At 72.2% G+C, this 57,391-nt stretch carries 45 protein-coding genes, 1 tRNA gene and 1 pseudogene (2 of these 47 only partly in view); 21 read left to right on the forward strand and 26 right to left on the reverse strand.

All coding sequences use genetic code 11. The annotated features are described in order from the left end of the window. The 8 genes from AB0Q99_RS09980 to AB0Q99_RS10015 form a co-directional block, all read left to right on the forward strand. A protein-coding gene (locus AB0Q99_RS09980) for a MauE/DoxX family redox-associated membrane protein (protein WP_363569939.1) crosses the window boundary here: on the forward strand, positions 1-446 show its 3' portion. The gene continues 73 nt to the left of window position 1, outside the view; only the last 446 of its 519 coding nucleotides appear in the window; its start codon lies off the left edge, out of view; the stop codon is at positions 444-446. Between the two features lie 100 nt (positions 447-546). Further along, the gene (locus tag AB0Q99_RS09985) at positions 547-1,410 is read left to right on the forward strand and encodes a thioredoxin domain-containing protein (protein WP_363569941.1); all 864 of its coding nucleotides are present in this window, start codon (positions 547-549) and stop codon (positions 1,408-1,410) included. 142 nt (positions 1,411-1,552) lie between these two features. Beyond that, positions 1,553-2,584, forward strand: a complete 1,032-nt coding sequence (lgt, locus tag AB0Q99_RS09990) for a prolipoprotein diacylglyceryl transferase (protein ID WP_363569943.1) — start codon at positions 1,553-1,555, stop codon at positions 2,582-2,584. A gap of 149 nt (positions 2,585-2,733) precedes the next feature. Beyond that, positions 2,734-3,471, forward strand: a complete 738-nt coding sequence (locus AB0Q99_RS09995) for a VIT1/CCC1 transporter family protein (protein WP_363569945.1) — start codon at positions 2,734-2,736, stop codon at positions 3,469-3,471. A 452-nt stretch (positions 3,472-3,923) separates the two neighbouring features. Continuing rightward, positions 3,924-8,519, forward strand: a complete 4,596-nt coding sequence (gene gltB / locus AB0Q99_RS10000) for a glutamate synthase large subunit (RefSeq protein WP_363570055.1) — start codon at positions 3,924-3,926, stop codon at positions 8,517-8,519. Continuing rightward, the gene (locus AB0Q99_RS10005) at positions 8,512-9,972 is read left to right on the forward strand and encodes a glutamate synthase subunit beta (RefSeq protein ID WP_363569947.1); all 1,461 of its coding nucleotides are present in this window, start codon (positions 8,512-8,514) and stop codon (positions 9,970-9,972) included. The genes gltB and AB0Q99_RS10005 overlap by 8 nt, the downstream gene beginning before the upstream one ends. A 449-nt stretch (positions 9,973-10,421) precedes the next feature. Then, positions 10,422-11,288, forward strand: a complete 867-nt coding sequence (locus AB0Q99_RS10010) for a helix-turn-helix transcriptional regulator (protein WP_363569949.1) — start codon at positions 10,422-10,424, stop codon at positions 11,286-11,288. Between the two features lie 117 nt (positions 11,289-11,405). Then, positions 11,406-12,863 carry an aldehyde dehydrogenase family protein gene (locus tag AB0Q99_RS10015; protein ID WP_363569950.1) on the forward strand — a complete coding sequence of 486 codons (1,458 nt, stop codon included), beginning with the start codon at positions 11,406-11,408 and terminating at the stop codon, positions 12,861-12,863. Positions 12,864-12,885: 22 nt separating this feature from the next. On the opposite strand, the gene AB0Q99_RS10020 is transcribed toward AB0Q99_RS10015, so the two are convergent. The 7 genes from AB0Q99_RS10020 to AB0Q99_RS10050 form a co-directional block, all read right to left on the reverse strand. Then, the gene (locus tag AB0Q99_RS10020) at positions 12,886-13,830 is read right to left on the reverse strand and encodes an AraC family transcriptional regulator (protein WP_363569952.1); all 945 of its coding nucleotides are present in this window, start codon (positions 13,828-13,830) and stop codon (positions 12,886-12,888) included. A 60-nt stretch (positions 13,831-13,890) separates the two neighbouring features. Then, a complete protein-coding gene (locus AB0Q99_RS10025; protein WP_363570057.1) occupies positions 13,891-14,817 on the reverse strand; it encodes an NADP-dependent oxidoreductase in 927 nt (308 codons plus the stop codon). A 137-nt stretch (positions 14,818-14,954) separates the two neighbouring features. After that, complete coding sequence (locus tag AB0Q99_RS10030; RefSeq protein WP_363569954.1) at positions 14,955-15,524, reverse strand: Uma2 family endonuclease; 570 nt, start codon at positions 15,522-15,524, stop codon at positions 14,955-14,957. 86 nt (positions 15,525-15,610) lie between these two features. Continuing rightward, positions 15,611-17,443 carry a 5'-nucleotidase C-terminal domain-containing protein gene (locus tag AB0Q99_RS10035; protein WP_363569956.1) on the reverse strand — a complete coding sequence of 611 codons (1,833 nt, stop codon included), beginning with the start codon at positions 17,441-17,443 and terminating at the stop codon, positions 15,611-15,613. A gap of 281 nt (positions 17,444-17,724) precedes the next feature. Continuing rightward, the gene (locus AB0Q99_RS10040; RefSeq protein WP_363569958.1) at positions 17,725-18,372 is read right to left on the reverse strand and encodes a hypothetical protein; all 648 of its coding nucleotides are present in this window, start codon (positions 18,370-18,372) and stop codon (positions 17,725-17,727) included. After that, the gene (locus AB0Q99_RS10045; protein WP_363569959.1) at positions 18,359-20,011 is read right to left on the reverse strand and encodes an extracellular solute-binding protein; all 1,653 of its coding nucleotides are present in this window, start codon (positions 20,009-20,011) and stop codon (positions 18,359-18,361) included. The genes AB0Q99_RS10040 and AB0Q99_RS10045 overlap by 14 nt, the downstream gene beginning before the upstream one ends. Beyond that, complete coding sequence (locus AB0Q99_RS10050) at positions 20,008-21,105, reverse strand: substrate-binding domain-containing protein (protein WP_363569961.1); 1,098 nt, start codon at positions 21,103-21,105, stop codon at positions 20,008-20,010. The genes AB0Q99_RS10045 and AB0Q99_RS10050 overlap by 4 nt, the downstream gene beginning before the upstream one ends. Before the next feature lie 364 nt (positions 21,106-21,469). Between AB0Q99_RS10050 and pyk the strand changes: the two genes are divergently transcribed. After that, positions 21,470-22,900, forward strand: a complete 1,431-nt coding sequence (pyk, locus tag AB0Q99_RS10055) for a pyruvate kinase (RefSeq protein ID WP_363569963.1) — start codon at positions 21,470-21,472, stop codon at positions 22,898-22,900. 43 nt (positions 22,901-22,943) lie between these two features. Here the strand turns inward: pyk and AB0Q99_RS10060 are convergent. Both AB0Q99_RS10060 and AB0Q99_RS10065 read right to left on the reverse strand, forming a co-directional pair. After that, a pseudogene (locus AB0Q99_RS10060) lies at positions 22,944-23,453 on the reverse strand (helix-turn-helix domain-containing protein); the annotation flags it as partial. Between the two features lie 141 nt (positions 23,454-23,594). Further along, positions 23,595-23,668: transfer RNA gene (locus AB0Q99_RS10065), tRNA-Leu, on the reverse strand. A gap of 99 nt (positions 23,669-23,767) precedes the next feature. Here AB0Q99_RS10065 and AB0Q99_RS10070 point away from each other — a divergent pair. Then, positions 23,768-24,424 carry a response regulator gene (locus tag AB0Q99_RS10070; protein ID WP_363569965.1) on the forward strand — a complete coding sequence of 219 codons (657 nt, stop codon included), beginning with the start codon at positions 23,768-23,770 and terminating at the stop codon, positions 24,422-24,424. Positions 24,425-24,480: 56 nt separating this feature from the next. On the opposite strand, the gene AB0Q99_RS10075 is transcribed toward AB0Q99_RS10070, so the two are convergent. From AB0Q99_RS10075 to AB0Q99_RS10100, 6 genes are all read right to left on the reverse strand, one after another. Then, positions 24,481-25,197: an ABC transporter ATP-binding protein gene (locus tag AB0Q99_RS10075; protein ID WP_363569967.1), complete on the reverse strand. Its 717-nt coding sequence runs from the start codon at positions 25,195-25,197 to the stop codon at positions 24,481-24,483. Next, positions 25,194-26,063: an ABC transporter ATP-binding protein gene (locus tag AB0Q99_RS10080; protein WP_363570059.1), complete on the reverse strand. Its 870-nt coding sequence runs from the start codon at positions 26,061-26,063 to the stop codon at positions 25,194-25,196. Before AB0Q99_RS10080 ends, AB0Q99_RS10075 begins: the two co-directional genes overlap by 4 nt. Before the next feature lie 8 nt (positions 26,064-26,071). Beyond that, entirely contained in the window at positions 26,072-28,003 is a 1,932-nt protein-coding gene (locus tag AB0Q99_RS10085; RefSeq protein ID WP_363569969.1) for a branched-chain amino acid ABC transporter permease, read from the reverse strand. A gap of 5 nt (positions 28,004-28,008) precedes the next feature. Further along, a complete protein-coding gene (locus AB0Q99_RS10090) occupies positions 28,009-28,938 on the reverse strand; it encodes a branched-chain amino acid ABC transporter permease (protein WP_363569971.1) in 930 nt (309 codons plus the stop codon). Positions 28,939-29,127: 189 nt separating this feature from the next. Then, positions 29,128-30,354, reverse strand: coding sequence for a branched-chain amino acid ABC transporter substrate-binding protein (locus AB0Q99_RS10095; protein ID WP_363569973.1), 1,227 nt, complete (start codon positions 30,352-30,354; stop codon positions 29,128-29,130). 675 nt (positions 30,355-31,029) lie between these two features. Beyond that, complete coding sequence (locus AB0Q99_RS10100) at positions 31,030-31,518, reverse strand: hotdog fold thioesterase (RefSeq protein WP_363569975.1); 489 nt, start codon at positions 31,516-31,518, stop codon at positions 31,030-31,032. A 315-nt stretch (positions 31,519-31,833) separates the two neighbouring features. Between AB0Q99_RS10100 and polA the strand changes: the two genes are divergently transcribed. The 3 genes from polA to AB0Q99_RS10115 all read left to right on the forward strand — a co-directional run bounded on the left by polA (position 31,834) and on the right by AB0Q99_RS10115 (position 36,294). Then, positions 31,834-34,521, forward strand: a complete 2,688-nt coding sequence (polA, locus tag AB0Q99_RS10105; protein ID WP_363570061.1) for a DNA polymerase I — start codon at positions 31,834-31,836, stop codon at positions 34,519-34,521. A gap of 140 nt (positions 34,522-34,661) precedes the next feature. Beyond that, on the forward strand, positions 34,662-35,423 hold the full coding sequence (locus AB0Q99_RS10110; protein ID WP_363569977.1) for a GNAT family N-acetyltransferase: 762 nt from the start codon (positions 34,662-34,664) through the stop codon (positions 35,421-35,423). A gap of 205 nt (positions 35,424-35,628) precedes the next feature. Continuing rightward, positions 35,629-36,294, forward strand: coding sequence for a hypothetical protein (locus AB0Q99_RS10115; RefSeq protein ID WP_363569979.1), 666 nt, complete (start codon positions 35,629-35,631; stop codon positions 36,292-36,294). Positions 36,295-37,384: 1,090 nt separating this feature from the next. Here the strand turns inward: AB0Q99_RS10115 and AB0Q99_RS10120 are convergent. The 7 genes from AB0Q99_RS10120 to AB0Q99_RS10150 all read right to left on the reverse strand — a co-directional run bounded on the left by AB0Q99_RS10120 (position 37,385) and on the right by AB0Q99_RS10150 (position 44,381). Beyond that, positions 37,385-37,951, reverse strand: a complete 567-nt coding sequence (locus AB0Q99_RS10120) for a hypothetical protein (RefSeq protein WP_363569981.1) — start codon at positions 37,949-37,951, stop codon at positions 37,385-37,387. A 14-nt stretch (positions 37,952-37,965) separates the two neighbouring features. Continuing rightward, the gene (locus tag AB0Q99_RS10125; RefSeq protein ID WP_363569983.1) at positions 37,966-38,400 is read right to left on the reverse strand and encodes an ATP-binding protein; all 435 of its coding nucleotides are present in this window, start codon (positions 38,398-38,400) and stop codon (positions 37,966-37,968) included. Positions 38,401-38,481: 81 nt separating this feature from the next. Beyond that, the gene (locus tag AB0Q99_RS10130) at positions 38,482-38,868 is read right to left on the reverse strand and encodes a hypothetical protein (RefSeq protein WP_363569985.1); all 387 of its coding nucleotides are present in this window, start codon (positions 38,866-38,868) and stop codon (positions 38,482-38,484) included. Between the two features lie 103 nt (positions 38,869-38,971). Further along, a complete protein-coding gene (locus AB0Q99_RS10135; RefSeq protein WP_363569987.1) occupies positions 38,972-40,075 on the reverse strand; it encodes an XRE family transcriptional regulator in 1,104 nt (367 codons plus the stop codon). A gap of 195 nt (positions 40,076-40,270) precedes the next feature. Next, positions 40,271-40,939, reverse strand: coding sequence for an HAD-IA family hydrolase (locus AB0Q99_RS10140; RefSeq protein ID WP_363569989.1), 669 nt, complete (start codon positions 40,937-40,939; stop codon positions 40,271-40,273). Between the two features lie 58 nt (positions 40,940-40,997). Further along, the gene (gene hrpB / locus AB0Q99_RS10145) at positions 40,998-43,511 is read right to left on the reverse strand and encodes an ATP-dependent helicase HrpB (protein ID WP_363569991.1); all 2,514 of its coding nucleotides are present in this window, start codon (positions 43,509-43,511) and stop codon (positions 40,998-41,000) included. 6 nt (positions 43,512-43,517) lie between these two features. Beyond that, on the reverse strand, positions 43,518-44,381 hold the full coding sequence (locus tag AB0Q99_RS10150; protein ID WP_363569993.1) for a class I SAM-dependent methyltransferase: 864 nt from the start codon (positions 44,379-44,381) through the stop codon (positions 43,518-43,520). Between the two features lie 414 nt (positions 44,382-44,795). Here AB0Q99_RS10150 and rpsA point away from each other — a divergent pair, with 414 nt between their 5' ends. Together rpsA and AB0Q99_RS10160 are read left to right on the forward strand one after the other, a co-directional pair. Continuing rightward, positions 44,796-46,286 (forward strand): 30S ribosomal protein S1, encoded by a 1,491-nt coding sequence (gene rpsA / locus AB0Q99_RS10155; protein WP_049653883.1) that lies wholly within the window; start codon positions 44,796-44,798, stop codon positions 46,284-46,286. 211 nt (positions 46,287-46,497) lie between these two features. Next, entirely contained in the window at positions 46,498-48,801 is a 2,304-nt protein-coding gene (locus AB0Q99_RS10160) for an MMPL family transporter (protein ID WP_363569995.1), read from the forward strand. Positions 48,802-48,865: 64 nt separating this feature from the next. Here the strand turns inward: AB0Q99_RS10160 and AB0Q99_RS10165 are convergent, their stop codons facing one another. Beyond that, on the reverse strand, positions 48,866-49,297 hold the full coding sequence (locus tag AB0Q99_RS10165) for a MarR family transcriptional regulator (protein WP_363569997.1): 432 nt from the start codon (positions 49,295-49,297) through the stop codon (positions 48,866-48,868). 62 nt (positions 49,298-49,359) lie between these two features. On the opposite strand from AB0Q99_RS10165, the gene AB0Q99_RS10170 reads away from it, so the two are divergent. Together AB0Q99_RS10170 and coaE are read left to right on the forward strand one after the other, a co-directional pair. Beyond that, the gene (locus tag AB0Q99_RS10170) at positions 49,360-50,010 is read left to right on the forward strand and encodes an MBL fold metallo-hydrolase (protein ID WP_363569999.1); all 651 of its coding nucleotides are present in this window, start codon (positions 49,360-49,362) and stop codon (positions 50,008-50,010) included. A gap of 84 nt (positions 50,011-50,094) precedes the next feature. Then, positions 50,095-50,694, forward strand: a complete 600-nt coding sequence (gene coaE / locus AB0Q99_RS10175) for a dephospho-CoA kinase (protein ID WP_363570001.1) — start codon at positions 50,095-50,097, stop codon at positions 50,692-50,694. Between the two features lie 14 nt (positions 50,695-50,708). Here coaE and AB0Q99_RS10180 read toward each other — a convergent pair whose 3' ends face one another. Beyond that, positions 50,709-52,007 (reverse strand): histidine kinase, encoded by a 1,299-nt coding sequence (locus AB0Q99_RS10180; protein ID WP_363570003.1) that lies wholly within the window; start codon positions 52,005-52,007, stop codon positions 50,709-50,711. A gap of 102 nt (positions 52,008-52,109) precedes the next feature. Here AB0Q99_RS10180 and AB0Q99_RS10185 point away from each other — a divergent pair, with 102 nt between their 5' ends. Next, positions 52,110-52,712 carry a GNAT family N-acetyltransferase gene (locus AB0Q99_RS10185; protein WP_363570006.1) on the forward strand — a complete coding sequence of 201 codons (603 nt, stop codon included), beginning with the start codon at positions 52,110-52,112 and terminating at the stop codon, positions 52,710-52,712. Between the two features lie 7 nt (positions 52,713-52,719). Here the strand turns inward: AB0Q99_RS10185 and AB0Q99_RS10190 are convergent, their stop codons facing one another. Further along, positions 52,720-53,487: a hypothetical protein gene (locus AB0Q99_RS10190; protein WP_363570008.1), complete on the reverse strand. Its 768-nt coding sequence runs from the start codon at positions 53,485-53,487 to the stop codon at positions 52,720-52,722. A 79-nt stretch (positions 53,488-53,566) separates the two neighbouring features. Between AB0Q99_RS10190 and AB0Q99_RS10195 the strand changes: the two genes are divergently transcribed. The 3 genes from AB0Q99_RS10195 to AB0Q99_RS10205 all read left to right on the forward strand — a co-directional run bounded on the left by AB0Q99_RS10195 (position 53,567) and on the right by AB0Q99_RS10205 (position 55,824). After that, on the forward strand, positions 53,567-54,466 hold the full coding sequence (locus tag AB0Q99_RS10195) for a LysR family transcriptional regulator (protein ID WP_363570063.1): 900 nt from the start codon (positions 53,567-53,569) through the stop codon (positions 54,464-54,466). Between the two features lie 95 nt (positions 54,467-54,561). Then, positions 54,562-55,116 carry a GNAT family N-acetyltransferase gene (locus AB0Q99_RS10200; protein WP_363570009.1) on the forward strand — a complete coding sequence of 185 codons (555 nt, stop codon included), beginning with the start codon at positions 54,562-54,564 and terminating at the stop codon, positions 55,114-55,116. 99 nt (positions 55,117-55,215) lie between these two features. Beyond that, positions 55,216-55,824, forward strand: coding sequence for a hypothetical protein (locus AB0Q99_RS10205; protein ID WP_363570011.1), 609 nt, complete (start codon positions 55,216-55,218; stop codon positions 55,822-55,824). An 835-nt stretch (positions 55,825-56,659) separates the two neighbouring features. On the opposite strand, the gene AB0Q99_RS10210 is transcribed toward AB0Q99_RS10205, so the two are convergent. Continuing rightward, a protein-coding gene (locus AB0Q99_RS10210; RefSeq protein ID WP_363570013.1) for an alpha/beta hydrolase-fold protein crosses the window boundary here: on the reverse strand, positions 56,660-57,391 show its 3' portion. Its footprint extends 528 nt past the window's final position; only the last 732 of its 1,260 coding nucleotides appear in the window; its start codon lies off the right edge, out of view — the gene reads right to left on this strand; its stop codon occupies positions 56,660-56,662.

Here is a 57,391-nt window from a genome sequence, read left to right on the forward strand (position 1 = left end):
GCGAGTGGGTCGGGACGGCCGCGCGGCTCGGCCTCGCGGTGGTGTGGGGGTGGGCCGGGCTGGCCAAGATCGCCGACCCGGCGGAGGCCGCCCAGGCCGTCCGTGCCTACGAGATCCTGCCCGAGGGCCTGGTCAAGCCGATCGGCTACGGCCTGCCCTTCCTGGAGCTGGCGCTCGCGCTGCTGCTGTTGATCGGGCTCGGCGTCCGGCTGGCCGCCGGGATCTCCGCGCTGCTGCTGCTCGCCTTCATCGCCGGGATCACCTCCGCCTGGGCGCGCGGCATCTCGATCGACTGCGGCTGCTTCGGCGGCGGCGGGCACATCGACGAGTCCCAGACGAAGTACCTGCAGGAGATCCTGCGCGACACCGGGTTCCTGCTGCTGGCCGGGTGGCTGCTGTGGCGGCCCCGGACCCGGTTCTCGGTGGACGGCTGGCTGGCCGGCTGACCTTCCGGCCCCGCCGGACCCCGTTCCCCGCACCCCCGTCGTTTCCCCGCACCCCCGTCCCCGCACACGACGAAGGCCCCCGACCGTGGATGTCAAGGCAATGAGCGAGAAGAACCGAGAAGGCAAGCGCACCGCCCGCGAGCGGATGCAGGAGCAGCGGGCGGCCGAGGAGTCCGCCGCCAAGCGCAGGAAGAAGCTGATCGTGGGCGGTGCCGCGCTCGCGGTGATCGCCGCCGCCGTGGTCACCGGCGTCGTGGTGCAGAACCAGCGCTCCAAGCCGGAGACCCCGGCCGCCGCCCCGGCCGGGACGATCGGTGACAAGAACCTGGTCATCCCGGTCGGCGCGGGCAACGCGCCCTCCGTCCTCACCGTCTACGAGGACCCGCGCTGCCCCGCCTGCGGCATCTTCGAGCGGGAGTTCTCCGCGACGGTCGACCAGCTGGAGGACGCCGGCAAGATCTACACCAACTACCACATCGTGTCCTTCATCGACCGGGCCGTGCCGGGCAAGGGCTCCAAGACCGCCGCCAACGCGCTGGCCTGCGCCCAGGACGCCGGGCACTTCCGGGACTACCACGACGTGCTGTACCGCAACCAGCCGGAGGAGACCAACGACGCCTTCGGCAACAAGGCCGTCCTCCTCAACCTGGCGAAGCAGGTCAACGGCCTGGACACCCCCGAGTTCCAGGCCTGCGTCAACGACAACAAGTACGGCGGCTGGGTGTCCTCGGTGCAGCAGGACTTCGACAAGTCCAGCTACAAGTCCACCCCGACCGTGCTGCTCAACGGTCAGCCGGTCTACCCGAAGAACGGCAGCGAGGAGATCACCCCGGAGAACCTGGTGAAGTGGGTGGACGCCGCGAACCAGGGCAAGCAGCTGGGTACGGCGGGCTCGCACGGGCAGACCCCGGCCCCGACCAGCGCCGCTTCGGAGGCCAACAACCCGTCGCCGAGCGCCGGCTGAGCCCCGTACCCGGCCGCGGGCCGGCCGCCGCACCCTCCCCGTCCGGAGGGCCCGGCGGCCGGCCCGCGGCCGTTGTTGTTCGGTTTCTGTGACCCCTGGGGTGTCCGACCCGGGCCGTCGACCCTGTAGCGTCGGAACCGCCATGGATATCGCCTACATTCCCAGCCCGTCGCGGGGCGTCCTGTACCTCGGACCGGTCCCGCTGCGCGCCTACGCCTTCTGCATCATCCTCGGTGTCGTCGTCGCCGTCTGGCTCGGCAGCAAGCGCTGGGTCGCCCGGGGCGGTGCCAAGCACACGGTCGGTGACATCGCCGTGTGGGCCGTGCCGTTCGGCCTGGTCGGCGGCCGCCTGTACCACGTGATCACCGACCACCAGCTGTACTTCGCCGAGGGCCGGAACCCCTGGAACGCCTTCAAGATCTGGGAGGGCGGCCTCGGGATCTGGGGCGCGATCGCGCTGGGCGCGGTCGGCGCCTGGATCGGAGCCCGCCGCCGGGGCGTGCCGCTGCCCGCGTACGCCGACGCCATCGCGCCGGGCATCGCGCTCGCGCAGGCCCTGGGCCGCTGGGGCAACTACTTCAACCAGGAGCTGTACGGGCGGGCGACCACCCTGCCGTGGGGCCTGGAGATCGACAAGACGCTGCCGAACGGCGAGATCGTGAAGGGCGTCTACCACCCGACCTTCCTGTACGAGTCGATCTGGTGCGTGCTGGTCGCCCTGCTGGTGATCTGGGCGGACCGCCGGTTCACCCTCGGCCACGGCCGGGCGTTCGCGCTGTACGTGGCCGCGTACACGGTGGGCCGGTTCTGGACCGAGTGGCTGCGGATCGACGAGGCGCACGTCTACTTCGGCCTGCGGCTGAACGACTGGACGTCGATCGTCGTGTTCCTGGGCGCGGTGGCGTACCTGGTGATCGTCGGCAAGAAGCGGCCCGGCCGGGAGGACCCGGCGAGCATCGATCCGGCCGCGCACCTGGAGGCCGAGGGTGCGGCCGAGGGCGGAGAGGGCGAGGCCGAGGGCAAGGCCGGTCTCAAGGTCGACGGCGGGAGCACGAGCAAGGGCGAGGGCGCGGCCGGGAAGGAATCGTCGCGGTCCGTGGACGAAGTGCCGGCCGCCGAAACCGTCGCCGTGGCCGCCGAGAAGAGCGGCAAGGACGCCAAGAACCCGATCTGACCAGGGACGTCCCCCCGGCTGAGGCCACCCTTCGCGAGGTTTGCGAAGGGTGGCCTCAACTGTGTTCGGACAGCCTTACTTTGCTGGAAATGCCCAGGTCAGACGGGCTACGTTCAGGGCTGACGAACGACGACGGAGGGGAAGAGACGATGAGTGCGAGCACCCTGGAGCCCGAGGCCGGACACCAGCCCCGGATACCCGCGGCCGGTCACCACCGGGACGTCAACGGGGGCTGGCTGCGCCCGGCCGTGTTCGGCGCGGTGGACGGGCTGGTGTCCAACTTCGCGCTGATGACCGGTGTGGTCGGCGGCGCGGTGTCGAACGGCACGGTGATCCTGACCGGGCTGGCGGGCCTGGCGGCCGGCGCCTGCTCGATGGCGGCGGGGGAGTACACCTCGGTGGCCTCGCAGCGGGAGCTGGTGCAGGCCGAGATCGAGGCCGAGCGGCTGGAGCTGAGCCGCAACCCGCACGGCGAGCTGGCCGAGCTGGCCCAGCTGTACGTGTCGCGCGGGGTGGACCCGGAGCTGGCCCACGAGGTGGCCCGGCAGCTGTCCGCCGACCCGGAGCTGGCCCTGGAGGTGCACGCCCGCGAGGAGCTGGGCATCGACCCCACGGACCTGCCCTCGCCGCTGGTCGCGGCCGGGTCGTCGTTCCTGTGCTTCGCGCTCGGCGCGCTGCTGCCGCTGCTGCCGTACCTGCTGGGCGCGACCTCGTTGCTGCCCGCCCTGGTGCTGTCGGCGGCCGGGCTGTTCCTGTGCGGCGCGGTGGTGGCCCGGGTGACGGCGCGCAGCTGGTGGTTCAGCGGGCTGCGGCAGCTGGTGCTCGGCGGGGCGGCGGCCGGGGTGACCTTCCTGCTCGGCCGGCTGATCGGCGGACACGTGGGGTGACGCCCGGGCGGTCCCCGGTGAGCTCCGGATGACCCGGAACTCTGCATGATTATGCTGGGCAGTGCGTGACGTTTCACACATGGGCGTCGCGTCACGCCTGGCCTAGTCTCACCATCCGGGCCCCGATGCCGCGGATTCGCATCCTCGGGCGGGCTCCCGGGATGGAATCACAGGCGGCCATGATCGGCTTCTGTAGCGCCCCGGTTTCACCCCTGTTTCAGGCGGTGGACGGTTGGGCACAATCGTCGGGACGCGCACTGTGGCGCGTCCATCCCCCCACACCCCCTGACCTGCGACTCGTCCCGCCATGTGGACGGGATATTCCGCTTCTCGGGATCCTGGGCATCATGTAACTTGCACGACATCGCACCATCGCATCAGGGCCAACGTCGTCCCTACTTGCACCAACTTGCCGAAAGACGACGACGGGAGAGCCGATGCTGTCTGCATCCATGCACTCCGCCAACGAGCCGCAGGCCGCCCGCCGGCCGTACGCGCTCGTGCCGGATGCGCGACCTGCTGCTCAGGGCCTGTACGACCCGCGAAACGAGCACGACGCCTGTGGCGTCGGTTTCGTCGCCACGCTGACCGGCATCGCCGACCACACCATCGTCGAGCAGGCGCTGAACGTCCTGCGCAACCTGGAGCACCGCGGCGCCACCGGCGCCGAGCCGGACTCCGGTGACGGCGCGGGCATCCTGACCCAGATCCCGGACGCCTTCCTGCGCGGCAAGGCCGGGTTCGAGCTCCCGGCGGCCGGCTCCTACGCCGTCGGCATCGCCTTCCTGCCGGACGAGGACGAGGCGGACGCCGCCGCCGTCGCGAAGATCGAGGCGATCGCGGCCGAGGAGGACCTCACCGTCCTCGGCTGGCGCGACGTCCCGGTCACCCCCGACCTGCTCGGCTCCACCGCGCGCAGCGTGATGCCGCGCTTCCGCCAGCTGTTCCTGAGCAAGGACGGCCTGGCCGGCATCGCGCTGGACCGGATCGCCTTCGTGGTCCGCAAGCGGGCCGAGCGCGAGGCCGGGGTCTACTTCCCGTCGCTGTCCGCGCGCACCATCGTCTACAAGGGCATGCTGACCACCGGCCAGCTGGAGCCCTTCTTCCCCGACCTGTCGGACCGCAGCTACGCGTCCGTGATCGGCCTGGTGCACTCGCGGTTCTCCACCAACACCTTCCCGAGCTGGCCGCTCGCCCACCCGTACCGCTTCGTCGCCCACAACGGCGAGATCAACACGGTCAAGGGCAACCGCAACTGGATGCGCGCCCGCGAGTCCCAGCTCGTCACCGACCTGATCCCGGCCAACAAGAACGGGAAGGGCCTGGAGCGGATCTTCCCGATCTGCACCCCCGACCACTCCGACTCCGCCTCCTTCGACGAGGTCCTGGAGCTGCTCCACCTCGGCGGCCGCTCGCTGCCGCACTCGGTGCTGATGATGATCCCGGAGGCCTGGGAGAACCACGCCACCATGGACCCGGCCCGCCGCGCCTTCTACCAGTACCACTCCAACCTCATGGAGCCCTGGGACGGCCCGGCCTGCGTCACCTTCACCGACGGCACCCAGATCGGCGCCGTGCTCGACCGCAACGGCCTGCGCCCGGCCCGCTACTGGATCACCGAGGACGGCCTGGTCGTCCTCTCCTCCGAGGTCGGCGTGCTCGACATCGACCAGGAGAAGGTCGCCACGAAGGGCCGCCTGCAGCCCGGCCGGATGTTCCTGATCGACACCGCCGAAGGCCGCATCGTCGAGGACGAGGAGATCAAGTCCGCCCTCGCCGCCGAGCACCCCTACGAGGAGTGGGTCGGCGCCGGCCAGATCCAGCTCGCCAAGCTGCCCGAGCGCGAGCACATCGCGCACACCCACGCCTCCGTCACCCGCCGCCAGCAGACCTTCGGCTACACCGAGGAGGAGCTGCGCGTCATCCTCGCGCCGATGGCCCGCACCGGCGCCGAGGCACTCGGCTCGATGGGCACCGACTCGCCGATCGCCGCGCTGAGCGAGAAGCCCCGGCTGCTGTTCGACTACTTCGTGCAGCTCTTCGCGCAGGTCACCAACCCGCCGCTGGACGCCATCCGCGAGGAGCTCGTCACCTCGCTGCTCTCCAACCTCGGCCCCGAGGGCAACCTGCTGGCCGCCGAGTCCGCCGCCTGCCGCTCGGTCGGCATCACCTTCCCGGTGATCGACAACGACGAGCTGGCCAAGCTCGTCCACATCAACGCCGACGGCGACCAGCCCGGCCTCAAGGCCGTCACGCTCTCCGGCCTCTACAAGGTCGCCAGCGGCGGCGAGGGCCTGGCCTCCCGGCTCGCCGCGATCGCCGCCGAGGCCGACGCCGCGATCGCCGACGGCGCCCGGATCATCGTGCTCTCCGACCGGCACTCCGACGCCGAGCACGCCCCGATCCCCTCGCTGCTGCTCACCTCCGCGATCCACCACCACCTCATCCGCACCAAGCAGCGCACCCAGGTGTCGCTGCTGGTCGAGGCCGGTGACGTCCGCGAGGTGCACCACGTCGCGCTGCTGATCGGCTACGGCGCCGGCGCGGTCAACCCGTACCTGGCCATGGAGTCGGTCGAGGACCTGGTCGCCCAGGGCGTCTTCATCGAGGGCGTCGAGCCCGAGAAGGCCATCAAGAACCTGATCAAGGCGCTCGGCAAGGGCGTGCTCAAGGTCATGTCCAAGATGGGCATCTCCACCGTCGCCTCCTACCGCGGCGCCCAGGTCTTCGAGGCCATCGGCCTCTCCCAGGACCTGGTCGACGGCTACTTCGCCGGCACCACCACCAAGCTCGGCGGCATCGGCCTGGACGAGATCGCCCGCGAGACCGCCGCCCGGCACACCAAGGCCTACCCGGCCTCCGGCATCCCCGCCGCGCACCGCGCGCTGGAGATCGGCGGCGAGTACCAGTGGCGCCGCGAGGGCGAGCCGCACCTGTTCGACCCGGACACCGTCTTCCGGCTGCAGCACTCCACCCGCAACCGCCGGTACGACATCTTCAAGCAGTACACGGACCGGGTGAACGAGCAGTCCGCCCGCCTGATGACGCTGCGCGGCCTCTTCCAGCTGGACGGCCTCGGCCGCGAGCCGATCCCGGTCGACGAGGTCGAGCCGGTCACCGAGATCGTCAAGCGCTTCTCCACCGGCGCCATGTCGTACGGCTCGATCTCCCGCGAGGCGCACGAGACCCTCGCCATCGCGATGAACCGCCTCGGCGGCAAGTCCAACACCGGCGAGGGCGGCGAGGACCCGGACCGCCTGTACGACCCGGAGCGCCGCTCGGCGATCAAGCAGGTCGCCTCCGGTCGCTTCGGCGTCACCTCCGAGTACCTGGTCAACGCCGACGACATCCAGATCAAGATGGCCCAGGGCGCCAAGCCCGGCGAGGGCGGCCAGCTGCCCGGCCACAAGGTCTACCCGTGGGTCGCCAAGACCCGGCACTCCACCCCGGGCGTCGGCCTGATCTCGCCGCCGCCGCACCACGACATCTACTCCATCGAGGACCTGGCCCAGCTGATCCACGACCTCAAGAACGCCAACCCGGCAGCCCGCATCCACGTGAAGCTGGTGTCCGAGGTCGGCGTCGGGACGGTCGCCGCGGGCGTCTCCAAGGCGCACGCGGACGTGGTGCTGGTCTCCGGGCACGACGGCGGCACCGGTGCCTCGCCGCTCACCTCGCTCAAGCACGCCGGCGGCCCCTGGGAGCTCGGCCTCGCCGAGACCCAGCAGACCCTGCTGCTCAACGGCCTGCGCGACCGGATCGTGGTGCAGACCGACGGCCAGCTGAAGACCGGCCGCGACGTCGTCATCGCCGCGCTGCTCGGCGCCGAGGAGTTCGGCTTCGCCACTGCCCCGCTGGTCGTCTCCGGCTGCATCATGATGCGCGTCTGCCACCTGGACACCTGCCCGGTCGGCGTCGCCACCCAGAACCCGGTGCTGCGCGAGCGGTTCTCCGGCAAGCCCGAATTCGTCGTCAACTTCTTCGAGTTCATCGCCGAGGAGGTCCGGGAGATCCTGGCCTCGCTGGGCTTCCGCTCGATCGAGGAGGCGGTCGGCCGCGCCGAGCACATCAACGCCCGGGCCGCGATCGACCACTGGAAGGCCGCCGGGCTCGACCTCGCCCCGCTCTTCCACGTGCCGGCGCTGCCCGAGGGCGCGGCCCGCCACCGCACCACCACCCAGGACCACGCGCTCGACAAGGCCCTGGACAACCAGCTGATCGCGCTCGCCGAGGACGCCCTGGAGCGCGGCGACGCCGTCCGGATCGAGCTGCCGATCCGCAACGTCAACCGCACCGTGGGCACCATGCTCGGCCACGAGGTGACCAAGCGGTACCGCGGCGAGGGCCTGCCGGAGGGGACCATCGACGTCACCTTCACCGGCTCCGCCGGGCAGTCCTTCGGCGCCTTCGTCCCCCGCGGCGTCACGCTGCGGCTCGAAGGCGACGCCAACGACTACGTCGGCAAGGGCCTCTCCGGCGGCGTGGTGATCGTCCGCCCGGCCCGCGAGGCCGCCGCCATCGGCAACGACGCCCAGAACCACGTCATCGCCGGCAACACCATCGGCTACGGCGCCACCAGCGGCCGGATCCACCTGCGCGGCAAGGCCGGCGAGCGCTTCGCCGTCCGCAACTCCGGCGCCACCCTGGTCGTCGAAGGCGTCGGCGACCACGGCCTGGAGTACATGACCGGCGGCCGGGTCGTCGTCCTCGGCGAGACCGGGCGCAACCTCGCGGCCGGCATGTCCGGCGGCATCGCGTACGTCCTCGACCTGCGCCCCGCCAACGTCAACGACGGCATGGTGGGCATCGAGGCCCCCACCGCCGACGACCGCGAGTGGCTGCGCGAGACCGTCCAGCAGCACTACGAGGAGACCGGCTCCACCGTCGCCGCCGAACTCCTGGCCGACTGGGGCAGCGGGGTCTCCCGCTTCTCCAAGATCATGCCGACCGACTACAAGGCAGTGCTCGCCGCCAAGGACGCCGCCGAGCGCGATGGCCTCTCCGAGGCCGAGACCACTCGCAAGATGATGGAGGCGGCACATGGCTGACCCCAAGGGCTTCCTGACCACGCCCAAGCAGCTGGCCGAGCGCCGTCCCGTGGACGTCCGTCTGCGGGACTGGAACGAGGTCTACGTCGAGCGCAGCCTCCTGCCGATCATCACCAAGCAGGCCGGCCGCTGCATGGACTGCGGCATCCCGTTCTGCCACAACGGCTGCCCGCTCGGGAACCTCATCCCCGAGTGGAACGACCTCGCCTACCGGGACGACTTCGTCGGCGCGATCGAGCGGCTGCACGCCACCAACAACTTCCCGGAGTTCACCGGGCGGCTCTGCCCGGCGCCCTGCGAGTCGGCCTGCGTGCTCGGCATCAACCAGGACGCGGTGACCATCAAGAACGTCGAGGTCACCATCATCGACAAGGCCTGGGACCGCGGCGGGGTCACTCCGCAGGTGCCCGAGCGGCTCTCCGGCAAGACCGTCGCCGTCGTCGGCTCCGGCCCGGCCGGCCTCGCCGCCGCCCAGCAGCTCACCCGCGCCGGACACACCGTCGTGGTCTACGAGCGGGCCGACCGCATCGGCGGACTGCTGCGCTACGGCATCCCCGAGTTCAAGATGGAGAAGCGCCACATCAACCGCCGCATCGAGCAGATGCGGGCGGAGGGCACCCGGTTCCGCACCGGCGTGCACGTCGGCGAGGACATCACCGGGCAGCAGCTGCGCGAGCGCTTCGACGCCGTCGTCGTCGCGGCCGGCGCCACCACCGCCCGCGACCTGCCGGTGCCCGGGCGCGAACTCAAGGGCGTCCACCAGGCCATGGAGTACCTGCCGCTGGCCAACAAGGTGCAGGAGGGCGACTTCGTCGAGTCGCCGATCAGCGCCAAGGGCAAGCACGTCGTGGTCATCGGCGGCGGCGACACCGGCGCGGACTGCGTCGGCACCGCCCACCGGCAGGGGGCCGCCTCGGTCACCCAGCTGGAGATCATGCCGCGGCCGAGCGAGGAGCGGCCCGGGCACCAGCCGTGGCCGACCATGCCGATGACGTACAAGGTCACCTCCGCCCACGAGGAGGGCGGCGAGCGGATCTACTCCGTCAACACCACCCGCTTCGCCGGCGACGAGGACGGCAACGTCCAGGAACTGCACCTCGTCGAGGTGGAGTTCAAGGACGGCCGGTTCGAGCCGGTGCCGGGCACCGAGCGGGCCATCCCGGCCCAGCTCGTCACCCTGGCCATGGGCTTCACCGGCACGGACGTGCGGAACGGGCTCGTCGAGCAGCTGGGAGCCGACCTCGACGCGCGGGGTAACATTGCCCGCGACGGCCGGTTCGCCACCAATGTCGATGGCGTGTACGTCTGCGGAGACGCCGGCCGGGGCCAGTCGCTGATCGTCTGGGCCATCGCGGAAGGCCGTTCGGCCGCCGCCGCGGTGGACGCGTACCTGGGCGGCAAGACCCCGCTTCCCGCCCCGATCCGACCCACGGACCGCCCCCTGGTGGTCTGACGGTCCGACCCCCCCCGAACCCCCGGCGCCGCATCGCCGGGAGCTCAACCCGCTGCCCCGTCAGAGTCGCCGGGCCAACGCGGTCTCCTGGCGCCTGCCCTCTTCCCCGACCAGTTGGAGGGCGGGCGCCGTCGCGTTCCCGGAGCCGGACCGGGAGAGGGGCGGAAGAGCGACGGAAGAGGGGCCGGAGAGGGGCCGGAGAGGGGGGAGCGACGAACCAGGGTGGTGTTCCCGGGTTTTCCCGCACGCTCGCGGGGGAGGCTCGCGAAGGAGGCGCCGCGGACGACGGACACGATGACCGTCCGTACACCGAGGAATGGCTCCCAGCGGAACCACAGGCTCCTCACAGCCACCGGAAAGCCTCCCGGGACGGGCTGTTGTTCGTCGGTGCCAAGTGGCAGACTTCCGCCGACGGCCGGGGGGCTGCGCGAGTGCGGAGGGTGACTTCGATGGGCACGACTCAGGCTGGCGGAGGCGCGACGGTACGGCGCCTGCTGCTCGGCACCCAGCTCCGCAAGCTCCGCGAGGCCAGAGGCGTCAGCCGGGAGGAGGCCGGATACTCGATCCGCGCCTCCGAATCCAAGATCAGCCGGATGGAACTCGGCCGGGTCGGCTTCAAGGAACGCGACGTCGCCGACCTGCTCACCCTCTACGGCGTCGACGCCGAACACGAACGCGCCACCGTCCTCGGACTGGTCCACGACGCCAACGCCAACTCCTGGTGGCACGAGTACGGCGACGTCCTGCCCGGCTGGTTCCAGAACTACCTCGGACTGGAAGAGGCCGCCGCCGAGATCCGCAGCTACGAGGTCCAGTTCGTCCACGGGCTGCTGCAGACCGCCGACTACGCCCGGGCCGTGGTCACCGCCGGCCGCCACGACCACGCCCCCGAGGAGATCGAGCGCCGGGTCGACGTACGCCTCCAGCGCCAGGCCGTCCTCACCGGCGAACGCGCGCCGCACCTGGTCGCCGTCCTGGACGAAGCCGCGCTGCGCCGCCCCTGGGGCGGGCCCGAGCTGATGCGCGGCCAGCTGGACCGGCTGCTGGAACTCGGCGAACTGCCCAACGTGCGGCTGCAGGTGCTGCCGTTCGGCAACGCCGGACTGTCGGCCGAGAGCGGCGCCTTCACGGTGCTCGGCTTCGCCGAACGGGAACTCTCCGACGTCGTCTACCTGGAACAGTTCACCACCGCGCTCTACCTCGACAAGCCCGCCGAGGTCGCCGAGTACCAGCAGGCGATGGACGACCTGGTCGCCGACAGCCTCGACCCGGCACGGACCCGCGACCTGCTGCACGCGGTGCGCCGGGAGCTGTGAGGCGCCAGGAGTCCTGATGCGGCAGGAGCCCTGAGGCGCCAGGAGCCGTCACACGCCAGGAGCCGTCATTCGTCAGTACGATGATGTCCCATCAGGTCGGTGCATGAGAGGGATCAGATGTCGTACTTCTCCGAGTTGGCGCTGCAGTACATCGACGGCGAGTGGTGCAGCGGCAGCGGCTCCTGGGACATCGTCGACGTCGACCCCTACACCGGCGACAAGCTCGCCACCATCACCGTCGCCACCACCGCCGAGGTCGACCGCGCCTACCGCGCCGCCGAGCGGGCCCAGAAGGAATGGGCCGCCACCAACCCCTACCGGCGCCGCCTGGTCTTCGAGCGCGCGCTGCGCCTGATCGAGGAGCGCGAGCCGGAGATCGTCACGGCGATCATGGCCGAACTCGGCGGCACCGCCCTGAAAGCGGGCTTCGAGCTCTCGCTGGTCAAGGACGTGCTGCGGGAGTGCCTGCACCTGTCCGTGGCCGCCGAGGGCCGGCTGCTGCCCTCGCCCGCCCCGGGCAAGGAGAACCGGCTCTACCGGCTGCCGGTCGGCGTCGTCGGCGTGATCAGCCCGTTCAACTTCCCGCTGTTCCTGGCGCTCAAGGCCGTCGCCCCGGCGCTCGCCCTCGGCAACGGCGTGGTGCTCAAGCCGCACCAGGAGACCCCGGTGGTCGGCGGCGGCCTGATCGCGAAGCTCTTCGAGGACGCCGGCCTGCCGCCCGGCCTGCTGAACGTCGTGATCACCGACATCGCCGAGATCGGCGACAGCTTCATCGAGCACCCGGTGCCCAAGGTGATCTCCTTCACCGGCTCCGACAAGGTCGGCCGGCACGTCGGCACCGTCGCCGCCGCCCACTTCAAGCGGTCGGTGCTGGAACTCGGCGGCAACAGCGCGCTGATCGTGCTGGACGACGCCGACCTCGACTACGCCGTGGACGCGGCGGTGTTCAGCCGCTTCGTCCACCAGGGCCAGGTCTGCATGTCCGCCAACCGCGTCCTGGTGGACCGCGCCGTCGAGGCCGAGTTCACCGAGAAGTTCGTCGCCAAGGTCGCCTCGCTCACCGTCGGCGACCCGCGGGACCCGGCCACCCACATCGGCCCGCTGATCAACCCCGTCCAGGCCGACGCCCTCTCCGCGCAGATCGACCAGGCGGTCGCCGCCGGGGCCACCGCACTGCTGCGCGGCACCACCACCGGCAGCCTGATGACGCCGACCGTGCTCACCGGCCTCCCCGAGGACGCGCCCATCCTGCGGCGCGAACTGTTCGGCCCGGTCGTGCTGCTGGTGCCCTTCGACGGCGAGGACGAGGCCGTCCGGATCGCCAACGACACGCCGTTCGGGCTCAGCGGCGCGGTGCACACGGCGGATGTCGAGCGCGGGGTGCGGCTCGCCCAGCGGATCGAGACCGGCATGATCCACGTCAACGGCGGGACCATCGCGGACGAGCCGGGGGTGCCGTTCGGCGGGGAGAAGAACTCCGGCGTCGGGCGGCTCAACGGGGAGTCCACGGTGGACGCCTTCACCACGCTGAAGTGGATCTCTGTGCAGCACGGGCGGGCGGCGTTCCCGTTCTGACCGGGGAGCCCGGGCGGGGCCCCTACGCGGCGCGGGCCTCCCGGCGGTAGCCGCCGGGGGCCTGGCCGAACTCCCGCTTGAACGCCTTCGCGAAGGCGTACTCCGAGCCGTAGCCGGTCTGCGCCGCCACCGAGGTCAGCGGCGCCTCCGACTCGCGCAGCAGCCGGGCCGCGGTGGTCATCCGCCAACGGGTCAGGTACGCCATCGGCGGCTCGCCCACCATCGTGGTGAAGCGGCGGGCGAACGCGGCCCGGGACAGGCCCGCCCGGTCCGCCAGCGACTCCACCGTCCACGGGGTGGCCGGCGTCTCGTGGATCGCCGCCAGGGCCGGGGCGACGGCGGCGTCCCGCAGTGCCGCCGCCCAGCCGGCGGCCGTCGCCACGGGCTGGTCCTCGAACCAGGCCCGCAGGATGTACAGCAGCAGCGAGTCGATCAGCGCCGGGACGATGCCGGTCGAGCCGATCCGCGGGTTCTCCAGCTCGGAGCCCAACAGCTGGACGGCGGCGGCCAGTTCGGGGTGGCGGCCGTGCCGGGTCGGCAGGTGGATCAGGGCCGGCAGCTGGCGGACCATCGGGTGCGGGCGGCCCTGGTCCAGGTGGTAGTTGCCGCACAGCAGGCTGGTGCGGGAGCCCTCGCCGCCCAGGGTGAGGGTGCCGATCGGCGAGCCGGTGTCCACCCGGCAGGCGTGGGAGTCCACCGGCGGGGTGTCCGGGTGGTCGGCGAGGACGTGGCCGCCGCCGTCCCGCAGGAAGACGATGTCGCCCGGGCTGAGCGGCACCGGCTCGTGCCGCTCGGAGCCGTCCCCGGTGCCCAGTGGGATCAGCCAGCAGGTGCCGTACAGCACCACGTGGAAGCCCGCGCCGAGCACCGGGGGCAGGCGCAGGGCCCAGGGGGCGCGGCCCTCGGTGCGGACGGACGACGGGTACGCCGTCCGCATCGAGCCCAGCGCCTCGGTCAGGATGTCCAACGCCGCTCCCCCTCCGGGTGTTTCGGTGGTGCCCAGTCCGTGGTGCCCAGTCGGTGGTGCTCAGCCGACGGTCAGGACGACCTTGCCCTGGACGGTACCGGAGGCCACCAGCTCGTGCGCCCGGCCGGCCTCGGCCAGCGGGAAGGTCCGCGCGACGTGCGGACGGATCCGGCCCTCGTCCACCAGGGCGGCGATCGCCTCCAGCGAGGCGTAGTCGGGCTCGACGCAGATCCCCGCGAAGCGGCGTCCGGCGGCCTCCACCGCGGCGGCCAGCTCCCGGTCGTGGTGCTCCATGATGCTCACCAGGACACCGCCGGGCTTCAGCACCTCCAGCGCGCGGGTGTTCTCGGAGGAGGAGTCGAAGACGACGTCGACGTCCGCGACCGCCTCGGTGTAGTCGGTGGTGCGGTAGTCGATGACCTCGTCCGCGCCGATCTCCTTGAGGAAGGCGTGCTTGGGCTCGCTCGCCAGCGCGATCACGTGCGCGCCGCGGGCCTTGGCGATCTGCACGGCGAAGTGGCCGACGCCGCCCGCCGCCCGGTGGATCAGCACCCGCTGACCCTCGGCGAGGCCCGCCGCGTCCACCAGGCCCTGCCAGGCGGTCAGCGCGGCCAGCGGCAGCGCGGCGGCCTGCTCGTGGTCGACCGAGGCGGGCTTGCGGGCCAGCTGGCGGGACGGCGCGGCCACGTACTCGGCGTAGGCGTTCGCGGCGCGCGGGAAGAACGGCATCCCGTACACCTCCTCGCCCACCCGGTACCGGGCGCCGGGCGCGGCCTCCTCGACCACCCCGGAGACGTCCCAGCCCACCGTGAACGGCGGCTCGCCGAGCAGCGGGAACAGGCCCGCCCGCACCGCCACGTCCACCGGGTTCACCCCGGCGGCCTTCACCCGCACCAGCACCTCGCCGCTCAGCAGCTCGGGGCGCGCCACCTCGGCGACCTCCAGGACCTCCGGCCCGCCGATCTCCCGCTGCACCACCGCACGCATCGCACTCACTCCCTGTACGGTCAACACCGGCCCCCCGTGGGGCCGTTCGTGATGCCTCAACGATAGGGAGGGCGGGCGAGCGGATGAATATCCTCCAGTCTTCGCCGGATGTCCGATCGTCTCGCCCGGCGAGCGGGTCAGCCGGGGTAGCGGACCAGACCGTCGGTGGCGAGCCCGAAGTCGAAGGGCGCGGGGATCGGCACCAGGTCGCCGAACGTGCCCGTCCACTGCCGGTGGTAGCCGGTGGCGGTCGGCTCGGAGTAGAGCGTGACGGCGCCGGTGCGCGGGTCGATCAGCAGGTAGAGCGGGATGTCCATCAGCGGGTAGTCGCGGACCTTGCCGACCAGGTCGTTCTCCGGGTTCGACGGGGAGACGATCTCCACCGCGATGGCGGCCTGCTCGGCGGGCACCTCGTTGCCGCCGGATTCGACGACGGAGAGCGGGATGTAGGTGAGGTCGGGATTGCGCAGCTTGCCGACGTTCGGGGAGGCGAGGTCGGTGTTCTCGCTCGGCATCAGCTCCGGGGGATGGTGCGCGTCGAACTGCCGCCGGACGAGCAGCAGGTTGCGCTGGTGGAGGACGGACGGGCCGGCCATCACGATGATCTCGTCGCCGGAGATCTCGACCTTCCACCCGGCCGGAGGCGTCAGGCTCCGCGCGTACGCCAGCAACCGTGCGTGGCGCTCGGGGATCCGGAATTCGCCCATGGCGCCATTCTTCCACCGCCCGGATGCGGCGAGGCGCCGCCGGGCGGACGGGCCCGGCGGCGCCTCGTTGGGGGGAGGGGTGCTGGTCAGAAGACCGGCTGGCCGGCGCGGACCAGGCGCCAGGAGTCGGTGAAGAAGTCGGCGGGGTCGATGACGCCCTTGGCCTTCACCCAGGCGATCATGGTGTTGCGGATCTCGTCCGAGTTCGACCAGACCAGCTTGGCGTTGGCCACGTGCGGGAAGTTGCCGCCGCCGTTGGCGCGGTAGTTGTTGACGGCCAGCACGAACTGGGCGGCGGGGTCGATCGGCTTGCCCTGGAAGGACAGGTTGACGATCCGCTTGCCCTTCGGCTGGGCGATGTCGATGTCGTAGCTCAGGCCGTACAGCGAGTCGTAGTTGTAGTCCGGGGTGGCCTCGGCACCGGTCAGGGCGTCCTTGTCGACCGGGGCGCCCACGGCGAGCTGGTTGTAGTACTTCGCCGAGAACTCCAGGTAGTCCTTGAGCTGGGCGCCCGTCAGGATGCGGGCCTCCAGGGTGTTCTCGTAGATGTAGAGGCCGGCGGCGTCGCGCAGCTTGACCTGGCCGGACGGGATCAGGGCGGTGCGGTTGAACGGGGCGGCCTGGGCGAGCACCGGGAGGTTGGCGTACTGCCCGCCCGCCAACGCGGTCTTGACGGCGTCGGCCTGGACCTTGCCGATCAGGTCGATGATCGGGGTGGCCTTGAAGCGGGCCTCGGCGATCGACAGCTCGATCTTGCTGGTGCCGATGTTCTGGTTGACGTACGCGACGACCTTCTTGTGCTGCTCGGTGAGCGCGTTGGTGATCTCCGGGTTCTCCGGCACGGTGTTGGAGTTCAGCACCCGCGAGGAGACCGAGGTGACCTTCCAGGCGCCGTCGGCGAACTCGACCTCGAAGTCGAAGCAGCTCAGGCGCTGGCCCCAGCAGAGCGGCTCGGAGAGCACGACCGTCTTGCCGGTCTTCTTGTTGACGATCAGGCGCTGCGGGACCTCCTTGTGGGTGTGGCCCACCAGCACCGCGTCGATGTCCGGGACGGTCGCCGCCATCTCGCCCGAGGCGTCCTCGGGCCAGGGCAGCTGGTCGCCGTAGGTGGTCGCCTCGTCGATGCCGGAGTGCGCCGAGACCACGATGACGTCGGCGCCCGCCGCCTTCATCCGGGGCACGTACTTGGCGGCGGTCTCCACGATGCCCGGGAAGATCATCTTGCCGCTGACGTTGGCCTTGTCCCAGATCGCGATGCCCGGGTTGGTGAGGCCGAGGATGCCGACCTTCAGCGACTTGCCCTCGCCGAGGTGCAGCTCCTTGATCACGTACGGCGGGAAGGCCGGCTTCTCGTTCTTCGCGTGCAGCGCGTTGGCGCCGAGCAGCGGGAACTCCAGCTGGTCCTCGAAGGCCTTCACGGTCGGGATGCCGTAGTTGAACTCGTGGTTGCCGAGCGCGGCGGCGTCGTACTGCATGAGGTTCATGGCGACGGCCATCGGGTGGTCCGGGACGGTGTCGCCGTCGGTGGCGATCGGCTCGATCCGGGCGTAGTAGTAGGTCAGCTGGGTGCCCTGGATGATGTCACCGGAGTCGATCAGCAGGCAGCGGTCCCAGCCCTTCTCCTCGCGCACCTGGTTGGCCAGCGTGGAGATCTTGGCGAGGCCGACCGCGTTGTGCGCCTTGTCGACGTACTCGGCGTCGGTGAAGTAGTCCCAGTTGAGCACCCGACCGTGCAGGTCGGTGGTGCCCATGACGGTGAAGGCCTGCTTGCGCGGCTTGCGCGGGCCCTTGGCGGCCGCCGTGCCCGGCTCGGCGGCCGCGGCGGAGGGGGCGGCGGCCACGGCGGCACCACTGGCCAGGGCGGCGCCGGCGGCGGTGGCGGCGGACCGGGTGACGAAGTCACGGCGGTTCAGGGGCATGGACGACTCTCCCGGGTGGGAACGACGGCGGATGGACCGTCAACTGGTGTACGTGAGTAGGTGTGCGTCACCGCGTCGACGCGCGTAGAGGGACGCGCGTAGAAGTGTGCCGTGCGGGCCGGGCCGCTGGATAGCCCCCGGACCTGTCCAAGAGGTGAGATCTTGGCGACTCGTTCGTGACCAATGCGGGCGGGGACGGGGGTGGTAGGGGCACAGGGGACGGCAGGGGGCGGGCCCGGGCCGGGTGCGACCCGCAGGCCCGAACCGGCCGGGCCTGCGGGTCAGGCCAGTTCGGCGGCCAGCAGGACCACCTCGCGGCCCAGTTCGGCCGCCGGGTCCGGGGCGTCCGCGCCCGCCCACGGCTGCCAGGTCCGCGCCCGCAGGTAGCCGGCCACCGCGAGCGGCAGCCGGTGCCGGACGATCCGCTCCGCCACCGGGCCGGGACCGGCCGCGCGCAGCGCCGTCAGCAGGTCGTCCACCCCGGCGGCGGGCGGCAGCGGCACGGTGTCCAGGTAGGCGGCCAGTGCCTCCAGTTCGGGGTCGGGCGGGGGCGTCGGCGCGGGTGCCGGCGCGGGTGCCGCTGGGGGCGTCGGCTGGGGGGCCGGCACCGGCACCGGCACCGGTTGCGGGACGGGCACCGACACCGGCTGCGACACCGACGGGGACTCCGGCAGCGGCACCGGGTCCGGGGCGCCGCCGTCCAGGCCAGCCGGGCCCCGCGAGCCCCCCGGCCGCTCGCCGGGCCAGCGGCCGGGGGCCACCAGCGCGCCCACCCCGTACAGGGCGGCCACCACCCCCGGCCACTGGTGCCCGCCGAGCCCTTGGTAGTGCAGCCCGACCCCGGCCGCGGCGCCCCCGATCCCGGCGATGTTCTTGGGCGAGTTCAGGTAGCGCAGCGCCCGCCGCCAGGGCCCGTCACTGGTAGCCACGGATCTCCTCGAACGCCCCGTCCAGCGACCCCGAGCCGTCGAACAGCTTGCCGCCGCTGAGGTCCGCGACCCCCTGCAACTGGGACACCGCGGCCTCGCCGAACCGGATCGGGAACACCGGGACCGACTTCTCCCAGGCCGGCAGCGCGTCGTGGAAGCGCTTGAAGTCACCGTCCGTCGCGCCGGAGTTGCTCTCCCCGTCCGTCATCAGCACGATCGACGTGAAGCGGTCGTCGTTCGCCGCCGCCTGCTGACGCTCGATCACCCGGTACGCCTCCTCCAGCGAGTCGTACAGCGCGGTGCCCCCCGAGGCCGACAGCGACTGCACGTCCGCGTCGATCGACGCCAGCTCCGCCTGCGGGCCCGGCTGGCTGCCGGACGGCGGCACCACGTGCGTCCTGGCCCACTTCACCGCGGAGGCGAAGGAGAGCAGGGTGACCTCCTCGCGGTTGCGGAACCGGCGCGCCCCGCGGGTGTCGTCCGCGCCGGTCAGCCGGCTCAGCGCGGTCTTCAGCGACGCGATCCGCGGACCCTCCATCGAGCCCGAGGTGTCCAGCACGTACACCGTCCGGGACGGGCGGCGCAGCTCGTTCTGGTACGAGGCCAGCAGGCCGTCCGCCACCGCCCGCGTTCCCGGGAAGGGCAGCTCGCGGCGGCGGTCCGTCGGCAGTCCGGCGGCCGGCGCCACACCCGCCGTCGCGGGGCGGCGCAGCGTCACCTCGGAGATGCGCTTCTGCACCTCGTCCTTGAGCAGGTACGAGGTCAGCCGCTGGAAGGCGTCGCGCTGGTCCGGCGCGGCGGAGGACAGCAGCGACAGCGGGTAGTCCGCCGACACCACGCCGTCCAGCGGACGCACCACCGTCAGCTGCTGCTGCGGCGGCAGCGTCCGGTTCAGCGACAGCAGCACCGACTCGTAGTTCACCAGCGCGCCCACCGAGCCCGACTCGGCCCGGGCGTACGCCTGGGCCAGCCAGCCGGAGGAGCCGGAGGTCAGCTTCTGACCGGTGAAGAACTGCTTCAGCCGGGGCGCCGCCTTCTGCACGTCCGCCTCGGCCAGGGCTCCGTCCGCCCCGGAGAACGCCGCGGCGACCGCCACCAGCGTGGAGAAGCCGGAGTTGGACCGCGACGGGTCGGCCATCCCGTACGCCAGCTTGCCGGCCGCGGCCGCGTCCCCGACCTGCGCCCAGGTCACCTTCGAGCCGTCCCCCCAGCCCAGTTCGCCGAGCACCGAGGGGCGCACGCCGATCGCCACCGGCGAGACCATCACCGGCGTCTCGGACAGCACCTTGGCCTTCCCGGCCGGGTCCAGCCGCAGGTACTGGTTCGACGGGAACCACACCGCGTCGTACTTGCCGTCGGCCCGGCCCGAGGAGACCGCGTCCGCGCCGTCCAGCGTGCCCGTCCAGGCGAACTGCACGGTCACCCCGGTGGCCTTCCTGGCGTCCTCCAACACCGGTGCCAGGTCCTGCAGTTCACTGCCGGCCAGGATGCGCAGCACCCCGGGCCGGGCGGTCTCCGCCGGCGGGTCCGACGGCCTCGGGCCGGGCTTGTCGCCGGAGGAGGTGCAGGCGGTCACCGCCGCCAGGACGGCCGCCAGGGCGACGGCGAGTCGGCTGCGGCGCTTCGTACGGAGGTTCACTTCGGGCTTCCACCCTTCGCGGCGGCGGTCAGCTTGAGCAGGTTGTCCAGCGAGGGCAGCGTCGCCTGCTTGAACCCGGAGTTGCGCAGGTCGTGCGCGAAGGGCGGCTTCTTGTCCTTCATCAGGTTCCAGAAGGCCTCCTGGTCGGCCTGCGGGCGCAGGCCGAACCGGGCCTCGAGGCCGCGCAGCACCGCGTCGTTCTCCAGCAGGTCGGCCAGCTTCCGGCCGCCCTCCGTCCGGGCCACCAGGGTGTGGTCCGACTGGATCGTGGTGTCCGGGTACATCACCACCATGTCCCCGGTGTCCTTGCCCCGCAGCGGCAGCGCGGCGGCCTGCGACTCGTACGCGAAGACCAGCGTGCCGACCCCGGCGAAGAAGTCGCGGAACGGCTCGTCGCTGCTGATCTTCTGCATGCCCTGGACGCCGTTCGAGGCGGCCAGCACGTCCCGGACGTTGTTGACGCCGGCGTCGTCCTGCACCACCTGGTTGCCGTTCGCCACGTACGAGAGCAGTGCCAGGTACATCGCGCCCGAGGACGAGGTCTCCGGGTCCGTGGTGGACACGAACAGCGGCCCGGCCAGCTCCGGGTGCTCGACGGTGCCCGCCAGGTCCTTCCACTTCTGGCCGGCCTTCAGCGCCGCCACGTACTTCTCCATCCGGAACGTCCAGACGCCCTTGGCGTCCACGTCCGCGAGCTGGTTCTGCTTCAGGACCTGCGCCGCCGACTCGTGCGTCACGATCACCAGCGGGGAGTAGAACGGCACCAGTGGAGAATCCGTCAGCTGCCAGTTGCGCTGGATCTCCCGGGCCGGCGCGGCGCTCGCCGGGAAGGCGAAGTCCAGCCCCTTGGTGTTCCTCGCCTGCTCGCTCATCGTCCAGGAGCCCGTCGAGTCCACCCGGACCTCCAGGCCCTGCTTCTTCAACTCCTGCTTGACCTCGGGGTTGTCGAAGAAGTCGCGCTTCTCCGACCCGATCAGGCCGGTGACCGTGGTCACCGATGGATCCTTCTCGTCACCGGGGATCAGCGCATAGGCGACCCAGCCCAACAGGGCCAGGGTCACCACCACCCCCAGAGTGCCGCCGCCGCGTCTCATGCCGAACGCCTCCCCCTCGTAAGCGACTTCGTCCGCGTCGTCCACATCGTCCGGGTGGTACCCCGGCACCTCCGGGTCGTCACCCGGGGGTGACGAGCGTCCCGCCGGGCTGGGAGCACCAAGGGAAGAGACGGTGAACGAAGGGTGAACACCCCTTCACGGAATCGCATCGGACCGGCCTGCGCGCGGGTGGCCCGGCCGGTACGGGAGGGGCTCGGAGGGCGCGCGGAGGGCGCGCGACGGGGGCCGCTCGCACACCGGTCCGAGCATGTGTCAGATTGTTCAACTCCCCTTATCGCAACGGTCATCCCGCAGTCCGGACCCGCCTCGTGGTTACGCGCCGGTAATGCCTAGTCTCAGCACTATGCGCCGAGCAAAAATCGTCTGTACCCTCGGGCCCGCCGCCGACTCGTACGACCAGATCAAGGCCCTGGTCGACGCCGGGATGGACATCGCCCGATTCAACCTCAGCCACGGCACGCACGCCGAACACGAGGAACGCTACCGTCGCGTCCGCAAGGCCGCCGACGAAACCGGCCGGAGCGTCGGCGTCCTCGCCGACCTTCAAGGCCCGAAGATCCGCCTCGACACCTTCGCCCACGGGCCGGTACTTCTCGAACGCGGCGACGAGTTCACCATCTCCACCGACGAGGGCGTCGTGGGGGACAAGGACACCTGCGGCACCACCTACGCCGGACTCGCGGGCGACGTCAGCCGCGGCGAGCGCATCCTCGTCGACGACGGCCGGGTCACCCTGGAGGTCGTCGACGTCGACGGCCCCCGGGTGCGGTGCCTCGTCATCGAAGGCGGCCTGGTCTCCGACCACAAGGGCCTCAACCTCCCCGGCGTCGCCGTCTCCGTCCCCGCACTCAGCGACAAGGACGTCGCCGACCTGCGGTGGGCGCTGCGCACCGGGGCCGACCTGATCGCGCTCTCCTTCGTCCGCAGCGGGCGCGACATCGAGGACGTCCACCGGATCATGGCCGAGGAGGGCCGGTACGTCCCGGTCATCGCCAAGATCGAGAAGCCGCAAGCGGTGGAGAACCTCGAATCCGTCGTCGACGCCTTCGACGGCATCATGGTGGCCCGCGGCGACCTGGGCGTGGAGATGCCCCTCGAACAGGTCCCGCTGGTCCAGAAGCAGGCCATCAAGCTGGCCCGGCGCAACGCCAAGCCGGTCATCGTCGCCACCCAGATGCTCGACTCGATGATCAACGCCTCCCGGCCGACCCGCGCCGAGGCCTCCGACGTCGCCAACGCGGTCCTCGACGGGACGGACGCGGTGATGCTCTCCGGGGAGACCTCGGTGGGCAAGTACCCGGTCGAGACGGTCAAGACCATGAGCCGGATCATCGAAGCCGCCGAGAACGACATCCTCGCCGCCGGCCTGCCCCCGCTGATCACCGGCAGCAAGCCGCGCACCCAGGGCGGCGCCGTCGCCCGCGCGGCCGCCGAGATCGGCGACTTCCTGCACGCCAAGTACCTCATCGCCTTCACCCAGTCCGGCGACACCGCCCGCCGGCTGACCCGCTACCGCTCGCCCATCCCGGTCCTCGCCTTCACCTACGAACCGGCCGTGCGCAGCCAACTCGCCCTCACCTGGGGCGTGGAGACCTTCCTCGGCCCGTTCGCCCCGACCACGGACCAGATGGTCGAACAGGTCGACGCGGCCCTGCTCTCACTGGGCCGCTGCCAGAAGGGCGACATCGTCGTCCTCACCGCCGGCTCACCCCCCGGCCTCGCCGGCTCCACCAACCTCGTCCGCGTCCACCACGTGGGCACCCTGGACGCCTGAGCGGACCTCCGGCGGCGCGGTCTCACCGAAGACCGCGCCGCCGTCAGTACTCGGGGCCGATGTGGGCGTCCATGAGGGCGACCGGGTCCTTGCGGGCGACGGAGATGTTGAAGCCACCATTGGACCGGGAGGCGTGCTTCCACCGGACGCCGACGGCGTCGAGGGTGGCGGTGAAGAGGCCGATGATGTCGGTCGAGGTGGTGGTGAAGAAGTGCCGCGGGTACTCGTAGCGCTTCTGGACGCCGGCCACCGTGCGGGTCGTCCAGTTGGTGATGCGGCAGCCGTCGGAGTGGACCAGCCCGCGCAGGAACTCCCAGGGGTGGGCGTCCACGATCTCCTGCTGCCAGGGCTCCAGGGCTATGGTGCGCTCGTGCTTCTTGCCGGGACCGTGCTGGGGGAACAGGCAGGTGAGGTGGTTCGAGTAGACCTTCACGTCGCGGCAGCCGGTCCGGCGGACCTGGCAGGGCGTGTTGTCGGGGAGAACCCGGCGAATGACCCGGTCGACGGATTCGATGATGCCGGGCCACTTCTCGTCGCAGGTGATCCGGAGGCTCTGGGTCCTGCGGTATTCGTTGGGCAGCAGTCCTGTGGTCCGTGCGTCAAAAGGGTGGGGGAATGGGATCGTTCTCGCCCGGATGAATGAAGATCGCCAAGCGCCAGGTATGCCTAACTGGCTTTGAAATCGAAGGAAAAGTACCCCGGGTGGGATTCGAACCCACGCTGTCGGCGGTTTGAGCGCCGTGCCTCTAACCACTGGGCTACCGGGGCACCGCAGATTCGAAGGTTGCCCCCCGACCCTGCTGAGTTCAAACATACCGTGTCTAGGTACCCTCGTGCATGCAGTACCCCGCCGGAACGAGGAGCCCCGTGAGCACCGCCGACGAGCAGGCACAGCCGCTTGAGACCGATACGCCCCAGATCACCCGGATCGTGATCGCCGAGGACGAGGCGCTGATCCGCCTCGACCTCAAGGAGATGCTCGAAGAGGAGGGGTACACCGTCGTCGGCGAAGCAGGCGACGGGGCGACGGCGGTGCAGCTGGTGGAGGAGCTGAAGCCGGACCTGGCGATCTTCGACGTGAAGATGCCGGTGCTGGACGGGCTGTCGGCCGCCGAGCAGATCCACGAGAAGCACCTGGCTCCGGTGCTGATGCTGACCGCGTTCTCGCAGCGGGAGCTGGTGGACCGGGCGCGGGACGCCGGGGCGATGGCGTACATCGTCAAGCCGTTCTCGAAGTCGGACCTGGTGCCGGCGATCGAGATGGCGGTGTCGCGGTACACCGAGATGCGGGCGCTGGAGAAGGAGATCGGCGATCTCACCCAGCGGCTGGAGACCCGGAAGCTGGTGGACCGGGCGAAGGGCGTGCTGCAGACCAAGTTCGGGCTGAACGAGCCGGCCGCGTTCCGGTGGATCCAGAAGACGTCGATGGACCGGCGGATGACGATGGCGGCGGTGGCCGAGGCGGTCATCGAGGAGGGCGAGGCCCAGGACCGCAAGAAGGCGGAGGAGGCCGCGTCCGAGTAGGACGGCGACGGAGGGCCCGGCAGATCGGATCTGCCGGGCCCTCCGTGCGTGCCGGGTCAGTCCTCGCCGAGGTAGGCCTTGCGGACGGACTCGTCGTGGAGGAGGTCCGGGCCCGTCCCGGAGAGGACGACGCGGCCGGTCTCCATGACGTAGCCGCGGTCGGACAGCGAGAGCGCCGCCTGGGCGTTCTGCTCGACCAGGAGGATGGTCGTGCCGCCGGCCTTGAGCTCGATGATGGTCGCCATGATCTTCTGCATCATCAGCGGCGAGAGGCCCATGGAGGGTTCGTCCAGCATGAGCAGCTTGGGCTGGGACATCAGCGCCCGGCCCATGGCGAGCATCTGTTGCTCGCCGCCGGAGAGGGTGCCGGCGGCCTGCTTGCGGCGTTCGCCGAGGATGGGGAACAGGCCGTAGGCGCGTTCGACGTCGGCGGCGATGCCGGCGGTGTCGGTGCGCAGGAAGGCGCCGAGGAGGAGGTTCTCCTCGATGGTCATGCGGGGGAAGATGTGCCGGCCTTCGGGGGAGTGGGCGAGGCCGAGCGAGACGATCTTGTGGGCGGGGACGGTGGAGAGGTCCTGGCCGTCGAAGGTGATGCGTCCGGCGGTGGGCTTGAGGAGGCCGGACAGGGTGCGCAGGGTGGTGGTCTTGCCGGCGCCGTTGGTGCCGATGAGGGTGGTGACCTCGCCCTGTTCGACGGTGAAGCTGATGCCCTTGACGGCTTCGATCTTGCCGTAGGCGACGCGGAGGTCCTCGACCTCGAGGAGTGCGGTCACTGGTCGGTCTCCGTAACGGTCTCCGGAACTTCCGGGGTGCTGTCTTCGCGCGGGGTGACCGCTGCGTCTTCGGGCGGGGTGGCCGCGGTGTCGTCGAGCGGGGCACCGAGGTAGGCGGTGATGACGCGCTCGTCGTTCTGGACGGTCTCGCGGTCGCCCTCGACGATCTTCTGGCCCTGGACGAGCACGGCGGTGCGGTCGCAGAGGTTGAAGATGAAGCGCATGTCGTGCTCGATGACGAGGATGGAGATGCCCTTGTCGCGGATGGCGAAGACGAGTTCCTCGGCGGCGCGGGTCTCCTGGGGGTTCATGCCGGCGGTGGGCTCGTCGAGGAGCAGCAGGCCGGGGTCGGAGGCGAGGGCGCGGGCGATCTCCAGCTTGCGCTGCTCGCCGTAGGGGAGGTTGCGGGCGAGGTGCTCGGCCTTGTCGGCGAGGCCGGTGAACTCCAGGAGTTCCATGGCCCTGGCGCGGCTCTCGGCTTCGGCGCGGTGGTAGCCGGGGCCGCGGAGGATGGCGGAGAAGATGCCTTCCTTGGTGCGGCTGTGGCGGCCGACGAGGACGTTCTCCAGGACGGTCATGTTGGCGAAGAGCCGGATGTTCTGGAAGGTGCGGGCGATGCCGGCCTGGGTGACCAGGTGGGGCTTGGGGGGCAGTTGGACGTCGCGGTAGCGGACGGTGCCCTCGGTGGGGACGTACAGGCCGGTGAGGCAGTTGAAGAAGGTGGTCTTGCCGGCGCCGTTGGGGCCGATGAGGCCGATGATCTCGCCCTCGCCGACGGTGAGGGAGACGTCGTTGACGGCGGTGAGGCCGCCGAAGCGCATGGTGACGCCGGTGACTTCGAGCAGGGGTGCGGCGGTGGTGGTCATCGGGTCGGTCACGCCCCTGCCTTGGTGAGTGCGGTCGGCTCGCCGGTGGGCTGGGCCGGGATGGCGGCCTCGTGGAACTCCAGCTGCCGGCGCCGGTTGGGGATGAGGCCCTCGGGGCGGACGCGCATCAGGATGATGAGGGCGGCGCCGAACGCCAGGAGCTGGTAGTCGGCGAGGAATTCGAGCTTCTTCGGGATGAGGAAGAGGAGGGTGGCGCCGGCCAGCGGGCCGCTGATGGTGCCCATGCCGCCGAGGATGACCGCGGCGAGCAGGAAGGCGGAGTTGGGCGGGAGGGCTTCGGCGAAGGTGTACTGGTCGGGGGTGACGGTGTAGCTGACGTGGGCCTGGACGGTGCCGGCGAGGCCGGCGAGGCAGGCGCCGAGGGCGAAGGCGAGGAGCTTGAGGCGGAAGCCGTTGATGCCCATGGCCTCGGCGGCGGTCTCGTCCTCGCGGATGGCGACCCAGGCGCGGCCGATGCGGGAGTTGCCGACCCGGGCGAAGATCAGCACGACCAGGGCGGTGACCAGCAGCATCAGCAGGTAGTAGTTGGAGAAGCGGCCGAGTTCGATGCCGGCGACGGTGTGGGTCTTGCCGAGGTCGAAGCCGAGGATCTCCAGGTCGGGGATCCGCGGGATGCCGTTGGAGCCGTTGGTGACCTTGGGGCCGGTGGTGCCGTTGAGGTTGAGCATGGTGATGCGGAAGATCTCGCCGAAGCCGAGGGTGACGATGGCGAGGTAGTCGCCGCGCAGCCGCAGGGTGGGGGCGCCGATCAGGACGCCGAAGACCATGGAGACGGCGGCGCCGGTGAGCATCGCGGCCCAGAACGGGAACTGGACGTGGATGGGCGAGGCGGGGGAGCCGGAGACCAGGGCGGCGGCGTAGGCGCCGACGCCGAGGAAGGCGACGTACCCGAGGTCGAGCAGGCCGGCCAGGCCGACGACGATGTTGAGGCCGAGGGCGACGGTGGCGAAGATCAGGATGTTGGTGGCGACCGAGGTGTACTGGTCGCTGTTCTGGGTGAAGGGGAAGCTGGCGGCGGCGGCGAAGGCGGCGCCGGTGGTGACCGGGCGGTGCTTGACGGTCAGCGCGCGCAGCCGGGCGATCAGGCCGGACTTGGCCAGGGCGGCGGCGGCGAGGGCGGCGAACAGCAGGAAGCCGGTGAAGAGTTCGCCGTACTCGGTGTCGATGCCGAAGGTGATCGTGAAGAGGCCGAGCCCGAAGGCGACGACGATGACCAGGACTTCGACCCAGGAGGGGAGCGCGCGCGGCGCGGGCAGCGGGCGCTCGGTCCGGCCGAGGCGCAGCCAGGTGTTGGCGAGGTGGCCGAGCTGGAGGAGGAGGACGGCGCCGGTGGCGATGGCCACGCCGCCGGCGAGGGCGGTCATGACGGGGGCGACGGGCTGGTCGCCGGGGATGGCGTGGGCGCCGAACCAGACCAGGGGGGCGGCCGGGACGAGCAGGAAGAGGCGCTTGTCGACGATCCGCAGCGGGACGGCGGTGCGGCGGTCGAGGGGGAGGCCGAGGGCGCCGAGGACGGTGATCAGGCCGCCGGCGGCGAGGACCCAGCCGCCGGGTTCGAGGTTGGCGAGGCCGCCGAGTTCGGTGGCGATCGAGCCGACGGAGTAGACGCCGATGGCGAGGGCTCCGGTGGCGGCGAACAGGACGGCGTTGTTGCTGCGGGCGGGGGCGGCCCAGCGCAGGCCGGGGACGCCCTGGGTGGCGAGCAGCAGGAGGAGGGTGAGGAGGCCGGCGGTGAGGGCGAGCCACTGGAGGCCGGCGGGGGAGCCGTAGTAGGTGAGGTCGCCGGGGTAGTCGGAGGTCCAGGTCCAGGACATGGCGGCGGAGGCGGCGGTGGCGAGCGCGCCGAGGCCGGTGAGGGCGGTGGCGGCGCGGGCCGGCAGGGGGATGACCGGGCTGGTCTCGGTGGTCGTGGTGGTCATGGTGGTCACGCCCTGTCCGCGACGCGCTCGCCGAGCAGGCCTTGGGGCCGGACGAGGAGCACGAGGATGAGGAGTACGAAGGCCCAGACGTCCTTCCAGGCGCCGCCTCCGAAGAGGTGCATGCCGGGCAGGTGCTGGATGTAGCCGGTGGCGAGGGCTTCGGCGAGGCCGAGGGCGAGGCCGCCGAGCATGGCGCCGTAGATGTTGCCGATGCCGCCGAGGACGGCGGCGGTGAAGGCCTTGAGGCCGAGGATGAAGCCCATCCGGAAGTCGACCTGGCCGCTGCGCAGGCCGTAGGCGACGGCGGCGACGGCGGCGAACGCGGCGCCGATGGCGAAGGCCATGACGATGATGCGGTCGGTGTCGATGCCCATCAGCTTGGCGGTGTCCGGGTCCTGGCTGGTGGCCTGCATGGCGCGGCCGGAGCGGGTGCGGGTGACGAACCAGCCGAGGGCGAGCATGCAGAGCGGGGCGGCGATGATCAGGAAGAGGTCGCTGCGCTGGATGGTGACGGAGCCGAGGCTGAAGGGGTCGCCGGGGATCTTGGGGAAGACCCGGGCCTTCTTGGCGTCGGGGTAGAAGGAGAAGACGAGCTGCTGGAGGAAGATGGACAGCCCGATCGCGGTGATCAGGGGGGCGAGCCGGGGTGCGTTGCGCAGGGGGCGGTAGGCGAACCGCTCTGCGGCGACGGCGGTGAGGGTGGAGACCAGGATGCCGGCGATCAGCATCAGCGGTAGGGCCAGCCAGAGGGTGGTGCCGCCGGGGAGGGCGAGGTAGGCGGTCAGGGCGCCGAAGCCGCCGACCATGACGATCTCGCCGTGGGCGAAGTTGATGAGCTGGACGATGCCGTAGACCATCGTGTAGCCGATCGCGACGAGCCCGTAGAGGGCGCCGAGGATCAGGCCGTTGGCCAGCTGCTGCGGTAGGTCGTGCACCGCTGGGCCTCCGTAGTGCGTTCGGGGGTGTCCGCGTGGGTGGTGGATGTGGGGGCGCGCGGGGGCACTCGTGGCGCCCCCGCGCGCTGTGGGTGGTTCGGGTGGTTCAGGTGGCCCGGGTGGTCCGGGTCACCCGGGGTGGTCCCGGGGTGGCCTGGGGTGGTCCCGGGTGGTCCGGGGCGGCCGGGGTCAGCCGTTGAAGGTGCCGGACTTCTCCACGGCCCACTTGCCGTCCTTGACGGTGTAGACGGTGAGCTGCTTGTTGGTGGTGTCGCCGAACTCGTCGAAGGAGACCTTGCCGGTCACGCCGTCGAAGGAGACCTTCTGGACGGCGTCACGGACGGCCTGGCGGGTGGGGACCTTGCCGTTGTTGTCCTTCACGGCCTGCTTGACGCCCTGGATGATGGCCCAGGCGCTGTCGTAGGAGTAACCGCCGTAGGTCTCGTAGGCGTCCTTGTAGCCGGCCGCCTTGTAGTCGGCGATGTACTTCTTGGCGGTGTCGAGGGTCTCGACGGGCAGGCCGACGGCGGTGGCGAAGTCGCCCTGGCTCTTGGGGTTGAGCTTGATGAAGTCGCCGCTCTGGATGCCGTCGCCGCCCATCAGCGGGATGGTGACGCCGGCCTCCTTGAGCTGGAGGGAGAGCGGGCCGGCGGCGGGGTACTCGCCGCCGTAGTAGACGGCGTCGGCGCCGGAGCTCTTGACCTTGGTGACGATGGCGGCGAAGTCGCGGTCGTCGGGGTTGACGTGCTCCTCGCCGGCGAGGGTGCCGCCGAGCTTGGTGAACTCGCCCTTGAAGGTGGCGGCGAGGCCGGCGCCGTAGGTCTTCTGGTCGTCGATCAGGAAGACCTTGGTCTTCTTGGCGTCGTTGTAGAGGAACTGGGCGGCGAACGGGCCCTGGACGGCGTCGGTGGTGGCGGTGCGGAAGTAGGACTTGAAGGGGCGCTTCTTCTCGCCGCTGGCCCACTTCTCGCCCTGGCTGAGGGCGACGCCGGTGTTGGCGGGGGAGATCTCGGTCAGGTTGGCGTCGTCGAAGATCTGCTGCATCGACTGCGCGACGCTGGAGTTGAGCGGGCCGACCACGCCGAGGACCTTGGGATCGCCGACCAGCTGGGTGGCGTTCTGCTGGCCGGGGGCGGGCTTGCCGGTGTCGTCGAGGCCCTTGATCTCGAACTTGACGCCCGGGACCTCGTTGGTCTCGTTGGCCTTCTTGACGGCGAGGTCCACGGAGTTGCGGATGCCCAGGCCGAGGGCGGAGAGGTCGCCGGTGAGCGGGGCGTCGACGCCGATGACGACGGTGGCGGAGGCGTTGTCCTTGCCGCCGGTGTCGCCGGACTTCGAACCGCGGGAGCCACAGGCGCTGAGGCTGAGGGCGCCGATCACGGCAATGCTCACGACAATTGCAGAACGGTGACGCACGAGGGTCCCCTTCGGTTCGGGAGGCGCCGCCAAAATGGCGGGAGCCGGAGTGCGCGGAGGGCCGGGCCCTTTCGGATGGCGCGGTGACTGGCCGTGACTCTAGATGCCGTTGGGCGGCTCGGGCAGTGCTGCGGGCATGCTGTGATTCTCTTGTTATGAGCACACGGAGCAGTTGTCTCACCATGTGGTCGTTTCGGCTCGATCGATCCGGCTCTTCCGGGCGTTTAGGCGCTGGTGGAGCGATGTAAGGGCCAGAAATGGGGGTTGCGGCTGGCATCGCCGATAACCGGACAGTCGCGTTCGATTCCCAGGTTTCGACCGGGCACGTCCGGATTACGGACGAGAAGGGCGCGGTCGAGCGGCTTCGGGGCGCCTGGAGTGCGCGGAGTCGGGGGTTTTGCTCGGATTTCCCAACTGTTACGCAGCGTTACAAGATGCGGAATCGCAGCGGCTTTCGCCGGGCATGCGAACCGCCCCCTGTCCGGACCATCGCCTGCCCAGCGTGGCGGTTGGTCAAACAGAGGGGCGGAAAAGGGACTTGATGTTGTCTTGACTGAACTTGCTTCGACGGTAAGGACGTTGTCGGTGGGGCGGATGGGGCTGCTGTGACGGGTGGGTCCGCTGTGACGGGTGGGGCGCGACGGCGGGTGGGGCGCGGCGGCGCCCGCCGGGCCGTCAGAGGTCGCGCAGCATGCAGGTCAGCCGGCAGCTGGTGACCCGCTTGCCGGTGTCGTCGGTGATCGCGATCTCGTAGGTGGCGGCGGTGCGGCCCTTGAAGACGGCCGTCGCCACCCCGGTGACCAGGCCGGACGTCGCCGAGCGGTGGTGGGTCGCGTTGAGGTCCACGCCGACCGCGTACCGGCCGGGGCCGGCGTGCAGCATCGCCCCGATCGAGCCCAGCGTCTCGGCCAGCGCCGCGGACGCGCCGCCGTGCAGCAGGCCGTACGGCTGCTGGTTGCCCTCCACCGGCATGGTGCCGACCACACGGTCGCCGGAGGCCTCGACGATCCGGATGCCGAGCTTCTCGCCGAGGTGGCCGCCGGAGAAGGTCTCCGGGCTGACGCCGAGCTTGGCGAAGTGGTCCAGGACGTCCTGCGGGACCTTCAGGACGGGGGCGGTGCCGGGGGTGCTGTCGGGGACGGTGTCGGGGGCCGCATCGGCCATGGGGGAACTCCTGCCGCTCGGGGTCACGGGGCGTGCTGCCTGTGATCGTACGACCGTCCTACTCGGCGGTACCGCGCGCGGCCGGGGGTTGGCGCGGCGGGGCCCGGCGGGCCCGCGGGACGTCCTGTCGGACGTCCTGTCGCACCCGCCGGTGCGGCGCCCCGGACCCACCGGCGGCGTGCCCCTTTTGTCGGTGCCGGGCCATAGGATCGGTGGCCGGTAGTGGAATCGGCAGGAACGGACGTTGACGTGGCTACGCAGAGTACGGACAAGGGCGCGACGGGTGGCGGCGGGGCCGGCCCGCGGCCCCGGCTGATGCTGCTCGACGGGCACTCGATGGCCTACCGGGCCTTCTACGCCCTGCCGGTGGAGAACTTCAACACCTCCACCGGGCAGCCCACCAACGCGGTCTACGGCTTCGCGTCGATGCTCGCCAACACCGTCCGTGACGAGCAGCCCACCCACCTCGCCGTCGCCTTCGACCTCTCCCGGCAGACGTTCCGCTCCGTCGAGTTCCCCGACTACAAGGCCAACCGCGCCAAGACGCCGGACGAGTTCCGCAGCCAGATCGGCCTGATCGGCGAACTGCTCGACGCCATGAGCATCCCCCGGCTGACCGTCGAGGGCTTCGAGGCCGACGACATCATCGCCACCCTGGCCACCGCCGCCGAGGCGGCCGGCTACGACGTCGACATCGTCACCGGCGACCGCGACTCGCTCCAGCTGGTCACCGACCGCGTCACCGTCCTCTACCCGACCAAGGGCGTCTCCGAGCTCACCCGCTTCACCCCGGAGAAGGTCGCCGAGAAGTACGGCGTCACCCCGCGCCAGTACCCGGACCTCGCCGCGCTGCGCGGCGACCCGTCCGACAACCTGCCCGGCATCCCCGGCGTCGGCGAGAAGACCGCCGCCAAGTGGGTCAACCAGTTCGGCTCCTTCGACGAACTCGTCGCCCGTGCCGACGAGGTGAAGGGCAAGATCGGCGAGAAGCTGCGCGACCACCTCGACTCGGTCAAGCGCAACCGCGTCCTCACCGAACTGGTCCGCGACGTCGAACTCCCGCTCGGCGTCGCCGACCTGGCCCGGGCGCCGTTCGACAAGGCCGCCGTCGGCACCCTGATGGACTCGCTGGAGTTCCGCAACGCCAACTTCCGCGACCGCGTCCACGGCATCGACCCGGCCGCCGGCGAGAGCGCCGCGCAGGCCGAACTCGCCCCCGGCGTCGAGGTGGACGGCGAACTGCTCACCGACCCGGGCACGCTGGCCGCCTGGCTGCGCGAGCACGCCTCCGACGGCAAGACCGCGGTCGCCCTCGCCGCCGTCTACCAGTGGGCGCTCGGCACCGGCGAGGTCACCGAAGTGGCCCTGGCCGCCGGGGAGACGGCCGCCTGGTTCGACCCGGCGCTGCTCGCCGAGGAGGACGAGCGGGCCTTCGCCGGCTGGCTCGCCGACGCCGCCGCCCCCAAGGCCCTGCACATCGCCAAGCAGGTCATGCGCGCCTTCGCCGAGCGCGGTTGGAACATCGAGGGCGTCGTCGCCGACACCGCGCTCGCCGCCTACCTGGAGAAGCCCGGCCGCCGCACCTTCACCCTGGAGGTGCTCGCCGAGGAGTACCTGGCCCGCTCGCTCACCCCGGCCCCCGCCACCGAGAGCGGCCAACTCGCCTTCGACGCGCCGGAGGAGGACGAGACCGCGGCCGCCCGCTCGCTGATGCTCCAGGCCCGCGCCGTGCTCGACCTCGCCGCGCTCTTCGACACCCGCCTCGCCGAGGTCGGCGCCACCGGGCTGATGCGCGACATGGAGCTGCCCATCGCCGCCCTGCTCGCCCGGATGGAGCGCTACGGCATCGCCGCCGACCGCGAGTGGCTCACCACGCTGGAGGCGCAGTTCGCCGCCGAGATCCAGCGCTGCGTCGAGGAGGCGCACGCCGCCGCCGGGCACGAGTTCAACCTCGGCTCGCCCAAGCAGCTCCAGGAGATCCTCTTCGGCGAGCTGGCGCTCCCCAAGACCAAGAAGATCAAGACCGGCTACACCACCGACGCCGACGCGCTCACCTGGCTGGCCACCCAGACCGACAACGAGCTGCCCGTCATCCTGCTGCGCCACCGCGACCAGGCCAAGCTGCGCACCACCGTCGAGGGCCTGCTCAAGACGGTCTCGCCGAAGGGCCGGATCCACACCACCTTCAACCAGATGGTCGCCGCCACCGGCCGGCTCTCCTCGCAGGACCCGAACCTGCAGAACATCCCGGTCCGCACCGAGGAGGGCCGCGCCATCCGCCGCGCCTTCGTCGTCGGCGAGGGCTACGAGTCGCTGCTCACCGCCGACTACTCGCAGATCGAGCTGCGGATCATGGCGCACCTGTCCGAGGACGAGGCGCTGATCGAGGCCTTCGCCTCCGGCGAGGACCTGCACACCACCGTCGCCTCCCAGGTCTTCGAGGTACCGGGCGCCGCGGTCGACGCCGAGATGCGCCGCAAGATCAAGGCGATGTCCTACGGCCTGGCGTACGGGCTGTCCGCGTACGGGCTCTCGCAGCAGCTCGGGATCAAGCCGGCCGAGGCGCAGGGCCTGATGGACACCTACTTCGAGCGCTTCGGCGGCGTCCGGGACTACCTGCGCCGGGTCGTCGACGAGGCCCGCGCGACGGGGTACACCGAGACCCTGCTCGGCCGCCGCCGCTACCTGCCGGACCTCAACAGCGACAACCGCCAGCGCCGCGAGATGGCCGAGCGGATGGCCCTCAACGCCCCGATCCAGGGCTCGGCCGCCGACATCGTCAAGATCGCCATGCTCCGGGTGGACGAGGCACTGCGCGCGGCCGGCCTGACCTCCCGGATGCTGCTCCAGGTGCACGACGAAATCGTCCTGGAGCTGGTCCCGGGCGAGCGCGAGCGGGTCGAGGCCATCGTCCGCGAGCAGATGGCGGGCGCCTACCCCCTGCGCGCCCCGCTCGACGTCTCGGTGGGCGTCGGCGCCAACTGGGAGAGCGCCGCGCACTGACGGTGCCGAGAGCGGTTCCCGGCGGGCCCGGACGCGAGGAGCGTCCGGGCCCGCCGTCGCGTGCGGCCGCGGGGTGGCCCGGTCCGCCCGCGGAACACGGGGTCCTTACGTTCGGTCAAGTTCGTACTACCGTAGGCGCAATGACAACCGGAACCCCTTCGACCGGCCGGCCCCTGTCCCCGGCCGGGGCGCCGACCGCCCAGGCCCGCAACTCCGCCGCCTTCTGGGCCGCGACCGGCCGGAGCCGGGGGCACGAGGTGATCCGGCGCCGCGGCTTCCTCGCGGTCGACGGCGACGAGTGCGCGGGCCTGCGGGTCCTGATCCAGGAGCCCGACCTCGACCCGGCCGAACTGGCCGAGGTGAGCGAGCTGGTCCGCGGAGCCAAGGGGACGGCCTACGTCGAGGACCCGTTCGGTTCGGCCGACCTGAACCACCTGGGCCTGCGCAACTGGCAGATGCCGATCATGCTGCGCCTGCCCGGGCCCGTCGCCGTACCGGCGCTGGACGTGGTCCGGGTGCGGCGGGCCGAGGACCTCCAGGCTGCCGAGCGGGTCGTGATCGAGGGCTTCGATCTGGACGGCTTCCAGCCCCACCGCCCGGGCGAACTCTTCCCGCCGGCGCTGATCGAACAGCCCGGCGTGGACGTGTTCCTCGTCTCGCTCGACGGCGTGGCCGCGGGAGCCTGCGTCAGCGTCGTGGCCGACGGCGTCGGCAGCCACTACTGGGTCGCCACGTCGTCGGCGTTCCGGTCGCGCGGCATGGGCCGGGCCGTGATGCTCGGCGCCCTCGCCCACCTGGCGGACCTGCCCGCCACGCTCACCGCTTCGAAGCTCGGCAGGCCGCTGTACGAGTCGCTGGGCTACACGGTCGCGACGCCCTCGACCTGGTGGGCCTCCTCCTGAGCGACGGCGTCGCGCGGGCGCGGGCCCGCACCGGTGTGACGGGCGGGCCGGTGCTCCCGGGCGGTCTCGAATGCGTCGGAGGCCGTCCTGCCGCGGCCGGGACCGGCGCGTTCGAACTGATGCATCGTCAGTCATGCTCAAAATCGGGAACATTGGCCGCGTCGAAGCTCTCGCCGGTCCTGTTCGGCGGTTCTACGCTCCTGGCATGGATCTGCATGACGTCCTGCGCACCGGCCCCGCCTCGACCGACATCGTCCTGCGCCGGGGCGGCGGCACCCGGCGCAGTGCGCTGCTGTACTGCCTGACGGCCGTCAGGAGCGCGCTGATGGCGCCGCTGGTCCTCTTTGCGCCGACCTTCTTGGTGGCGTTCTTCCTGTGGCTCTTCGGCGCGACCGGGGGCACCGTCGCCGCGGTGGTCGGGGTGATCGTGGGGGTCGAGTACCTGCTCGCCGTCCCGGTGATCGCCCGGACGGAAGTGACCACTGTCCATCGGATCGAGTTCGCCCCGCCCGAGGTGGCGGAGCGCTACCGGCTGGTCCGGGGCGGGCGCCCCGACGACTGGCGGCCGCTGACCGAGCTGCCCGCCGTTTGGCTGGTGCACAGCATCATGGAGCCCTACGAGGGCGATCGCGCTCCGGCCGAGGCGACGCTCGTCGGACGGTTGGACTTCACCGGCGGGCAGGTGGTGTGGAAACCGCCCGCCGGCACCGACGCGGAGCGCCTGCAGGAGGCCCTGACCGTGCTGCTCGGCCCCGCCGGCGTCGAGGTCGAGCTGGTCGCCAAGCGCAGCGTGCGGCCCAAACCCTCGCCGGCGTCCTCCTCGCCGTGGATCTCCGGAGGCTCCGGCTCGGCGAACTCGGGCGGCTGCTGACCCGCTCCTTGCACGGGTTGCGGCGACGGGTGGGTTCGCCCGGGCGCGACCCGCGGAGTCCTGGGCGGGCCTGGTCGCCGCCGGTGAGCTCCCCGACCCGGTCGACGGCGATGAGTGCGGCACGGTGGCACGGGCGTTCGCCGGGGTGTCGGCAGCGCCCGGCGGACCGCACCGGGCAGGGCGCGGCCGTAGCCACCCGGCAAACCCACGACTGGCCCACTCACCCAAATCGCAACGACCAAACGGACATCAGCTGTAAGCCGGACGGCTCCGACATCACTCGATCGAGTTCAGTGGCACTCGGCCTCGTAGGCACCGCCGGTGCACGTCCTATCGCCACCACTGTGGTCATGGGAGGCGAACAAGAAGATGAAACCGAAGAACAGAGCCGAGACAAGCAAACCCACGAGCAGTACGGCCCCGCAGCTGGGCGGCGGGTTCTGGTCCTTGAGATACATGCCGGCCCCCTCCCGTACCTCATGCTTCGGGCGGACCCCGGGTAAACCCCTAGGCGTACCTCGACCCGCCCGGTCGTACCGGTACGGGGCCCGAAGGATCAGACTCCGACGCCTCCCGAACCGCCTTGAAAGGTGCGCCGGGCTCCGCTTCGAACTCAAGCGAATGGTCAGCCGGGGGAGCGGCGCGCTGCGGGAGTCGTGGCTGTGGTGGACCTCGACGGGCGTGGGGGCGCCGTCGGGGCGGAGTTCGCAGGTGGTGGTCTCCGTGTCGAGGAACCCGATCGTCTCTCCCAACGGGCCGTCGGAGATGGTTGGTTGACCAGCATCGCCGAGTGGGGTTGCGGCTTCGCTGCGCGGGAAGTCGGCGGGGTCGACTTCCTGTGCGCGCCCGGCTGTCCAGTCCGGTCGGGCCGACGACCGCTTCCGCTCGATGCCGGCCGTGATCAAGCCCCACCAGGGCAACCGGCGCGCACGCGACTTGCGCGAGCGCGCTCGGCCGATGGCCAAGGCGGCCTGACCCGAACCGGTCTCACAGGTAGTAGCGGTGGTGGATGTGCTCGGCCGGCCAGGCTGGGGCGACCGCGTTGCGCGGGAAGTCGGTGGGGTCGACTTCCGGTGCGCGGCCTGGGCTTTCAGGTGGTGCGGGTGGCGGTGCGGGTGGCTTGGGTGCGGCAGTGGGCGAGGGCGTACTTGATGCGGGTGTCGGGGTTGGGGGTGGTGGTGAGGAGTTCGCCGGCGGTGACGAGGGCGGTCCAGTAGGTGGCGGGGTCGCCGGTGCGGGGGAGGGGGTGGGCGGCGGCGAGGGAGAGGTAGGCGGTGGTGAGGTTGCCGGTGGTGAGCCAGCGGTCGAGGCCGTGTTGGTGGCCGGGGCGGATGCCGCCCATGGCGTCGACGGCGGTGAGGAAGTGGGCGACGACGGTGCGTTCGGTGGGGGTGAGGGTCTTGGGGACGTCGAAGACGCCGAGGGCTTCGAGGAGTTCGCCGGTGTCGGTTTCGGAGTTGGGGCGGGGGTTGGCGAGGAGGGCGTCGTAGCAGTCGTCGAGGCGGCGGGTGGTTTCGGCGAGGGGGATGGAGAGGGCGAGGCAGACGGCGCGGGCGGACGGGAGGGGTTCGCGGGTGCGGCGGGCGAGGAGGGCGTAGGCGGCGGCGGGGGTGGTGCCCCGGGAGAGGGCGTGCCGGGCGATGGTGGCGAGGTGCATGAGGAGTCGGTCTTTCAGGCGGTGACGAGGGCGGGGGTGGGGGTGGGGGCGACGAGGGCCCAGACGAACTTGCCGATGCCGCCGGAGCGGGGGCAGCAACCCCAGCGCTCGGCCAGCTCGTTGACGAGGAAGAGGCCGCGTCCGTGTTCGTCGTCGGGGACGGCGGACCGCACGGAGGGGCGTCCGGTGCCGGCGTCGTGCACCTCGATCCGCAGCCGGTCCCCGATGACGGCGAACCGGACCTCGATCAGGCGGTCGTCGGGGGCGTCGGAGTGCTGGACGGCGTTGGCGAAGAGTTCGCCGAGGAGCAGTTCGGCGACATCGGCGTAGCGGTCGCCGGAGGGGAGGCCGGCGAGGTAGGCCCGGAGGAAGTGGCGGGCCAGGGGCGTGGACTCGGTGCGGGAGTCGAGTCGGGCGACGAACGTGCGGGGCCGGTGGGATGTGAGCACGGGGAGTTACCTCAGGGGACGGAGGGGAAGCGCGAAGTGGTACGCATCCACACTGCGTGTGCAGAGAACCGGGTTCCGGTCTCAGTGGTCCGGGGTGGCGGCGTAGGGGGCGGTGTGGGCAGCGGCGAGGAAGGCGCCCCGGTCGCCGAGGACCGCGGCGAGGCGGTCGTAGACCTCGATGTCCTGGGCGGCCTGGCCGTTGGTCACCATGTCGCGGGTCCAGGTGACCACGCCGTGGACGGTGCGGGCGTTCAGGGCGTCGGTGATGGCCTGCCAGCCGGGCCGCTGGTCGAGCGGGCGGGAGGGGTCGTCGTCCACCACGGTGAGGGTGACCGTCCAGTCGCGGGCTTCGGCGAAGGCGCGGGCGTGGCCCGTGAGATTGAGGGCGCAGGCCTCGCCGCTGGTCGCGATGTACACGGCGACGGGAACGCGGCGGACGCGCGGCTGCTCAGGCTGATTTAGCGTCATGGCGTCGAGACTGCCGCCTGGTTCGGCCATCGTGAACGTGCGGGGAGTGCCACTTCCGGAAGTCGTACCGGCCTCGCGTGATACGCCTCGTATCAGTGTGATCTCAGCGAGTGAACAGGCTGATGCCGAGAATGCCGCCGAGCTTGCGCACGCGGGTGGTGCTGGCGTGACCGGCGCGCTGCATGATCGCCCCCGGAAGGGCCTGGTGGCGGGCCCAGTCGGGGTGTGTGCTGCACACCTGGAGCAGGGTGTCCAGGGCGGCGTCGTACTGGCGGGTGTCGGCCTGGGCGAGGGCGATGTCCAGGGCGAGCCGGTTGCGGGCGGCCTGCGGCAGCGGGGAGAGGTCGCCGAGGTTGCGGGCGAGCGCCAGGGCCTTTCCGGGGTCGCCCATGACGGTGTGGATGCCGATGGCCTGCGCGGTGACCGTGGTCGGCCCGTAGCTGGTGCCGTTGATCATCACATCGCGGCCCATCCTCGCGGCGACCGCGTGTCCCTGGGAGAGGAGGTCGCGGGTCCGGTCGGCGTCACCGTGGCGGGAGGCGACCACGGCGGCGAAGGTGACGTGCCACCCGTAGGTGGCCAGCGTCTCCGGATCCCGTTCCGTGTAGCGGGGTTCGATCGACGCGAACGCGTCCTCGGCGGTGGTGGCGGCCTGGTCGAGGCGGGCGTCGCGCATGTAGATCCAGGACCGGCCGCAGTCCACCATCGCGGCCCGCAGCGGGTCTGCGGCCAGGTGGACGTGGTGGCGGGCGTGGCCGATCGCCGCGTACGCGAGGTCTCGGGCGCCGTGGAACTGGGCGGTGTAGGAGGCGAGCCGGTAGGAGTCGGCGAGGATGCCGTGCGCGGCGCACCGCTCACCCTCCGGGGCTGAGCGCAGGAGGGCGGCGGCCTCGGTGATGGCGGGGGCCACGAGACTGCCGGCGCGGGTGTAGTCCCCGGCCCGGTAGTCCGCCCAAGCCCGCTCCAGATCGGCCCGAAGTGCCGTGGCGTCCGGCGGTTCGACGTCGGTCCCGACCCCTGCGGCAGTGTCGTGCACGGTGCGGGACAGCCCCCGCAGCATCGCCCTGTCGCCGATCAGCGAGGCCCTTCGAGGGGCCTGTTGCCCGAGGATGACCGACACGTCCGCGTGCAGCGCAGCGGACAGTTTGAGGAGCGACGGCAGCCCGATGCTGCCTCCCTCCTTCTCGGCCTTGCGGACGGTCGGCACGGATACTCCGGCGGTCTCGGCGAGTTCTTACTGCGTCAGGCCGGCCCGCAGCATTTTGATGCGCTGGCCGGTGGAGTAGTCGGACCACTGCGTCATGGGTGCCTCCGAAGGTGAGCGGCCTCACAGCGGACCGTACCCCCGCCACTCCGCGTCCGGTACCTGAACGGTATGGCGGTCAGTCGTGTTGACGGATGTTCAGGGCGTGGTGGGGACGCCGAGCAGGGTCGCGATCCGGGCGGCATTGCCGGGTGTTCCGTCTGCGAGGACGGTGGTGATGCCGAGTGCTTCGGCCGGGGGCAGGTTCCTCGGGTGGTCGTCCACGAACACGCACGCCTCGCCGGGCAGGCCGAGCCGGTCCAGGGTGAGTTGGTAGATCGCCGGGTCGGGCTTGGCGATGCCCTCCCGCTCGGAGACCACCGCCACGTCGAACAACTCCCACACTCCCAGGGCCTCGTACGGGTCGTACGGGTCAAGGCCGAAGGAGTTGGACAGCAGTGCGACCGAAAGGCCGGCCTGCGCTGCCGACCGGGCGAGCGCGATCATGTCGTCGGCCGGTCGGACGCCCGCCCACGCCCGGCCCATCAGGTTCTCGTGCTCCGCGAGGCCGAGGATCGGTGCCACCCGCTGGTTCCACTCCGCCTGGCCCAGCCGTCCGGCTTCGAGTTCGGTATACAGGCGGCTTGCCTCCGGGTCATGGCCGAGCGTGTGCCGCCACGCCTCGGCATCGAGGCCTTGGGCGAGGCACCACGTGCGGTGTGCGGGTCCGGCATTGGCGGTGAGTACACCGACGAAGTCCAGGATCAGGGCTGAGAAGGGGCGTTCGGCTGTGGGGGAGTGGGTGACGCTCGGGGTGGTCAGTGCCATGGCGCGCTTCGTCCTCCGGTGTGGTGGCCTCTTCGGGACCGTATCCGCTGGACCTCGGTCACTTCCGGGCGTTGGTGCGCTTCGTGGGTTCGGCCGTGGTCGGGTCTTCGGGCCAGGGGTGGCGGGGGTAGCGACCTCTGAGGTCTGCTCGGACGGCGTGGTAGCCGTTGCGCCAGAAGTTCTCCAGGTCGCCGGTGATGGCGGCGGGGCGGCCGGCGGGGGAGAGCAGTTGGACGGTGAGGGGGACCCGGCCGCCGGCCAGGGCCGGGGCGGCCTTCCAGCCGAACAGCTCCTGCAACTTGACGGCCAGCACCGGGCGTTCGGTGGTGTAGTCGACCCGTATCCTCGACCCGCTGGGGACGGTGATCCGCTCGGGGGCCAACTCGTCCAGGCGTCCGGCTTCGCCGCTCGTCCAGGGGAGCAGGCGTTGGAGGGCTGCCGTCGTGTCGATCCTCGCGAGGTCGGCGCGGCGGCGGGCGCGGGACAGCTCGGGTTCCAGCCACTCCTCGGCGCGTTCCAACAAAGCGGTATCAGAGACGTCCGGCCACGGGTCCCCGATCGCCGTGCGGAGGAACGCCAGGCGCTCGCGTAGGCCGGGGGAGGGCCAGGTCAGCAGCTCGCTCACGCCCTCGCGGGTGAGGCCTTCGAGGATGGCGGCGCGGACGAGCGCCCGATCCGGGCGGGCCAGCGGCTTCGCGGCGAGTTCGATGGCGCCGAGGGACTCCACCTGGCGGGAGACGACCTCGTCACGCCGGGTGTCCCAGTGGACCTCTTCGCGGGTGGTGAGGAGGGCCGCCCCGGCGCGAACGGCGGTGGACTCGTCCAGGGCCGCCGCGTGCAGCACCCGTGCCGAGTGCGATCCCGCCGGGCGGTCGGCGACGGCGACGGCGAGCCAGGGCAGGGTGCCGAGCCGGGTGTCGCGGGAGAGTTCGGCGGCCGTTCCCGAGGCCATCAGGTACGGGCTGCGCTCGCCGGGCGCCGGGCGCTCGACCCTCGCCCTCGCGATCCGCTCCGGGAAGGCCAGGGCGACGACGAGGCCGACGGCGGTGGCATCGTCCAGCGCGGTGGCGGGTTCGTCGCCGGCGGCCCGCTGCAGCCGTCGGACTTCGTCGCGCCAGCGGCCCGCGTAGGGGTCATCACCCGAACGGACGGCGCGCCACACCGCCCCGAGGTCGTCCCCCAGCGCGCGCGGCGGTTCCTCGGACAGCAGGGCGACCACCTCGGCCGCCCGGCGGGCGCCCACGGCGGGAGCGCCGTCGACCAGGGCCCGCCCCAGTCGGGGGTGCAGCCCGGTGCGGGCGAGCCGGACGCCGCGCTTCGTCGCCCGCCCGTCGGCGGAAACGGCCCCGAGGGCGAGCAGGGTTTCCCGGGCGGCGGCCATCGCCCCCGCCGGGGGCCGGTCGGGCAGGGCGAGCCCGGTGGCGTCCGGGTCGCCCCAGCAGGCGGCCTGGAGGGCGAACGGCGTGAGGTCGGCGAGGGCGATCTCGGGGGTCGGGAACCGCGCGGCGCGGGCGTCCTCGGCCTCCTGCCAGCAGCGGTAGACGGTGCCGGGTGCCTCGCGCCCCGCGCGTCCGGCGCGCTGGCGGGCGGCGGCGAGCGAGGCGCGGACGGTGACCAGTCCGGCGAGGCCGCGGGCGTGGTCGGTGCGGGGTTCGCGGGCGAGTCCGGCGTCGACGACGACGCGGACGCCGGGGACGGTCAGGGAGGACTCGGCGACGGCGGTGGCGAGGACGACCCGCCGCCCCTCCGAGGGGGTGAGCGCGGCGTCCTGGACGGCCTGCGGGGCGCGGCCGTGGAGTTGCAGCACCTCGGCCGCGACCCCGGCCAACTGCCCGGCGACCCGGGCGATCTCGCCGACGCCGGGCAGGAAGCAGAGCACGTCCCCGTCCCTCTCGGCGAGTGCTCGCCGGACGACGGCCGCGACGTGGTCGAGTAGCGCCGGGTCCACCCGGGTGCCGTGCGCGGGCCGGACGGCGCGCGGCGGCGGCGCCCAGACCACGTCCACCGGGTGGGAGACCCCGTGCGCCGCCACCACCGGTGCGCCGCCGAGCAGGTCGGCCCAGGCCTCGGTGTCGGAGGTGGCCGAGGCGCAGACCAGCCCGAGTTCGGGCCGCAGGGCCGCCCGGACGTCCAGCAGGAAGGCGAGCGCGGTGTCGGCGTCCAGGTGTCGTTCGTGGCATTCGTCCAGCACGACGACGTCCACGCCGGGCAGTTCCTGGTCGCGCTGGAGCCGCTGCAGCAGCACGCCGGTGGTGACCACCTCGACCACGGTGTCGGGCCCGGCGCGGCGCTCGCCGCGCACGGTGTACCCGATCCGGCCGCCGACGGACTCGCCGAGCAGCCAGGCCATCCGGCGGGCCGCCGCCCGGACCGCGAGCCGGCGCGGCTCGGCGACCAGCACCCGGCGCACCGGCCGGCCGTCGTCGAGCAGTCCGGCCAGGGCGAGCGGCACCAGCGTGGTCTTGCCGGTGCCGGGCGGCGCGGCGAGGACGGCGGTGCCGGGCCCGGCGAGGGCGTCGTGCAGCGCGGGCAGGGCGGTGCGGACGGGCAGGTCGCGCCAGGCGGGGTTCAAACCGGCTCAGCCCCGCTCGGTGACGAAGATCGCGGTGCCGGGGATCAGCCGCCCGCGCAGCGGGGACCAGCCGCCCCACTCCTGTTCCAGGCCGGCCGGCCACTCCGGCTCGACCAGGTCCACCAGCCGGAAGCCCGCGGCGACGAGTTCGCGGACCCGGTCGCCGAGGGTGCGGTGGTGCTCGACGTAGGTGGCGCGGCCCTGCTCGTCCTGCTCGACGTACGGGGTGCGGTCGAAGTAGGAGGACACCGCGGTGAGGCCCTCGACGCCCGGTTCGTCCGGGAAGGCCCAGCGGATCGGGTGGGTCACCGAGAACACCCAGCGCCCGCCGGGCCGCAACACCCGGTGCACCTCGCGCATCAGGGCCTCGGTGTCGGCGCTGAACGGGACGGCGCCGTACGCGGAGCAGGCGAGGTCGAAGGAGCCGTCGGCGAAGGGCAGCACGGCGGCGTCGGCCTGGACGACCGGGACGGGCACGGCGCCCCGGCCGAGGTCGATCCGGCGGGAGTGCTGGAGCTGGCGGTAGGAGATGTCCAGGGCGACGGGGCGGGCGCCGCGGGCGGCCAGCCAGCGCGAGCACTGGGCGGCGCCGGCGCCGATCTCCAGCACGTCCCGGCCGGCGACCTCGCCGAGCAGCCGGGCGTCGGCCTCGTCCAGGCCCTCGGGGCACCAGGTGAAGCGGTCGTCGCCGAGGAACTCGCCGTGCTCGTCCTGGTACTCGTCGGCGTTGCGGTCCCACCAGTGCCGGCTGGCGTGGCTGCTCTCCCCGGCGTCGGCCGCGCGCCGCACCGCGTCGTCGCCCTCCTCGGCGGACGCCTCAAGATCGTGCAGGTCGGACTGGGGGGTGGTGGCCACGGTGACAATGCCCATCGCGTAGGGTATGGAATGCGGAAGCGCCGCTGCCGCGAACCGGCCCCGAGAGGGGTCGGGTCCTGGCGGTGGCATCCGGGGAAAAGGCTCCTGCGGGCGCCGCCGAGAGGCGCGCAATCGGAGGATATGGCCTGATCCGTACCGGGCTCCACCGTCTTGCCGTCCTTCGGCATTGACCGTGCCTGGCCGTCCCCGTATGCTACAAGTTGCGCTGCGGGCCTGCGCGCCTCAGACGGAGCAGGTCGCGCTCGCATCTGTCGAAGACCCCACGGTCGCAAGACGGACGCCGATTCTCGTGGTACGGGAACGCCGGTGCGCCGTGTTCTTGGCTGTCCGGCTTTCGGTGGGAGCGATACGGGCCCTCCGCGTGGCATTACCTACGACTTTCATGTCCGTACCGGAGCCCTTTTCCTAATGACGAGCCCCACCGACTCCTCCCTCAGCACCACCCCGCAGGTCGCGGTCAACGACATCGGCGACGCGGAGGCCTTCCTCGCCGCCATCGACGAGACCATCAAGTACTTCAACGATGGCGACATCGTCGAGGGCGTCATCGTGAAGGTCGACCGTGACGAGGTCCTCCTCGACATCGGTTACAAGACCGAGGGCGTCATCCCGTCCCGCGAGCTCTCGATCAAGCACGACGTTGACCCGCACGAGGTCGTCGCCGTCGGTGACAACATCGAGGCCCTGGTTCTCCAGAAGGAGGACAAGGAGGGTCGTCTCATCCTGTCCAAGAAGCGCGCTCAGTACGAGCGTGCCTGGGGCACGATCGAGAAGATCAAGGAAGAGGACGGCATCGTCACCGGTACCGTCATCGAGGTCGTCAAGGGTGGTCTCATCCTCGACATCGGCCTCCGCGGCTTCCTCCCCGCCTCGCTGGTCGAGATGCGTCGCGTCCGCGACCTCCAGCCCTACGTGGGCAAGGAGCTCGAGGCCAAGATCATCGAGCTGGACAAGAACCGCAACAACGTGGTCCTGTCCCGCCGTGCCTGGCTGGAGCAGACCCAGAGCGAGGTCCGCCAGACCTTCCTCACCACCCTGCAGAAGGGTCAGGTGCGCTCCGGCGTCGTCTCCTCGATCGTCAACTTCGGTGCCTTCGTGGACCTGGGTGGCGTCGACGGCCTGGTGCACGTCTCCGAGCTGTCCTGGAAGCACATCGACCACCCGTCCGAGGTCGTCGAGGTCGGCCAGGAGGTCACCGTCGAGGTTCTCGACGTGGACATGGACCGCGAGCGCGTCTCCCTGTCGCTGAAGGCGACCCAGGAGGACCCGTGGCAGCAGTTCGCCCGTACGCACCAGATCGGTCAGGTCGTCCCGGGTAAGGTCACCAAGCTGGTTCCGTTCGGTGCGTTCGTCCGCGTGGACGAGGGCATCGAGGGTCTGGTCCACATCTCCGAGCTGGCCGAGCGCCACGTCGAGATCCCGGAGCAGGTCGTCCAGGTCGGCGACGAGATCTTCGTCAAGGTCATCGACATCGACCTCGAGCGTCGCCGCATCAGCCTCTCGCTGAAGCAGGCCAACGAGGCCCTGGGTGCCAACCCGGCCGAGGTCGAGTTCGACCCGACCCTGTACGGCATGGCCGCCTCCTACGACGACCAGGGCAACTACATCTACCCGGAGGGCTTCGACCCCGAGGCGAACGACTGGCTGCCCGGCTTCGAGAAGCAGCGCGAGGAGTGGGAGCGCCAGTACGCCGAGGCGCAGTCCCGCTTCGAGCAGCACCAGGCCCAGGTCATCAAGAGCCGCGAGGCCGACGCCCAGGCCGCCGAGGAGGGTGGCGACGCCGTCGCCGCTGCCGCCGGTGGCTCCTACTCGTCCAGCAGCGACGAGGGCTCCGGCGCCCTGGCCTCCGACGAGGCCCTGGCCGCCCTGCGCGAGAAGCTGGCCGGTGGCCAGAGCTGAGGCTCTCGCTTCCTGCTAGCCGATAGCTAGCGAATGGACCCCGTCCGGGAATTCCCGGACGGGGTCCATTTGGTTTTCCGCTCTGACTTATACGGCTCCGACTGATGTGCCCTTTATGTGAAGGAAAGTGTGAGATGGGGCTCATTGCCCTTCCCTAGGTCGGGGTTCCGGTTCCACCTACATTGAGAGGAGCTGCCCGAAAGGCTCCTTCATGCGCAAACCCTCCTCTGCCGCCTCCGCCTCCGCCTCCGTCGCCGCCCCCGCCGCCCTGGTCGGCGGCCGGCTCGCGGCCCTCGGCCGGTTCTGCTTCCGCCACCGCCGCTGGGTGCTCGGCTTCTGGGCCGTCGTCCTGGTCGTCGGCGTCCTGATCGGCGGCCGGGTCTTCGAGGGCTCGGTGGCCGGGGCCTCCTCCGCCAGTGCCGAGGCCGACCGGGGCAACGCGGTGGTCGCCGCGGCCGACCCGGTCAAGGGCACCGTCACCGCCGTGGTGGACGGCAAGCCGGTGGACGATCCGGCGGTCAAGACCGCCGTCGAGAGGGCCACCGCCGAGATCGCCGCCCTGCCCGGGGTCTCGGCCGCCGTCGACGCGTACGGCTCCGGCCCGGCTCCGGCCGCGCTGCGCTCCGCCGACGGGACGGCGAGCCTGGTCTCGGTGCGGCTGGCCGACACCGCCACCTCCGCCCAGACCGACGCCGTCACCCAGCGGCTCGCCGCGCTGGACGGCGCGGGCGGCGCGCACGTGACCGTCGGCGGTGACCTGGTGCTGCAGCAGGAGGTCAAGCAGCAGACCGAGAAGGACACCCGCTTCGGTGAGATGGTGACGCTGCCGCTCACGTTGGTCGTCATGGTGCTGGTCTTCGGCGGGCTCTCGGCGGCCTCGCTGCCGGTGATCGGGGCGATCGCCTCGGTGGGCGGCGCACTGCTGGCCATGTTCGGGTTCAGCCGGATCATGGACATCGACACCAGCGTGCTGCCGATCGCCACCGTGCTGGGGCTCGGGCTCTCGATCGACTACGCGCTGCTCATGGTGAATCGTTTCCGCGAGGAACGCGGCCACGGCGCGGGCATCGCCGCCGCCGTCGAGCGCACCGCGGCGACCGCCGGACGCACCGTCGCCTTCTCCGGGCTGACCGTGGCCGTCGCCCTGTCGGGCCTGTTCGTCTTCACCAGCCCGGTGCTCGGCGCGGTCGCCGCCGCCGGGGTGAGCGTGGTGGTGATCGCCGTCGCCGCCGCGCTGACGCTGATCCCCGCGCTGCTCGGCTTCGCCGGCTCGCGGATCAAGACGCCCACCGCGCCGGTGCCGGACGAGGGGTTCTTCAGTCGGACCGTCCGCCGGGTCCGCAAGCGGGCGGTCCTGGTCACGCTCGCCTCCGTGGCGCTGCTGATGGCGGCCGGGGCGCCGTTCCTGCACGCCGAGATGCGCAACTCGGGCGCCGCCGTGCTGCCCGCGTCCTCCGCCGGGCGGCAGGTCGCCGAGACCGTCGACCAGCGCTTCCCGCAGGCCTCGGCCGCGCCGGTCACGGTGGTGGTCGAGGGCGGCGCCACGGTGGCGCAGGCGTACGCGGACGAGGTGGTCGCCAAACTGCCCGGGGTGAGCGGAGTACGGGCGGTGAGCCCGGTGAGCGACGCGGTCTCCACGATCGACGTGCTGGTGCACGGGGACCCGCAGGGCGGCCAGGCCAAGCACGTGGTCGAGGAGCTGCGGGCGGACCGGGGCGGACTGAAGACCTACGTCACCGGCGGCGCGGCCTCGGTGGTCGACTTCCAGAAGGAACTGCTCTCGCGCGGGCCGTGGGCGCTCGGACTGGTCGCGGCCGGGACACTGGTGCTGCTGTTCCTGATGACCGGCTCGGTGGTGATGCCGGTCAAGGCGCTGCTGATGAACCTGCTCTCGCTGGGTGCCTCGCTCGGCGCGCTGACCCTGGTGTTCCAGGACGGGTGGTTCAGCGGGCTGCTCGGGTTCAGCCCGACCGGCGGGCTGGAGACCTTCATCCCGGTCCTGGTCTTCGCCTTCGCCTTCGGGCTGTCGATGGACTACGAGGTGTTCCTGCTCGCCCGGATCAAGGAGCTGCGGGACAAGGGGCACAGCTGTACCCGGTCGGTGGAGCTGGGGGTCCAGCGCAGCGGTCGGATCATCACCTCGGCGGCGCTGCTGATGGTGATCGTCTTCGCCGGGTTCGCGCTCGGGGACATGCTGATGGTCAAGCAGATGGGCATCGCGCTGGCGGTCGCCGTCGCGGTGGACGCCACCCTGGTGCGCTGCCTGCTGGTGCCCGCCGCGATGAGCCTGTTCGGCGAGTTCAACTGGTGGGCGCCCGCCCCGCTGCGCCGACTGCACCGGCGCTTCGGGCTGAGCGAGCACGTCGAGCTGCCGGCGATCGAGCCCGCGGTGATCCCGGCGCCGCGGCCGGTGGTGGCGGATTCGGTGGAGCCGGTGGAGCCGGTGACCGGGCAGCCGGTGGCCGCGGAGCCGGAGGCCGGGGAGTCGCCGGCCGGGGACCTGGTCAAGGCCTAGAGCGCGGCGGCGTACGCGGCGTGGGGCTGCCGGACGGTCCAGGCCGGCAGCCCGGAGAGGCGGCTCAGGACAGGCGGCTCAGGAGGGTGACCGCCGCGCGCAGCCGGTCCTGTTCGGCGGGGGTGAGGCGGGACTCGATGGCGGCGGCGATGCGGTGCTCGCGGCGGGCGCGCTGGTCGAGGAGGGCGGCGCGGCCGGTTCCGGTGGCGGCGATGAGCTGCTTGCGGCCGTCGGTGGGGTGGGGCTGCTGGGTGACCAGCCCGGCTTCGGTCATCAGGGCGACGGTGCGGGCCATCGACTGGTGGCGGACGCGCTGGAGGTCGGCGAGTTCGGCGACGGTGCAGGTGCGCGCGTCGCGGACCAGCAGGCCGAGGACGGCGGCCTGGTTCTGCGGCAGCTCGTCGCTGACGCGCAGGGAGCGGACCAGGCTGCCGAGGGCGGCGCGCAGGTCGGCGGCGAGTTCCAGGGTGTCCGGGTGCGGGGCTTCGCTGGTCATGGGAGAAGTCTACCCGGGATATCTACAGCATTGCTGTACAGCAATGCTGTAGTGTTTCGGGCATGCGAATCACCAAGTTCGGACACGCCTGCGTACGCGTCGAGCACGGCGGCACCACCGTCGTCGTCGACCCCGGAGCGTTCACCGGCTCCGCCGCACTGGCCGGGGCGGACGCCGTCCTGATCACCCACGAGCACATGGACCACTTCGAGGAGTCGCGGTTGCGCGCCGCGCTGGAGGCCGACCCGGCGCTGCGGGTGTGGACCAACGGCGCCGTCGCCGCTCAGCTGGACGGTGTCGCGCGGCGAGTCACCGCGGTCGGCGAGGGCGACGCCTTCGAGCTCGGCGGGCCCGGCGGGCTCGGCGTCTCCGTGCACGGCGAGTGGCACGCCGTGATCCACCCGGACATCCCGAGGGTGCGGAACATCGGCTTCCTCTTCGACGGCCGGCTGTTCCACCCCGGCGACGCGTTCACCGTGCCGCCGCACGCCGTCGACACCCTGCTGCTGCCGCTGGCGGCGCCGTGGAGCAAGGTCTCCGAGGTGGTCGACTACGTCCGGGAGGCGGGGCCGCGCCGGACGGTGCCGGTCCACGAGGCGGTGCTCAGCCCGATCGGGTTCGCGGTGCACAGCCGGATGGTCGGGCCGGAGGGGCCGGGCACGGGGGCGGAGCTGGCGATCCTCGGGGAGGGGGAGAGCCTGGAGCTGGGCTGACGGGCGGGGGCGCGGACCGCGGTCGGACGGGTGGAGCCCGGTCCGGTGCTGACGGGCCGGGTGGCGCGCCGGTAGCCTGACGCCATGCTGAAGATCGGACTGACGGGCGGCATCGGGGCGGGCAAGAGCGAGGTGTCCCGGCTGTTCGCCGTGCACGGCGCGGTGATCGTGGACTCCGACGTGATCGCCCGCGAGGTGGTCGCCCCCGGGACGGACGGTCTGGCGGCCGTGGTCGCCGAGTTCGGCCCGCAGGTGCTGCGGGAGGACGGCGCGCTGGACCGCCCGGCCCTCGGGGCGGTCGTGTTCGCCGACCCGGAGCGGCTGAAGGCGCTGAACGCGATCGTCCACCCGCTGGTGCGGGCCCGCTCCGCCGAACTGGAGGCGGCGGCGGCGCCGGACGCGGTCGTGGTGCACGACGTGCCGCTGCTGGCGGAGAACGGACTGGCACCGCTGTTCGACCTGGTCGTGGTGGTCGACGCGGCCGACGAGGTGCGGATGGACCGGCTGGTGCGGCTGCGCGGGATGGCCGAGGAGGAGGCCCGGGCCCGGATGGACGCGCAGGCCTCGCGGGCGGACCGGCTGGCGATCGCGGACCTGGTGATCGACAACGGCGGGGGGCTGGCGGAGCTGTCGGACCGGGTGGACGAGGTCTGGGCGGAGCTGGCGGAGCGCGCCGCGGTCTGAGCCCTGGTGGCGGCTCACGCGGCGCCGAGGGGTAGCCGGGCGCGTACGGCGAAGCCGCCCTCCGGGGTCGGGCCGGCGTGCAGGGTGCCGCCGAGGTCGTCGGCCCGGGTGCGCATACCGGTCAGGCCGTGGCCGCCGGAGGGCAGCTCCGGGCCGCCGTCCGGCGTCGCGGTGCCGTCCGTCGCGGTGCCGTCCGTCGCGGTGTCGGATGCCGCGGTGTCGGACGCCCCGGTGTCCGACGCCCCGGAGCCGTCCGCCCCGGTGGGGGAGTTGACCACCGCCAGGCGCAGCCCGTCCGGCTGGACCTCGACCGTGACGGCCACCTCGGCGGCCGGGGCGTGCTTGTGCGCGTTGGTCAGCGCCTCCTGGACGATCCGGTACGCCGCGTACTGCACGGCGGGCCCGGGTGGGGACAGCCCGTCGGCCGGGCCGGTGACGGTCAGTCCGACCGCCAGACCGGCCTGCCGGGACTCCTCGACCAGGATGGGCAGGCCGCGCAGCGAGGGTGCCTGGTCGGCGGCCGTGGTCAGCACGCCCAGCAGGCCCCGCAGTTCGGTGAGCGCCTGCAGGCCGAGGGCGCGGATCAGGCCGAACGTCTCCCGGGCGGCGCCCGGGTCCTCGGCCTGGGCGACCTGGCCGGCGCCCGCGTGCAGGGTGATCAACGAGACCCGGTTGGAGACCACGTCGTGCATCTCCCGCGCCAGCCGCGCGCGTTCGGCGGCCGCCGCGCGTTCCTCGGCGTGCCGGCGGGCCTCCTCCAGCAGCCGGTTGCGTTCGCCGAGGAAGCGGTTGCGCTCGGCGAGCACCCGGACGGTGTGGGCGCGGTTGTGGGCGCTCAGTCCGAGGACGAGCGGGACCGCGCCGAAGACCAGCGGGTCCTCGACCAGATTGGCGAGCGAGAACGGGGTGTCGACGTCCCCGAGGTCGAAGGGGACGAGCAGTCGCAGCTCGGCCGCGGCCGCCAGGGCGTACAGCAGCAGGGTGCCGCCGCGCCGCGCGGCCAGTCCGTAGAGCGCGATGGCGAGCGGGAGTTGACCGCTCACCAGGGTGGCCACGGTGACCGCCGCCGGGTGGCGGCGGCGCAGGGCCAGGGCGAGGGCGCCGAAGGCCATCAGGGCGGCGTTGACCGGCGGTGAGGTGGTCGGGCCGACGTCGGGGTCGTTCGCGGCGAGCGGGACGAGCACCAGCAGGACCAGGGAGGTCGGGGCGAGGGCCCGGACCGGGCGGGGCAGGCGCAGCGGCGGCCCGGGCAGTGGTGCGTCGGGCAGCGGTGCGTCGGGGCCGGCGGCCGACTGGTCGGCGGGCTGCTGCATGAGGGGCATGCTTCCACACCGGGGTGCCACCGGGATGATCTTCGGACCGAGTGGCCGGGAAGGGACTGTCGGAAGGATCCCGGTGGGAGGGAGCATGGCGGGATGAGTGATCGTCCTTCGCCCGGACCGCACCCGGCCGGGTCGTCTCCGGTGGAACCGCCCCCGGGCGGGCCGCCGCCGCCGACCGCACCGTCGGCCGTCGAACGGCTGGAGCGGTACACCCGTGTCGAGCAGCAGGAGGTCCTGGGCCCCGGCGCCGATCCGTACGGCGTCGCGTACACCGGGCTGACCTTCCTGCCCAAGGAGATCCACTTCGGCGTCCGGGCCGCCGACGGCCGGCTCGTCGCCCACGCCGGGCTGCTGCCGCTGCCGCTCACCGTGGGCGGCACCGACCTGACGGCGATCGGCGTCGGCGGGGTCTGCGTCGCCCCCGACCGGCGCGGCGGCGGCCTCGCGCGCGCCGTGGTCGGGGCCGCCCTGGACCACGCGCGCACGCTCGGCCACCGGCGCGCGCTGCTGTTCTGCCGCCCGCCGCTGGCCGCGTTCTACCGGGGCCTGGGCTTCCGGGAGGTGACCGGGGAGGTGACGGTGGAGCAGCCCGAGGGGCGGCTGGCGGTGATGCCGCTGCGCACGCTGTGGGCGCCGCTGTCGGCGGGGACGGACTGGCCGGAGGGGCCGGTGCGGTTGCGGTCCCTGCCGATGTGAGGTCCGCTCAGGCGGTCGCGGTCGCGGTCGCGGTCGCGGTCGCGGTCGCGGTCACGGCGGACCCGCGCGCGTCCGCGTGGGCCACGGCGGCGCCGGCCAGCGCGCGGATCATGGCGTGCGCCCGGGTGCCGTCGCCGGACAGCTCGGGCTGGAACAGCGAGGCGAGGAAGAAGGGGTGGTCCGGCAGCTCCAGGATCCGCACCTCGCCCGACTCGTCCGCGCCGCTGAACCGCAGGCCGTGCGCGCGCAGCCGGTCCAGGTAGGCGGCGTCGAGACCGTACGCGCAGTGGTAGCGCTCCAGGGTGCGGGTGGTGCCGAGGACGCGCTCGGCGAGGGTGTCCGGGGTGACCGTGACGGCGCCCTCGTGGCCGACCAGCGAGCAGCTCAGCGGGGCGATCACCTGCTGCTCCCCGTCGGGGTGCTCCTCGCCGTGGACGGCGTCGGTCAGGCCGCAGACGGCGCGGGCGTACTCCAGCGCCGCGTGCTGGAACCCGGCGCAGGTGCCGAGGAAGGGGATGCCGCGCTCGCGGGCGGTGCGGACGGCGGCCAGGGCACCGGCCTCGCTGCGGTACGGGCTGCCGGGGAGCAGCCAGATCGCGTCGAAGCCGTCCAGGGCGCCGGGTGCCCCGGCGTCGCCGGTCGGGATCCAGTAGGCGTCCAGGACGAGCCGGTCGTGCTCGGCGAGGGCGTCGAGCAGGCCCGGGACGCGGGCGTGCGAGCGGACGGCGGGGGAGCGGTCGCCGACCAGGGCGATCCGCGGGGTCGGATAGGTCATGCGGCTATCCTGACCCTGCTCCCGAGATCAGCGCCAACGATGATTTCTTACCTCCCGATCAGATCGGTTGATGACCGCCGTGGATCCCCAGCAGCTGCGCACCTTCGTCACGGTCGCCCGCCTCGCCTCCTTCTCGGACGCGGCGCGGGAACTCGGCTACACCCAGTCCGCGGTCTCCCAGCAGATCGCCGCGCTGGAGGCGGACCTCGGGACCGCCCTGCTGGTGCGCCGCCCGGTCGGCCCGACCGAGGCCGGTCGGCGCCTGCTGGAGCACGCCGCGCCGCTGCTGGTCCGGCTGGCGGCGGCGCGCGCCGACGTCGCGCGCCTGGCAGGTGCCGCGAGCGCCCGGCTGGTGCTCGGCGCCACGCCGCTGGCGGTCGGGGCGGCGCTGGGGCGCGCGCTCGGCGAGGTGCGCCGGGCGTATCCGAGGGTGGAGCCGGTGGTCCGGGTGCTCGCCCAGGACGTGCTGCCCGCGCAGGTCGCCACCGGCGAGGTCGACCTCGCCCTGATCGACGGCCTGGCCGCGCCCAGCGACCCGCTGCCGCTGCCCGAGGTCGGCCCGCTGCGCACCGTCGCGGTGGCCGAGCGGCCGGTCGCCGTCGCGCTGCCCGTCGACCACCCGCTGGCGGGCCGCGACGGCCTCGCGCTCGCCGACCTCTCCGCCGCCCGCTGGCTGGAGGCCCCGGACCTCGCCCCGCCGGTCGCCCGGCTGCGCGCGGTCGCGGGCGTCGACGGTTTTCGACCCGCCGCCCGCTACGAGGGCACCGACCTGCACGGGCTGCTCGCGCTCGTCGCCGCCGGGCACGGGCTCACGCTGCTGCCCGAGCCGGTGCCGGCCGGGGTGCCCGGGGTCGGGTGCGCCGCGATCGCCGCGCCTCGGCTGGTGCACCGCACCGAGCTCGTGCACGGGAGCCTGCCAGAGGGGCCGGCGGCGCTGCTGGCGCGGCTGCTGGAGGAGGGGCGGGGCGACTCGGTCTGACCGTGCGGTGAGCGCGCTCGGCGGGTCGGGCGGCGGGCCGGGCGGGGGCGTATTCGGGTTGCGGGGGCTACCCGCCCCGATGAAATGATCATGCAATGGACATCATCATCAGGCGGGTGCGGAACGAGGACTGGGTACGGGTCAGGGAGCTCCGGCTGGACGCGCTGCGGGATCCGGCCGCGGCCATCGCCTTCCTCGACACGTACGAACAGGCGGCCGCCAGGCCCGACGAGTTCTGGCAGGACCGCGCCGCGGGCGCCGCGACGGGCTCCGCCGTGGCGCAGTTCGTCGGCGAGGACGCGGACGGTCGCTGGCTCGGCTCGGTCAGCGTGCTGGTCGAGCGGCCCGGTGCGCCGGGGGCCCTGGAGGGTGACGTCATCACGGTCGAGCAGACGCACATCGTCGGGGTCTACGTCCGGCCCGAGGCGCGCGGCACCGGGCTCGCGGTCGACCTGATCCGGGCCGCCGTGGAGTGGTCGTGGTCGCTCGCCGAACCGCGGATCCGGCGCGTGCGGCTGTTCGTCCACGAGGACAACGCCCGCGCCGAGGCGATGTACCTCAAGGCCGGCTTCGCGCACTCCGGCGTGACGCTCCCGGTGCCGGGCCACGGGACGGGCCGGGAGGTCGAACTCGCGGTGCTCCGGGGCTGATCGGCGGCGGTGCTCCGGGGCTGATCGACGGTTTGTGAAGGCGAGGTCACCAGGCGTTCACGTCCTGAGCCTGACGGTCGTCGCGCGCGCGGTGCTGTCATGAGCACAGTCGCCCGGCGCGAGGCCGGGCCGGCCCAGGAGGACTTCCCCATGATGCTCCGTCAGCGCCTGACCGTCGTCGCGGCGGCGACCGCCCTCGCCGCCGCAGGACTCGCCGCCGGCACCGCGCGGGCTGCCGCCCCGGCCGCCGCTTCCACCCCGAAGTCCGGTACGCTCGCGGCGAGTTGTTCGCAGGCGTACCTGCCGCTGCCCGACCCGTACTGCACCCCCGGTGCGTACAACCCCGACGTCACCCAGGACACCATCGGCCAGACCATCTGCGTCTCCGGCTGGACCGCCACCGTGCGCCCGCCGACCAGCTACACCAACGCGCTGAAGGTGCGGCAGATCGCGCAGTACGGCTACGCGGACACCAGCACGGCCGACTACGAGGAGGACCACCTCGTCCCGCTGGAGCTCGGCGGCGCCCCGCGCGACCCGGCCAACCTGTGGCCCGAGCCGCGCTACGGCAGCCAGCCGGCGCAGAGCAAGGACTCGGTCGAGACCAAGCTCAAGAACGCGGTGTGCGGCGGCCGGGTGGGCCTGGACGACGCCAGAAGCGCGATCGCCAGTGACTGGACCACGGCGCTCAGTGTTCTGGGGCTCTGAGTCGTCCGAGCCCGCCGGCAGTGCGACGCGCTGACGCCCTGACGCTCTGATGTTCCGACGTCCGGACGCGGTGAAGCCGGTTCGCCGCGTCCGGGCGCCGCGGGCGTGAAAGGAGCCGTCCGGCCCGTCCGGTCCCCTGTGCCGGACGGGCCGGACGGCCGTCTGTGGGGTGTCGCGGACACCCCGCGGTGCGGTGTCCGCGGTGCGGGCGCCCGCGGGGAGTGCCGCCGGGATCAGCCGCGGCCGGGGAGGGCCTGGCGCGTCGGCGCGGTCGTGCCGGTGCCGACGCGCTCGTCCTCGGCGGTGCCGCCGGTCCGTTCTCGCCGCCCGGGTGACCCGTGATCGCGGGCACTCGGCATGGTTGTTCCTCCCCGTTGACGTACGGCCGTCCGACTCCTGGTCACCGCCGCCCACCTCGGGTCTGAGGGACGGTCAGCGCCGGTGCTGCGTCGACGGCGGTCGAAACCTATGCCAAGCGACCCCCGGGAGCAAAGCGGGATTCCGGCGGAGGTCCGGGCGGGCGGGGCGGTTTCAGGGAGCTGATGGGGAACGTGTGTGCGGGCGCGGCGGGAGCTATGCGCGGCGTGCGGGTGTGCTCCGGGGCGCGCGGATGCGGTCATGCGCCGCTCGGAGCGGGGATCCGCTGCTGGAGCGCGGTGCTGCGGGCCCGTACCGTGCCCCGGTTCGCGCGGCGGTGCGGGGCGCGGCGGTGCGGGCGGGCTTCAAACCTCCGCCGACACCAAGGATTTCCCCCGGTTGCGTCGGGGTGGCAGCGGCCCGGGGGTGGGAACGGGAGCGGGGGTGGGAGCGGGGTCGGGGGCGGCCCCGCCCGCCGTCACGGGTGGGTGCCCGGGACGCCGAGCTGCTGGGCGAGCCAGGGCAGGGCCTGGGCGAAGGTCGCGGCGCCGGTCTGCCAGGTGTGCGGGCCGGAGCCGACGGCGGAGACGGTGCGGATGCCGTCCTTCCTGGCCGCCGCCTCCAGCGCCTTGGCGGACTCGATCTGGCCGTGCTCCTGGTCGCCCTGGCCGAAGTAGCCGGAGACGCCCTGGTACTTGGGATGGTGGGCGAGCACGGTCAGCGGGTCGTGGGCCGCCCAGGCCGCGGCGTCGCCGCCGTACAGCTCCTGGACGGTGTGCTCCTTGTCGCCGATGTACGGGCCGCGGTCCCCGGAGAAGTCGCCGAAGTGCGTGAAGACGCCCGGGTGTTCGACGGTCAGGTCGACGGCGCAGGTGCCGCCCATCGACCAGCCGGCCACGCCCCACTTGTGCGGGTCGGTGGCGGCGTTGAAGGTCTTCTGGACGAACGGCGGGACGTCCTTGACGAGGTGGCTCTCGGCCTGGCCGTGCGGGCCGTCCACGCACTCGGTGTCCACCCGGAAGCCGCCGGTGGCGTCGGCGAAGACCAGGATCGGCGCGAAGCCGTTGTGCCGGGCGGCGAACGCGTCGGCGGTCTTCACCGCGTTGCCGGAGCGGATCCAGTTGTCGGGCGCCGCGAACTCGCCGCCGATCATCTCCAGCACCGGCAGCTTGGGCCGGTTCTGGCTGCGGAACCAGGCGGGCGGCAGGTA

Source organism: Kitasatospora sp. NPDC086791 (genome assembly GCF_040685975.1).
Lineage (GTDB): Bacteria > Actinomycetota > Actinomycetes > Streptomycetales > Streptomycetaceae > Kitasatospora.

Excerpts from the sequence above, each read along its gene's own strand:
- AB0Q99_RS09985 (WP_363569941.1), top strand. The coding sequence starts at position 547 with ATGAGCGAGAAGAACCGAGAAGGCAAGCGCACCGCCCGCGAGCGGATG.
- lgt (WP_363569943.1), top strand. The coding sequence starts at position 1,553 with ATGGATATCGCCTACATTCCCAGCCCGTCGCGGGGCGTCCTGTACCTC.
- AB0Q99_RS09995 (WP_363569945.1), top strand. The coding sequence starts at position 2,734 with ATGAGTGCGAGCACCCTGGAGCCCGAGGCCGGACACCAGCCCCGGATA.
- gltB (WP_363570055.1), top strand. The coding sequence starts at position 3,924 with ATGCACTCCGCCAACGAGCCGCAGGCCGCCCGCCGGCCGTACGCGCTC.
- AB0Q99_RS10005 (WP_363569947.1), top strand. The coding sequence starts at position 8,512 with ATGGCTGACCCCAAGGGCTTCCTGACCACGCCCAAGCAGCTGGCCGAG.
- AB0Q99_RS10010 (WP_363569949.1), top strand. The coding sequence starts at position 10,422 with ATGGGCACGACTCAGGCTGGCGGAGGCGCGACGGTACGGCGCCTGCTG.
- AB0Q99_RS10015 (WP_363569950.1), top strand. The coding sequence starts at position 11,406 with ATGTCGTACTTCTCCGAGTTGGCGCTGCAGTACATCGACGGCGAGTGG.
- AB0Q99_RS10025 (WP_363570057.1), bottom strand. The coding sequence starts at position 14,817 with ATGCGTGCGGTGGTGCAGCGGGAGATCGGCGGGCCGGAGGTCCTGGAG.
- AB0Q99_RS10030 (WP_363569954.1), bottom strand. The coding sequence starts at position 15,524 with ATGGGCGAATTCCGGATCCCCGAGCGCCACGCACGGTTGCTGGCGTAC.
- AB0Q99_RS10035 (WP_363569956.1), bottom strand. The coding sequence starts at position 17,443 with ATGCCCCTGAACCGCCGTGACTTCGTCACCCGGTCCGCCGCCACCGCC.
- AB0Q99_RS10050 (WP_363569961.1), bottom strand. The coding sequence starts at position 21,105 with ATGAGACGCGGCGGCGGCACTCTGGGGGTGGTGGTGACCCTGGCCCTG.
- pyk (WP_363569963.1), top strand. The coding sequence starts at position 21,470 with ATGCGCCGAGCAAAAATCGTCTGTACCCTCGGGCCCGCCGCCGACTCG.
- AB0Q99_RS10080 (WP_363570059.1), bottom strand. The coding sequence starts at position 26,063 with ATGACCACCACCGCCGCACCCCTGCTCGAAGTCACCGGCGTCACCATG.
- AB0Q99_RS10085 (WP_363569969.1), bottom strand. The coding sequence starts at position 28,003 with ATGACCACCACGACCACCGAGACCAGCCCGGTCATCCCCCTGCCGGCC.
- AB0Q99_RS10100 (WP_363569975.1), bottom strand. The coding sequence starts at position 31,518 with ATGGCCGATGCGGCCCCCGACACCGTCCCCGACAGCACCCCCGGCACC.
- polA (WP_363570061.1), top strand. The coding sequence starts at position 31,834 with ATGCTGCTCGACGGGCACTCGATGGCCTACCGGGCCTTCTACGCCCTG.
- AB0Q99_RS10110 (WP_363569977.1), top strand. The coding sequence starts at position 34,662 with ATGACAACCGGAACCCCTTCGACCGGCCGGCCCCTGTCCCCGGCCGGG.
- AB0Q99_RS10115 (WP_363569979.1), top strand. The coding sequence starts at position 35,629 with ATGGATCTGCATGACGTCCTGCGCACCGGCCCCGCCTCGACCGACATC.
- AB0Q99_RS10120 (WP_363569981.1), bottom strand. The coding sequence starts at position 37,951 with ATGCACCTCGCCACCATCGCCCGGCACGCCCTCTCCCGGGGCACCACC.
- AB0Q99_RS10130 (WP_363569985.1), bottom strand. The coding sequence starts at position 38,868 with ATGACGCTAAATCAGCCTGAGCAGCCGCGCGTCCGCCGCGTTCCCGTC.
- AB0Q99_RS10140 (WP_363569989.1), bottom strand. The coding sequence starts at position 40,939 with ATGGCACTGACCACCCCGAGCGTCACCCACTCCCCCACAGCCGAACGC.
- AB0Q99_RS10150 (WP_363569993.1), bottom strand. The coding sequence starts at position 44,381 with ATGGGCATTGTCACCGTGGCCACCACCCCCCAGTCCGACCTGCACGAT.
- rpsA (WP_049653883.1), top strand. The coding sequence starts at position 44,796 with ATGACGAGCCCCACCGACTCCTCCCTCAGCACCACCCCGCAGGTCGCG.
- AB0Q99_RS10160 (WP_363569995.1), top strand. The coding sequence starts at position 46,498 with ATGCGCAAACCCTCCTCTGCCGCCTCCGCCTCCGCCTCCGTCGCCGCC.
- AB0Q99_RS10165 (WP_363569997.1), bottom strand. The coding sequence starts at position 49,297 with ATGACCAGCGAAGCCCCGCACCCGGACACCCTGGAACTCGCCGCCGAC.
- AB0Q99_RS10170 (WP_363569999.1), top strand. The coding sequence starts at position 49,360 with ATGCGAATCACCAAGTTCGGACACGCCTGCGTACGCGTCGAGCACGGC.
- coaE (WP_363570001.1), top strand. The coding sequence starts at position 50,095 with ATGCTGAAGATCGGACTGACGGGCGGCATCGGGGCGGGCAAGAGCGAG.
- AB0Q99_RS10180 (WP_363570003.1), bottom strand. The coding sequence starts at position 52,007 with ATGCAGCAGCCCGCCGACCAGTCGGCCGCCGGCCCCGACGCACCGCTG.
- AB0Q99_RS10185 (WP_363570006.1), top strand. The coding sequence starts at position 52,110 with ATGAGTGATCGTCCTTCGCCCGGACCGCACCCGGCCGGGTCGTCTCCG.
- AB0Q99_RS10190 (WP_363570008.1), bottom strand. The coding sequence starts at position 53,487 with ATGACCTATCCGACCCCGCGGATCGCCCTGGTCGGCGACCGCTCCCCC.
- AB0Q99_RS10200 (WP_363570009.1), top strand. The coding sequence starts at position 54,562 with ATGGACATCATCATCAGGCGGGTGCGGAACGAGGACTGGGTACGGGTC.
- AB0Q99_RS10205 (WP_363570011.1), top strand. The coding sequence starts at position 55,216 with ATGAGCACAGTCGCCCGGCGCGAGGCCGGGCCGGCCCAGGAGGACTTC.